Below are 55998 nucleotides of genomic sequence, written 5' to 3' on the forward strand. Positions count from 1 at the left end.
ATCCCATGTCTATCACTCCCAATCCCCCCAACGAAAACCGTCGGGGCAGTGTGTTCACATGGGTCAATTCTCAGTGACAATTTATCGGCATACCGGGTCAGTTCTCAGTGACAATCAACAGATATGAAGCCATAGAAATGATCCAGAACCTCCGGCAAGAGCGGGGCGACGAGTTTTCCGCCCTCCACCAAGTAACTTCGGTTCTTGTTGTCCAGATCAAATTTGGACAACGCTATGCTCTGTTCGTGTAACATTTTCTCACTCGTAAACTAGGAATAATACAGTAACACCATCCGTAATTTTAGAATGCGAAGGTTAAATTCGGTTGAATTTTGCTCTCGCGTTTGAAGCCGGAAGCATCGACCGATGCCAGGAAATTCGGCGAATGGTTGTCTGTTTCGCCCCTTTGGCCGTCCGTTCGTCGAGGATCAGCCGCGACCAAGGCCAGGTTTCCGACAGCACGAATTATCCCTACTTAAACAAGGCTTTAACCATGTGAGGACAGAGGATATGGCCGAGCATACCAGTCGATGTATTTTAGCGTTAGTGTCAGGGTCATGTGAAAGTGTCCGCAATGTCTGCGCTGACAAGTCGGACTCTCTGATTTTCCTGAATATTCTGACCTATCTAGAGGTCTTGTGGTGCGGGTGAAGGGACTCGAACCCCCACGCCAAAGGCGCCAGAACCTAAATCTGGTGCGTCTACCAATTCCGCCACACCCGCACGTTTCGCAAATCACTTGTTGCGTCGGCGGTGGATAGCAAAGGTTGAAACCGGATGCGAGCGCTAATTTCAACAAAAGAGGCAGAATGCCACGGACAACGCATCTATCTGTGTCTTGCGCGCCCTGACCAACTGCGGTTCCAATGCTGATTTCTGCGCTTGAGCTTGCGCAACAGGGAAATCTCAGTGCCGCTTGCCTGCGGATTGTGCGGCAGATTCTTGCCCGCTGCACCCGCATAGGGCTGGCCAGGGCCAGGTCCTGCGCCGAGACGGGCGCGGTATCGCGCAGCTGGCAAACCTGCAAGGCCTGATCGCCTGGGCCAATCGGTTCAAACGGTGTGTAACAAGACCGGGGAACGCGTGAAAACCCTGGGCAACCGCCTGAGGTTATCTGTCGCCGTTTGCAAGGCAGGCCGCCATGAGACGATAGACAATCTGCGCTGCGGTGAAGTCCCAGGCGGCGTTGCCATCGGGCGCAAGTTCGACCACATCCAGCCCGACACACCGGCGCCCCTTTAGCGCGTGCTCCACAAGATGCAGGGCCTGATAATAGCCCAGACCACCGGGGACAGGCGTGCCCGTTGCAGGCATGAGGGAGGGATCCAGCCCATCCACATCAAAGCTGATGTAGATCAGTTCGGGGAAATCTTCTGGCAGTTCAATTTCGTGGATATTGCGGGTAACCAGCTCTTCTGCGTCCACGTGAAAGACCGCATTGGCGGTGCGGCTTTCGGCTTCTTGCGTGCACAGGGCGCGGACGCCGAATTGTGCCAGCCGGATGCCTGCTTGCGACAGAAGATGCATGACGGAGGCATGCGAATGCTGCTCTCCCTGGTAGGCCACGCGCAAATCGGCATGGGCGTCAATCTGCACGATGCCAATCGGTTGATTCAGCGCGCGCGCCACCCCGGTGACAGCGCCGTAGCTTAGCGAGTGTTCACCGCCCAGTGTCACCGGCAGTTTGCCATCGCGCAGGCAGGCCTCGGTGCGCTGTGCCAGCCGTTCCATCACCTCTGGCAGCGGCCCTTCGCAGTCCAGCGCGGTCTCGGTGAAGATACCCCTGGCGCAGGGCTCCAGCCCCTGACACAGGCGCTCTAGCTCGTTTGAGGCTGCGATGATCGCCTGGGGGCCAAGTGCGGTGCCGGCACCATAAGACACGGTGCGTTCCAGCGGTACAGGGATGACGCGAAACAGGGCATCTTGGCCCCGTTCGGCATCGGTCAGTTCGCTGTCGAGAAAGATGCTCATGCAGAGGCCCTCATGATAGACGTTCCTTGAAATCCAGGTATCCGAATTGCTTTACCATCCGCAGCTCATCCGTCTGGCTGTTCCAGAGCAGGATCGAGGGAAGGGCCACGCCATTGAACGTATTGGTCTTGACCATCGAGTAATGGGCTTGATCGAGAAAGGCGAAGCGATCGCCGATCTGCAGCGGCTGCGCGGTTGTGTAATCGCCAATCACATCGCCAGCGAGGCAAGAGGGCCCGCCCAGACGGTAGGTATGGCCAGTGTCCACCTCACCCATCATGGCGGGGCGATAGGGGGCTTCGATCACGTCGGGCATGTGGCATGTGGCCGATATATCGGTGATGGCCAAGTCGATGCCATTTTGCGGCAGGTCCAGAACTTCGCCAATCAGAATACCCGCATCCAAGGCCACCGCCTCGCCGGGTTCCAGGTAGATGTCGACATCGTATTTGGCGCGAATACCCGTGATGAAGGCGATCAGCGCCTCGCGGTCATAGTCATCGCGGGTAATGTGGTGTCCACCACCAAAATTCAGCCATTTCAGATGTTCAATATGCGGTTTCAAGGTCTCTTCAATCGAGGCCCAGGTCCGTTCCAGCGGGGCAAACCCCTGTTCGCAAAGGGTATGCATATGCAGCCCGTCCACGCCGATCAATGCCTCGGTCGTCAGCTGGCTAATAGGGGTGCCAAGCCGCGAACAGGGCGCGCAGGGGTCATATTTGGCAATCTCGCCTTCGGAATGTTCGGGGTTGATGCGCAGCCCGACCTGTTTGCCTGCGGATTTGCACCTGGCGAGAAACCTGTCCTTTTGCGCGGGGCTGTTAAAGATCACATGATCGGAGAGCGCGATGATTTCATCAATCTCGCTGTCCTTGTAGCCGGCACAGAAGGTCGCGACCTCGCCGCCATATTCTTCCCGTGCAAGCCGCGCCTCATACAATCCGCTGGCGCAGGTCCCGCCAATATACTGGCGCAGCAGCGGGGCCAGCGCGAACATGGAGAAGGCTTTCAGGGCCGCAAGAACATGGGCGCCAGACCTGTCGGCCACCTCGGCCAGGATCGTCAGGTTTCGTTCAACCGCTTTTTCGTCCACCACGAAGGCTGGCGTCGACACGCGGGACAGATCAAAATCGCGAAATGCGCCCGGGTCACCAGCCTGTGTGGCCATCAAGTCTGACATCGCATCATCCACCATTGCAATGTGGGGCAGGCCCGGTGGTGCCACCGGGCCTGACGTTGAAAATTTAACGCTAGAAATCGACAGGGCCGTCCAGCTCATGTACCTGCCAGGGCAGGCCGTGTTGGTTCAGCATGTCCATGAAGTCATCGGGATCCAGCTGTTCCATGTTCCAGACACCGGGCGCGGCCCAGTTGCCTTTCAGAACCTGCGCGGCGCCGATCATGGCGGGGACGCCCGTGGTATAGCTGACCGCCTGGCTGCCGACTTCGGCATAGCACTCTTCGTGGTCACAGATATTGTAGATGTAGAAGGTCTTTTCGCCTGATCCATCCATGGCCTCGCCCGTGGCGATATCACCGATGCAGGCCTTGCCCTTGGTTTCAGCCCCCAGATCGCCGGGATCGGGCAGCAGTGTTTTCAGAAACTGGATCGGGATGATTTCCTGCCCGTCATGCATCACCTTGTCGATGCGGGTCATGCCGACGTTTTCCAGCACCTTGGCGTGCATGATATAGGCATCGCCAAAGGTCATCCAGAACCGTGCCCGTTCGATTTCCGGGAAGTGGGTCGACAGGCTTTCCAGTTCTTCATGATACATCAGGTACATGTTCTTTGGCCCGATGGCAGGGAAATCGAACTCAACCTTATGGGTCATGGCCGGGGTTACCTGCCAGTCGCCATTTTCCCAATGCCGGGCCTCGGCCAGCACTTCGCGCAGATTGATTTCCGGGTTGAAGTTGGTGGCAAATTCCTGATCGTTGGAACCGCCGTTGGCATCCAGCACATCAATCTGGCGAATGGATTTCAGCTTGTGCTTGCGCAGCCAGGTCGCAAAAACGCTGGTAACGCCGGGATCAAAACCCGCCCCCAGGATCGCTGTCAGGCCGGCCGCCTTGAAACGGTCCTGATAGGCCCACTGCCAATGATATTCGAACTTGGCCACGTCTTCGGGTTCATAGTTTGCAGTGTCCAGATAGTGGCACCCGGCCTCCAGACAGGCATCCATCAACACAAGGTCCTGATAGGGCAGGGCCAGGTTCACCAGAATCTCGGCACCGGTTTCGCGGATCAGGGCCACGGTTGCGGCCACATCATAGGCATCCAGGGCCGCAGTCCTGATGTCAACGCCGGTGCGTTCTTTCACACTGGCGGCAATCGCATCGCATTTTGATTTGGTACGGCTGGCCAGGGTGATTTCGGTGAAGATATCGGCGTTCATCGCCATCTTATGCACCGAAGCGTGACTTACGCCGCCCGCGCCAACAACAAGTGTCTTGCCCATGGTGGTTCTCTCCTTACCGAGGTCATTCATAGTAGGTATAGCCGTTGATCGAGCCCCGATAGGCTTCAATCAGAATCTTGCGTTCATTGGCCTTTATGGCCCCGCCCGAGATAGCTTCATCGACCATTTTACGGAAGGCCGCAATGCAATCTGCCGGATCATATTCCACATATGACAGGACTTCAGAAATCGTGTCACCTTCCTGTTCGTGCAGCAGATCAAAGCCGCCATCCGAGCGCAGATCGATCGTGACTACATTGGTGTCGCCAAACAGGTTGTGCAGATCGCCCAGGGTTTCCTGATAGGCCCCAACAAAAAAGACCCCAAGATAATAGCGCTGATCTTCGGGCAGGGAATGCACCGGCAGCGACGGTGAAATGCCTTCTGCCAGGATAAAGCGATCCACCTTGCCGTCGCTGTCACAGGTGATGTCGGACAGGACGGCGCGGCGATCCGGTGGCTGGTCCAGCATTTGCAGCGGCATGATCGGATGCAACTGGTCAATGGCCCAGACATCCGGCAAGGACTGGAACAGCGAAAAGTTGCAGTGATAGACATCGGCAACCTTTTCCAGCTTTTCGCCCAGTTCGTTCACCTCGTCCGAGGCAGCAACAAGCATCTTGATCCGGGCAATCAGATACAGATAGATCCGCTCTGCCCGGGCCATCTGGCGCAGGTCGACCATGCCGCGCCGAAACAGCCCGCGCAGTTCGTCCCGATAAAAACTGGCGTCGTTCCAGCATTCCTGCACCCGGCCAGACACAAGATACCCGCTGATTGCCGCCAGATCAGACACCAGATGATGATCATTGGGCTGCACCTCTGGCGCGTCCGGGGCATCAAACAGCGTCGTTTCCAAAACATCAAAGATCAGCATCGATGAGGTCGCAACCACCGCCCGGCCGCTTTCCGTGACCAGAATGGGATGTTCCACCTCGGCTTCGTCCAGGGCATAGGCCACGGTTTCCACGATATTGGCGGCATATTCTTCGATCGTGTAGTTGATCGAGTTCTCACCGGCCCGTTTTTCGCCCGTGTAATCCACGCCCAGGCCGCCGCCCAGGTCCAGATGGGTCAGGGGGACGCCTTCGCGGGTCAGTTCGATGAAATACCGACAGGCTTCGGTGGTGGCGCGGCGAACATCATTTACGTCCGGCACCTGGCTGCCCAGGTGGGAATGCTGCAGCTTGAGACAGTGCAGCAGGCCCACATCTTTTAGCCGGTCCACCACCCGCAACAATTGGTCGGAATTCATGCCAAATGCCGACCGATCACCCGAGCTTTCCTGCCATTTTCCACCAATCTGGTTGGTCAGCTTTACCCGAACACCCAGCAATGGCTCGATGCCCAATTCCTGGGTGACCTGAATGACGGTTTCTGCTTCTTTCGGGCTCTCCAATACGATGATGGTGTTAAAGCCCAGCCGCTGTGACAGGATCGCCAGACGAATGAACTCGGCGTCCTTGACACCGTTGCAGACAATCAGCGCGTTCTTTGACAGGCGGTGCGCCAGCGCGATCACAAGCTCGGGCTTTGATCCTGCCTCCAGCCCGAAGTCGAACTCTCGCCCGAACTCAACAATCCGATCCACCACCTGCGCCTGTTGGTTCACCTTGATGGGAAAGACCCCGCGATAGGGGGCTTTATATCCGACGTGCTTGATTGCTTTGGCAAAGCTTTGATTGATGTGGCGGATTTCGTGTTCCAGAAACGAACTGACGCGCAACACCATCGGGGCGGCGATGCCCCGTTGTTCCAGATCCTGCAGGATACCCGGCAGGCTGATCGGGGCGGCAGCGTCATTGAGCGGATCGCAAAGCGAGATCTCGCCGTCAGGAGACACGGTTATCAAACCTTTGCCCCATTGATCGACGCCATAAATACTGCCTGGGCAGGTGTCGTTTTGATCCAATCGATATGACCTTTCTGACGGAGAGGAGAGCGGAAAAATTGCTATGAACCGGAGTGAAGTACAGAGTGGTCGGCGGGGCGAACCATCTGGAGGTAACTTTATGCCTGGCCCAATACCACCATTGCGCAACGCGTCCTATGGGTTTTGCAAGCTTGACATCGGGTGATGCACAAGACCTCACCTCGTTTATTCCAACATGGAAAACGCACCGGTTTCAACCCCTAGGTCAGGATGTAGTTCTCTGGCGTCAGGGGCTTTGGCGCAGGCTGTCCCAGCGCTTCGGACACCGAAATTTCAATCACCCGGCACATCGCATCCAGCGGCAGCCCGTTTTGCACATCGCGAAACGGCAGGTCCAGCTCGTTTGTCACCGTTTGCAGGCCAAAGAAAACATAGGCGACCACCGCAGAAAAGAGCGGGGCAAACCAGCCTGTGGATTCGATCAGCGCAAAGGGCAGCAACCAGCAATAGAGATAGGTGGTCCGCCGTATGAGCAAGGAATAGACAAAGGGCAGCGGCGTCGTCAGGATCCGTTCGCACCCTGCCTGTGCAAGCGCCACAGAAGACAGGGTCTGGGAAATGGTAAGCTGACCAAACCCACTGACGTCGTCTCTTTCGCTCAGCTTGCGAATCTGATCCGCCATTGACCTCAGGGCTGCGTCGGCGGGGTTTTGATGGGCGAGCATTGCGGCGGCTTTCTCCTCGCCGATCCACTGTGCAATATCGTCACTTACATCGGTATTTCGCAAGAAGCCCCGGTGAAGATGGGCAAAAGCAACCGCACAGGACAGGATGCGTGCGCGGTCGTCCTCATTGCCGACAAAGATGCGCATGTGGCGCCCCAGGTTGCGCACATCGGCAATCATGGAGCCCCAGAGCTTGCGTGCCTCCCACCAGCGATCATAGGCGGCGTTGTTGCGAAAGCCGAGAAACAGCGAAAGCGCGACGCCGAATATCCCCATCGCTGCCATCGAGATATGGGGCAGGTTAATGAGATGTAGATCAACAAGCAGAACCGCCATGGACAAAACACCAACGCCAAGGATCTTGCCGATGATCGTTGGGACAATTGACCCCTGCATGACAAAGAACAACTGCAGTGAAGATGGGTGGTCCCGGACAATCATCTGGCTTGGCCTTTCAGGGTAGGGGGTGCAGCAGAGAGCCTCACTTAACGCTCAAACTTTCTTTGGCGGGCGTGACCGCAGGCTGCAGGTCAATCCGTACCGTAAATTTCGCATCTGTTCATAGACGGATCAGCAGCGCAAGGCTGTGAGATCCCGATATATTCCTTCGCCGGTGATACAGGCCCCGCTGCGGCGGGAAAGGTTCGAAAACGACCCTTCCGTGAAGGGGTCGTCAAAACTGCCCCGTGTTCGGGCGTTCCGGGCGGATTGGCAGGCCCGCCGGTAAGTCTGAGGCGCGCGCTGGTCTAAGGCTCTGTCAAATCGTGACCTGTAGATTGCTTTGGCTCTGGCGGGGGCTGGCATGTGGAGAATGATGATGACGCTTATTACAAACTGGCGGGCGGTTCTGGCAAAATCGGCCAGCATCTGGTTGATTCTTGCCAGCCTGTTGGCCACTTTCGGTTTTTTCTTTGCCCTGGTTAACCCCGCCCTCATAGGATGGCCACCGATCTATTTTGCAGCTGTTTCAGCTAGTTTCCAGACGCTGGCGATTCCGGCGCGGGTGGTGCTGCAAAAGGGGATTTCGGGGCTGGATCGGTTTCGCGCGGATCAAAGCGGAGTCCTGAGGCGGCGCTATGTTGGATTGATTGCCGGCAGTGGCATTGCCCTGTCCAGCGCCATTGCCTTCATTGGCAGTTGGGAAGGGCTGCGCCAAGCGGCCTATCGTGATGTGGTGGGCGTCTGGACGGTGTGCTACGGCGCGACCGAGGGTGTGCGTCCGGGCGACAGCTACAGCCGGGCGGACTGTGACCACATGCTGGCGGCAGAAATCATCCGCCATGAAGCAGGGCTGGATCGCTGCCTGACGGCAGAGGTGCCATTGGGAATGAAGATCGCCCTGGTGTCCTGGACTTATAATGTCGGGGTTGGGGCGGCCTGTGGTTCTACCTTGCTGCGCCGGGTCAATGCGGGTGATTTGGCGGGGGGCTGCGATGAATTGCAGCGTTGGAACAGGGCGGGGGGGCGCGTCTGGCGTGGCCTGACGCGGCGGCGCATATCTGAAATGGAGATGTGTCATGCCGCCCTGAGGTCGGGCGCGTGACCCTGGTCTGGGGCTTGCGAAAATTGCCTGTGCTGCTTGGTAGCCTGGCCCTTGTGGTCGCGCTGTGGGCGCTACTGGATCTGATCGGTGAGCGTCGCCGCCTTGCAGCAGATCTGGCCCAGACCCAGACACGTCTGCGCGCCGCCAGGGCAGAGCTGGCACAGGCGGCCGCGGCTGCCCGCATTCACCGCGCCCATTTGGACCGCGCCGCAGATGAGGCGCGGCGATGGTCGGAAATTATCAATGATTTTAAACAGATGGAGGGCCGCGATGCGCCTTTATCCCCTTTGCTGGGCCGTACTGCTGAGCAGCTGTTCCAGCGCTCTCCCGGATGAGCGAGCCGGGCCAATCCCGGTGCCGTCCGATCTGTTGCAGCCCTGTCCAGGCTATCAGGGGCCGACGCCCCGCAGCGAAGGCCAGCTGTCGGATGCGCTGATCGCAGAGCTGCGGGGGCGGAGCTGTGCCAATGCCAAACTGGCAACGGTAGAGGAAATACTTGCGGCGCCTGCTGCGCAATAGGGCGGGAAGTCTCTGGCCCGCCAAAGCCAGTCAGTGGGCAGGATCAGCTTGGCGGGTTCCCCGGAGATTGCGGCGCATCATCGCAGATTTCGTACCAGCCCGGTTTTTCAGAGGTAAATTCGTGAAACTGGTTTTGCAGCGCAACCGGCGTATCCAGGGCATTTGCGGCAATGGGAAAGCTATCTTCCTCGGACAGGATTTCGCCCAGCGATGTGCCGCATAGTCTGCAAAAACAACGATGATATTTATATGGGGCCGCCGGGTGATACAGCGCGACCTGTTCCTTGCCGGACACCCATCTAAGATCATCCCGTTTGACAAAGACAATTGCGCTGGCGCCAGCTTTTCGGCAGCGCGTGCAGTGACAGGTGCCCAGCATGCTTGGGATGGCCTGGAGTTCGAACTTAACTGTTCCACAACAACAGCTTCCGGTGATCATTTATGTTACCTCTTCCAAGATGATTATTACGAATGACAGGAACATTAAGTGAACATTTACCTGGGCGCAATCATGTTTGTCTGCATTTTTGGCAGGGCGCATCAGGCGGCAATTGGCTGGAATTAGACGATTTATATATTCGGCCGCCGCGTTTGCCGTTAAAAACGATCTTGAGGGAAGCCAAGGGAAGCCAGATGAATTACTCCGGGGCAGGCGTGGACAGGCAGCGAGCAGACATCGAGAATGGGCGCAAAAAACTATTGTGGTGGCAGCCATCACTGGCAGGGCTCTATTTCGGAGCCCTTTTTTGCGTTGCGACATTCTGGCCGTCTCTGTTGCCACGCCCCTGGGTGTTTCAGGGGGTGTTGTCGGGGCTGGTCTTTGCGCTTGGCTACGGCACTGGCACCGTTGGTCTTTGGCTTTGGCGCTATCTGGAATTGCCGCTGCTGCCGCTAAGGTGGCGCGCGCGCATGTATTTGGTGCTGGCCGGTTCCAGCGCGGTTGTCGCGGGCTATACCTTCTGGAACGTGGCCAACTGGCAAAATGTCACCCGTGGCCTGATGCAGATGCCCAAGGTCGAAGAGAGCTATTACCTGCAGATCACCCTGATTGGCCTGGGCATCGCCTTGTTGCTTATCCTGCTGGGTAAAGTGTTGTATCTGGCCCTTGCCTGGGCGGCCGCATTGCCACGCCACTATGTGCCACGCCGTATCGCCTCTTTATTGGGGGCGCTGGCCTTTCTGGGGCTACTGGTCATTGCTGCAAACGATACCCTGTTGCAACGTACAATCGCCGCGATCGACAGTGCCCAGGCACGTATTGATATCTCTGACCCGCCCGGCGCTTTTGCCCCGCAAGAGCCGCAGCGTTCGGGCAGTGCCCGATCGCTGATCGATTGGGGGCAACTGGGGAAGGCGGGCAAGCAGTTTGTCCATGAAGGCCCACGCCGCAGCGATATCGAGGCCTTTAGCAACAGGCCAGCGCAAGAACCGATACGTGTCTATGTGGGGCTCCGCTCGGCGCCGACACCACTGGCGCAGGCGCAGCTGGCCTTGCAAGACCTGCAACGCACTGATGCCTTTTCGCGCAAGATACTGGTCATTGCGACGCCAACCGGAACTGGGTGGCTGCAAAATGGCGCAATTGCACCGCTCGAATACATGCATGACGGCGACATCGCCACTGTGGGGGTGCAGTACTCATACCTGCCCAGCCCGCAATCCCTGCTGCTGCAGCCCGGATTGGTGCAAGAATCCGCATCCATCGTGTTTGACGTGATCTATAATTACTGGAAAACCCTGCCAGCCGAGACCCGCCCGCAGCTCTATCTCTTTGGCTTGAGCCTGGGATCTTTGGGGTCTGAAACATCTGTGCCGCTCTATGCCTATGTAAGCGACCCATTTCACGGTGCTCTCTGGGCTGGACCGACCTTTCGCAACCCGCTGTGGAAACGGGTGCAGCGCAATCGCGATCCGCAGTCACCGGCCTGGCAACCCCGCTTTGAAAACGGCGGGCTGTTTCGTGCCTTTGGCCCCGGCATGATCGCTGCCGACCAGCAACAGGGCTGGAGCCCCATTCGCACCGTATTCCTGGCCTACCCATCGGACCCGATTGTCTTCTTTGAGGAAAACATGTGGTCGCGAGCGCCCGCCTGGATGGGGCAGAACCGGGGCAGCGGTGTGTCATCGGGCTTTACCTGGGTACCTGTGGTGACGTTTTTCCAGGTGGCACTGGATATGCTGTCGGCGGCTCGGGTCCCGGCCGGGCACGGGCATAACTACGCGGTGCGTGATTACACAGAGGCATGGGCCGTCGTGACAGGGCGCGCCGACTGGACGAGCGACCAAACCGAGCGTTTGCTTTCGCGGGTGGCAGATGAAGGCTGGTAGCCTGTCTACCTGCACCGTGAAACCGAGGCTGCGGCCCGCGTGGACCTGCTATCTTCTGCGGGGGATCTGCCTTGATGCAGGGCGGCCAGCGAAAAGAAAAGCACCGGTGTGCGAATCTCTGGTGCCGAAAAAAAATTGCTCTTGGAAGGTGGGTTTCGCTGGGTGCAATGCTGCTTTGATCCCTGTGCAGGCGGTAGGTGAAGTAGTTCACTCAACTTTACCGCTTTCTTTCCAAAAATTGATTTTTGGCACCGGATTTCAGCGGGAAATTGCGTATTTTTCGGCCATGTGCGCAAAAGCCAATTTCAAGACTGCGCCGCAAAAAAACTGCTTGATATATCCGGGCCGAGGTACGGATCCCTGGGATGGGGGGATCTTGCACCGCAAAAGTTCAATCAGGAGACTCAAGACCATGAGCACCAAATTCGCTTTGCGCAGCAGCGCGGCCGTTGCGACCGCCCTGCTGGCCGCACCAGCCTTTGCTGGCCCCACCTATACCAATGACAACGGCGGTAGCTTCCGCTGGTATGGTCAGTTCAACCCATCCTTCCAGTCTTATGACGATGGTGTAGAAGACTACAGCCGCGTTGTTGACAACTCTTCCTCCAACTCGCGCATCGGGTTCTGGCTGGAGCAGGCCTTTGGCGAAAACACGCTGAAGTTCCACTTTGAAACAGCCTTTGGTCTGCGCGCCTCTGATGGGGTGGATCAGGCTGGCACAGGCCAAAACCTGAGCTGGAGCCGAACCAACCTGCGCCACGTGGATCTGCAGTTTGAAACTGCCAACTACGGCACATTCTCTGCTGGTCAGGGGTCTATGGCGTCTGACGGCGTCACAGGGGCTGACTTCTCGGGCACCGGTCTGGGCGCGGGTGTATCCGTAGGTGATATTGGCGGCGGCTATGCCTTCCGCACCGCAAGCGGCGCTGTAAGCGGCGTGACCGTTGGTGATGCCTTCACCGATCTGGATGGCAGCCGTCTGGGCCGGATCCGCTATGACAGCAACAACTTTGCTGGTTTTGTCTTCTCGACATCCTACGGCACAGACATCCTGGGCACCAACAACGACCGCGAAACCTATGACGTTGCGGTACGCTACGGCAACGATGAGCTGGGTGCCTTTGCACTGGATGCGGGTCTGGCGGCAGCCTGGACAGAACAGACCGGCAAGCAGGATCGTCGCGATATTTCCGGTTCGGTGTCGCTGTTGCACCGTGACACCGGCCTGTCGATGACACTGGCCGCAGGGGATCGCGATATCTCGGGCAACTATGGCTATGCCAAGCTGGGATATTCGGCCAACCTGATCAACGCGGGCAAGACTTCGTTCTCGGTCGATTACTATGACGGTTCTGATCTTGTGACCACTGGTGATACCTCCGAATCCTGGGGTGTTGCTGCGGTTCAAAAGATCGACAATCTGAACCTGGAAACCTACATCGCTTACCGCGATTATTCCTACGCGGACACGTCGGGGACCAGCTACCAGGATTCCAACGTGATCCTGGCTGGCGCTCGCTGGAAGTTCTAAAGATCTAACCATGCTTGCCCCAGGCCGTTCCCTCGGTTCCTGGGGCAGAGGCACGTCCCCCATGCGGGGGGCGTGCCTTTTTTGTTTTTGGCAGAATTTTGTCAGTAAATTCGGCTTTGAGAGACTGAAACCGGCAATCCCCCTTGCACCGCGCCGCCAGTAACAATAGAAGGCCTCAAATTGTCTGGGGGTGTTGCCTGCGCGCGCGCCCCGAATCTCTATGGGGTATAGGATGCAGGTCACCGAGACGCTGAACGAAGGTCTGAAACGCGGCTACGCCATCACGGTCACTGCTGCCGAGCTGGACGCCAAGGTCAATGAAAAGCTGGTTGAAGCCCAGCCAGAAATCGAAATGAAGGGCTTTCGCAAAGGCAAAGTTCCTATGGCGCTGCTGAAAAAGCAGTTTGGCCAGCGCATGATTGGCGAAGCGATGCAGGAAGCCGTCGACGGTGCCATGAACAAGCATTTCGAAGACAGCGGCGACCGCCCAGCGATGCAGCCCGACGTCAAAATGACCAATGAAGATTGGAAAGAGGGCGACGACGTCAACGTCGAGATGTCCTATGAGGCGCTGCCCGAAATTCCTGAGGTCGACCTGTCTGGTGTGACCCTGGAAAAGCTGGTTGTGAAGGCTGAAGAAGAGGCCGTCACCGAAGCGCTGGAAAGCCTGGCAGAAAACGCCCAGGAATTCGAAGCCCGCGAAGCAGGTGCTGCCTCTGAAGATGGTGACCAGGTTGTCATCGACTTCCTGGGTAAAGTGGACGGCGAAGCCTTTGAAGGTGGCGCAGCAGACGATTATCCGCTGGTTCTGGGCTCCAACTCCTTTATTCCCGGTTTTGAAGAGCAGCTGGTTGGCGTGAAAGCCGAAGAGGAAAAAGACGTTACCGTTTCTTTCCCCGACGACTATCAGGCCGAGCACCTGGCCGGCAAAGAAGCCGTGTTCTCTTGCACCATCAAAGAGGTCAAGGCCCCCAAGGCTGCCGAGATCAACGACGAGATGGCCAAGAAGTTCGGCGCTGAAGACCTGGAAGGCCTGAAGGGCCAGATCCGCGAACGTCTGGAAGCAGAATATGCTGGAGCCGCCCGCGCCGTGATGAAGCGCGCGACCCTCGACAAGCTGGACGAGCTGGTCTCCTTTGACCTGCCGCCGTCGCTGCTGGAGGCCGAAGCCAAGCAGATCGCGCATCAGCTGTGGCACGAGGAAAACCCAGATGTCGAAGGCCATGATCACGCTGAAGTAGAGGCCACTGAAGAGCACACCAAACTGGCGTCCCGCCGCGTGCGTCTTGGCCTGCTGCTGGCAGAGCTTGGTCAGAAAGCCAAAGTTGAAGTGACCGACGCAGAGATGACCCAGGCGATCATGGCGCAGGCGCGTCAGTACCCCGGCCAAGAGCGTCAGTTCTTTGAATTCATTCAGCAGAATGCCCAGATGCAACAGCAGTTGCGTGCGCCTCTGTTTGAAGACAAGGTCATCGACCACCTGTTTGAACAGGCCACTGTTTCTGAGAAAGAAGTTTCGAAAGAAGATCTTCAAAAGGCTGTTGAGGCCCTCGAAGAAGAATAATCTACAGTCTTCTTACTGTTTCAAAGGGCTGCCAATTGGCGGCCCTTTTTCGTTGTCCCAAAGGGACATACGCTCGCAGTAATTACGTTTCAGCGCGGCGCTGCGCGGCTGGAAGGCCCCCCACATACCCGCTACGTCAAAGGGCCCAGCATTTTTGCCGGGCCCTTTGGGGAACTGTCATCAGGCAGGCGGGTGTCGCCGTGCCAGGTTCACAGATCAATGCGGAAGCGTGCAAACCCTTCCGGGCCTTCCCCGGCTGCAGAGATCGCTACCCCCCGGACGTCGCTGGCATAGTCACTGGCCTTGGGGCCGGTGTCGAACAGGACGCTTGTACCCGGCAGCGGCGCAAACCGCCAATTGGCATCGGCACGGGGGCTGATGGTGCCCTTTTCAACGATATAACGCACGATCACATCGCGGTTGGTATCCGGCCCTTCAAAGACAATGCTGTCGCCCTTGGCGCCGGGGAAATCACCGCCACCAGAGGCGCGGTAATTGTTGGTGGCGACGATGAACTGAGCCTCTGGATCAATGGGGGCGCCGTTGTATTCAAGCTTGGTGATGCGGCTTGCATCAGGGTTTTGCAATTCCCCTTTGGTGCTGAATTTGGAAGGCTGGCTCAGGTCAATCTGGTAGGTTACGCCATCCATCACATCAAAGTTGTAGCTGGGAAAGGCCGGATTGAGCAGCAGCTGGTCCGCCTTGCCGGGTTCGACCTGGTTGAAGATCCCGGCGGACCGTTCCAGCCAGTCCTTGACCTCGGCCCCGGTGACCAGAACTGCGCGGGCGGTGTTAGGGTAAAGATACAGATCAGACACATTCTTGATCGCCACATCGCCCTTGGGAACATCAGTGAAATAGTCTGGTCCGCCGCGCCCACCAGCCTTGAAGGGGGCGGCGGCTGACAGGATGGGCAGCCCGTCATATTCGGTGCCCTGCAGCATCTGGGCGATGTACCAGCTTTGCGCAATAGAAACGATCTGCACCGAAGGATCATCGGCAACCAGTGCAAAATAGCTGTGCAGCGGTGCATCTGTCTTGCCGACTGCACGGCGCACATAGGCCAGCGTTTCCTCGTGTTCCTGTGCGGCTGCGGCCAGAACCGTTGCAGTGCTGTCGACCAGCGCGGTGATGGAACGGTCTTCGTTGCGTTTGGAAATAGGGCGCGCTTCGGAGGCATGGCCAACCACGCGCCAACCGCCTGCATCTCGTTCCAGCATCAGATCAATCAGGCCCAGGTGGCTGCCCCAATAGCCCCCCATGGTGGCGGGCTTGCCCTGCAATGTGCCCTTGGCCACGTCGATGCCATCCAGCCCGTCGTATTTGGAGGAGGGAAACACCAGATGGCTGTGGCCGGTCATGATCGCATCAATGCCATCCACCCCGGCCAAGACCAAAGAGGCGTTTTCCATGCCATCGCTTTCGCGGGCCGCGCCAATACCGGAATGTGACAGCGCAATGATGATATCTGCGCCTTTTTCCTTCATTTCCGGCACATAGGCGCGGGCAGTTTGCAAGATGTCACGCGCCTGCACATTGCCTTCCAGATGGCGGCGATCCCAGTTCATGACCTGCGGGGGCACAAAACCGATCAGCCCGATCTTGATGGCGTGCTTTTGCCCGGCACCATCTGTCAAGGTCCGATCCATCAGCACATAGGGTGGCAACAGGGTCTTGTCATCTCGCGGGGCAGCACCAGTTTCCTTGGCGATATTGGCGCAGACGACGGGGAAATCCGCCCCGGCCAGCGATTTCATCAGAAACTCTAGCCCGTAGTTGAATTCGTGATTGCCCAGGGTAGAGGCATCAAAACCAACGGCGTTCATGGCAGCAATCACCGGGTGCAGATCACCGTCGCGCATGCCACGCTCATAGGCGATGTAATCACCCATCGGATTGCCCTGCAGGAAATCGCCATTGTCGAGCAGCAGCGCATTGGTTGCCTCGGCGCGGATCTCTTTGACGAGAGAGGCGGTGCGGGCAAGGCCAACCGTATCGCGGGGCTTGTCCGCGTAATAGTCATATGGAAAGACATGCACATGCAGATCGGTGGTTTCCATCAGCCGCAGATGCACCTGATTGGACGCCGCTTGCAGCGAAAACGGATGCAGCGCGATAAGGCCAGCACTGCCAGCAAGAAAGGATCGGCGGTCAAGGGTGATCGGCATTGTTCAGCTCCCAGTATTGTTGTGCTCTGCGGGTACCCGAGAACGATAACAACAAAATGACAGGGAACGTGATGTTTTTTGCAACCCTTGATGGTGCCTAGGGGGCCGACCCTAGTTTACCAAGCCGGTTTCCTTCAACATGCCGCGCCGCTTGGCGGCGTAATAATAGCCACGTGAATAATGTTTGACTGCGGTGTCAAAATCACCATCGGACAACAGCCAGGCGCCGCGCAGGTATTTCACCGAAAATTCAAGGTTGGTATCGGCATCCAATAGGTCTTTGGGCGCGCCACTAAAGCCCATGGAGCGCGCCGTTGCAGGTAGAATCTGCAGCAGCCCGTAGTAGGGGCGGTTCACGGCCGTGGGCCGGTGGGTGCTTTCACGGATGGCCAGGCGGTGCACCAGGGCAGGCGGGACCTCGTAGTGATCGGACCAATAGTTGATGCTTTGGCGCAGCTCGGGGGTTTCGTTGGGATAGAGCGGAGGATTAAAACCTGGCTCTTCGGTGGCGGCACCACAGGCTGACAGTGCAATGGCTGGTAATAGATAGGCAAGCAGGATCAGGGGCCTGCGAAGGTACTGTTGGATCATGCTCTGGGCCTTTCCCTGTAACGCAGCGCAGCGCGCCAGCTGCGCCGGTTTTATCTAAGCTGGACCAAAAGCAAAAGCTGCCCGGTCGGGGATCGGCGGATTTTGGGGCATGGCGTACCATCACCTGCCCTAGTCTATGGGGACCTGTCCTTTGCTAGCCGGTGACAGGATGGCCGCGCTGCTGCATACATTGTACCAGATACTGGCGCTGCGCCTGCTTGACCTGGCTATCCGCCACTGCGGCACCGATGGCGGCACCAGCAAGTGCCCCAGCCAGAGCCTTGTCCCGGCTTTCGGTTGCCCCCACCAAGGCCCCTCCGGTTCCACCGATGGCTGCTGTCTTGCCGATGTGACCCTGACCAACGCGGCGTGCTTCTGCCCGGCATTGGGCCTCATCGCTGTTGAAGTTGGCACCAGGTGAGCCGCTGACCATCAGCGGGGCATCTACGGGAACGGTGTCGCAGGCGGCAAGCGCCAGCAACAAAAGACCACCGCTGACAGATTTCAAGATACGTCCAGACATGACCACACTCCTTCGAATTCACTGTGAATATGATACAGGGTAGATCGGGTGGGGCCAGATCGCCAAGCCCCAAAGGCAGCCAAGACAAAAAAGGCCACCTCATGCAGAGGTGGCCTTTCTCATTCATCAATCTGATCGGGGTGCGATCAGGTTGTTGGTTCTTCTTCGCTGGCGACGGCAGGGGCATCGCCCTCGTCGTCGTCGTCCGAAGCGGCAGAGCCGATATCGTCAAACAGTTCTGAAATTTCGAATTCAGCAGCTGCTTCCTCTTCGGCAGCAAGCTCCTGGATCGATTTGCCAGAGGCCTGCAGCTCAGCTTCTTCAGTTGAACGGGCGACGTTCAGCTTGATCTGGGCGTCGACTTCTGGGTGCAGTTTGACCAGTACAGTGTGCAGGCCGAGGTCTTTGATCGGATCGATCAGAGCAACCTGCTTCTTGTCTACCGAGAACCCTGCTTCGCTGGCGGCTTCTGCGGCGTCACGCGGGGTGACGGAACCGTAGAGGGCGCCAGAGTCGGAGGCAGAGCGAATCACGATGAACTGCTGACCGTCCAGCTTTTCAGCGAGGGCGGCGGCTTCTGCTTTGGTTTCCAGATTGCGTGCTTCCAGCTGCGCTTTCTGGGCTTCAAATGCGGCCAGGTTTGCTTCCGATGCGACCTTGGCTTTCGCCTGGGGCAGCAGGAAGTTACGGGCAAAACCGGGTTTGACGTCTACGACGTCACCCATCTGGCCCAGCTTGGCGACACGTTCAAGAAGGATAACTTGCATTGCTCAGGTCTCCTTACTTAACAGCATAAGGCAGCAGGGCGAGGAAGCGGGCGCGCTTGATAGCACGGGCCAGTTCACGCTGCTTCTTTGCCGAAACGGCGGTGATACGCGAAGGCACGATCTTGCCACGCTCAGAGATGTAGCGCTGCAGAAGACGGGTGTCTTTGTAGTCGATCTTCGGCGCATTGTCACCCGAGAAGGGGCACACTTTGCGACGGCGGAAAAACGGTTTGGCTGCCATGGTTTAGCGTCCTTTTCTCAAGCTGGATCAGCGGCGCTCGCGACGGGTGTCGCGTTCGTCACGTTTCTGCATCTGAACCGAAGGTCCTTCGGCGTGCTCGTCGACCTTGATGGTCAGAACGCGCATCACGTCATCATGCAGGCGCATCAGGCGTTCCATTTCCTGAATCGCCGACGCCGGAGCATCAGAGCGCAGGAAGGCATAGTGGCCCTTGCGGTTTTTGTTGATCTTGTAGGCCATCGTTTTGACGCCCCAGTATTCACTGTCAACGAGCTTACCTTCGTTGTCAGCCAATACGGCACCAAAATGTTCGACGAGACCTTCAGCTTGCGAGTTGGACAGATCCTGACGCGCAATCATGACATGCTCATAGAGGGGCATGCGAACTCCAGTTTGTTTCAAGGCGCATTTCATAGACGGGGCGGTTCAACCTTCCGCTGCCCTGTCACGAGAGGCTGCGCGGATCGAAATTGTCGCGGAAGGTTGGCCCCATATATCGGCTTTTGCGCAAAGAGCAAGGTCAAATGCTTTTCTGGGGCATCTGTGCAGTCGGGGCAGCCTGTGCGGTCGGGGGGCGCGGGGCTGGTCGCGGATCAGCGGGAAGAGCGGCCCGTAGCCCTGGGCAGTGTGCCTGTCTTGATCTGTTGCGTATAGCGAAATATCGGACGGTGAACAGCAAAACCCCAATCTGCGCCGCATTGTTGCCGCATTATTTTCGTCAACCTTGGTTAATGAAGCGTTCATTGCCGCCACCTGGCCGGGCCCAAGAGGGTTGGAAGGGGCCGGGCGGCAGCGGGTTTTAGGCAGTTTGAGGTATGAGATGGGAAATTCCGGCGAAGCCACCCTGGGCCAAGAGCATGCAGCGCGATTGTTGGAGCCTGCCTTTGGCGGCGTATCCGGCACAAATCGGTTTCAAAAGGGGCGGGTCTTTGCCAGCGCGCCGCCGCTGGTGTTAGGGTTTGAGGCCAATTGGCGCGCACGCAGCGTTTTGCTGCGCGGCCTGGGGGTTGCCATGGTGGTGGGGGCCTGTGGGCTCTGGCTGTTTCCCGGCAATGTTGCGGACCCGGAACTGAGCCTGTTGAAGGTTGGTGCTGCGGTTTTGATTATTGTCGTCGGTGTGGTGTTGATGACGGTGCAGGATATGCGCAACCAGCCAGAGGCATGTTTTGATCCGCTGCACCGGGAATTGCGGATTTTGCGACGAGATGGGCGTGGGCGGCCCAGGATGGTGCTGCGGCGCAGCTATGACAGCCTTGGCGGTGCCCGGCTGAGCGCAGGTGCGGTAAAGTTGTATGAGCGCGATGGCAGTCTGCTGGTTGAGCTGCCCCTGGGGGGCGCGGCAGCCCGCAGTCAGCTGCGCGATCAGCTCAGCGGCGCGGTTCAGCTGTTAAGCTAGAGCTTCACGATGCTGTGATGCGCCTAGACCGGTGCTGCGATATTTCCCTGATACATAGGCCTTTACGCGTTTCACGGGGGGCTTTGTTCTTTTCTCAACAGAACATGTTGGAAAATGTCGCTTTTCTTTTAGCTGCTCAGCACACAGGTTGCCGTGACACCAAAAGGACATCTCGTCCGCTATCCTTTCTCCAATGGAGCCTCTTGCAATGAAAAAAATCCTTCTCGCCTCTGCACTGGCCGGCCTTACCGCGACGGCGTCCCTGGCCGCACCTGAAAAATACACTCTGGATTCCAGCCACAGCCAAGTTGTCTTTACCTACAATCACCTGGGCTATTCGACAACGACAGGGATGTTCTCGGGCTTTGAGGGCGAGATCATGTTTGATCAAGAGGCCCCCGCCAATTCAAGCGTATCTGTGAGCATGCCACTGTCCTCGATGCTGACTGGCTGGCAGGCCCGTTTTGATCACTTCATGTCCAAGGATTTCTTTGACGCATCCGCACAGGAGCAGGTCACCTTCACCTCGACGGATATCAAGGTGACCGGTGAAAACACTGCCGAGATCACTGGTGATTTCACTCTGAACGGTGTGACCAAATCCGTTGTTCTGGATGCCAAGCTGAACCAGGCGGGCGACCACCCGATGGCGGGTAAGCCCTGGGCGGGCTTTGATGCAACCACTACTCTGGTACGTTCCGACTATGGGCTGGAAAAGTTTGCGCCCTATGTTAGCGACGAAGTTGCCGTGATGATCTCGATCGAGGCGATGAAGGCCGAATAAGCGCCTTTTACTGAACCATTCAGCCACGATGAAACGCCGCTTGCCGTTTGGGCAGGCGGCGTTTTGCGTTTGGCACTTTGTGGCCTTACGTAGCGGATGCCCTGGCGGGGCTGGACAGCCCAGGGAACTGAAGCCCGAGGAGCAGAAGGTGGGGGCAGGAGGCCGCGATGGAATAGAGGTTTGGCAAAAGAAACCTCCCCAAGCGCGGCTTGGAGAGGCGTGCAATTTGGCGCAAGGTCTCTGTAAAAACATCGGGGCCTAGTTGGTTTTCTGCGCTGTCAGGCTGATGTCGAGCACAACCTCAAAACCGAGGGTGCCGGCGTCCTGTGTGCCTTTGCCGATGTCAAAGTCGAGCCGGTTGACGGTGGTCTGGCCGCGCATTTCGGCGGTGTCGCCATTGATGTCCAGCGTAAAGGGCAGGATCAGCGGCTGGCTCTTGTCGCGAATGCGCAGCTCTCCCACCGCCTGATACCCGGTTTCGGTCTTTTCCAGCTGGGCGTCAAAATGGGCTGTAGGGTAGGTGGCGGTGTCAAAATAATCCGGCCCCATGGCCTGATCCGCCACGGTTCCAAGCGAAAGCGAGGAGATGTCAATCTCGACTGCGACCTGGCCTGCAGGGCCTGGGCTGTCGGGCGCGTCAAAGGTGATTTCGGCCTGCCAGTTGGCAAATTCACCGCTGACCGCGCTCCCCATCTGCTGGATCGTCAGGGCCAGATTGCCGCTTTCGACCTGCCAGTTGCCTGTGGCGGGGGCTTGCGCCGTCTCCGCTTGGGCAGTGGTTGCGCCCTGGCCGTTTTGTTCATGCGCCTGCTGTGCCAGCAATGCGCCATAGCCCAGAACCCCGCCCCAGATCACCAGGGCAAGCACCGCAGGAAGGGCGCTGTGTTGCTGTTTGGGTGGAAGCGGCAGATCGCCAGATCTGGGCAACATCCGACGCAGCGTGGAATCGCGGTCGATCACCACGTGTTTCAGCGCGCCAGCCACATGCAGCAAAAAGGTAATCTGCAGGGTTGTCGAGGACACCCAGTGCAGCATGGCAAACAGCTCGGAAAGGTTTTCGGATTTGGCGACAAACGGCAGGTTCTGCCCAAAGGGCCACCAGATCGGGGCAAAGCCGGTAGAGGCCGCGTGATGGATCCATCCGGTCAGCGGGGTGGCGACCATGGCACCATAGAGCAACCAATGCACCACCTCGGCAGCCAGGGCCTCGGGCTTGTTTTCCGGGTGCAGCAGGCCGGGCTTTGGTTGCGACAGCGCCCAGATGATCCGTGCAACTGCGGTGAAGAAGGCGGCGATCCCGATGGTTTTGTGCAGCGAAAACAGAAGAACGGCCCGTGAGATCACATCGGGTGAACCATCAAAGCTGGGGCTTTCGATCTGATGGGCAAGATCACTGGCCACCAGGCCAAGCAGGACGGCGGAAATCAGGAGGAGGGCGGTCAACCAGTGAAAGCTCTTGGTGACGCTGCCATAGCTGGAGAATGTATTGTTTGCGGACACGGTGAGGGTGTTCCTTTTGCAAAAATCAGTGTCTGCCAATCACCGATTGGCCTGGGGTGGTGGGCATGGGGGTCTTGATGTGTCTAGTTCTAACGATGCCCATAGGTCATGCAATGGTTGGCTATGTCCGCCAGTAAACAGCCCCTGTGCAGCGGGTCGCACCGGGTGATGCCGCTGCGCGACGCGGCTGCGCGGCGTGGCAGTTCTCTTGTACGTTTGCGTCGCTGCGTCTAAACCGGGGAAAACGACAGTGAAGCATGAGGGTCTTTATGACGATCGCATTTGTATTTCCCGGCCAGGGCGCCCAGGCCATTGGCATGGGGCAGGCGCTGGCGGCGGCCTATCCGGCGGCCCGATCCATTTTTGATGAGGTCGATGCGGCCCTGGGGGAAAACCTCAGCAAGCTGATCTGGGAGGGCGATATCGAGACCCTCACCCTGACGCAGAATGCCCAGCCGGCCCTGATGGCGACCTCTATGGCGGCGATGCGGGCGCTGGAAGCCGAAGGTGTGACCATTGATCAGGCCGCCTATGTCGCGGGCCATTCGCTTGGGGAGTATTCCGCTTTGGCCGCCGCCGGGGCGATTTCCGTGGCGGATACGGCGCGTCTGTTGCGCACCCGCGGCGAAGCGATGCAAAGCGCGGTACCGGTGGGCGTCGGCGCCATGGCCGCCCTGTTGGGGCTGGATTTTGCCACCGTTCAGGACATCGCCGCCGAGGCGGCACAGCCCGGTGAGGTGGTGCAGGCCGCCAATGACAATGATCCGACACAGGTGGTTGTCTCGGGCCATAAGGCCGCGGTTGAACGTGCCGCCGAGATTGCCAAGGCCCGAGGTGCCAAACGGGCCGTGATGCTGCCGGTCAGCGCGCCGTTCCACTGCGCCCTGATGCAGCCCGCCGCCGATGTCATGGCACAGGCCCTGGCCGCGGTTGAAATCTCTGCCCCGGCGGTGCCGCTGGTGGCCAATGTCCGCGCCGATGTGGTCAGCGATCCTGCCGAAATTCGCCAGCTGCTGGTGGAACAGGTGACCGGCTCGGTGCGCTGGCGCGAAAGTGTGCAGAATATGGGGGCCAAGGGGGTTACGGAATTCTGGGAAATTGGTGCGGGCAAGGCGCTGTCGGGAATGATCCGCAAGATCGACCGCAACCTCAGCAGCCGTCAGTTTGGCACCCCCGAAGCCGTTGCTGCCGTAAATGACGCCTGAAACCACGGGCCTGCCGGGGGGACAGACCGGCCTGGCGCGGCCAGGCAACAGGGTGCTTTTCCTGGCTGCGACAACTCTGAAATTGAGGAAGATATATGTTTGACTTGACTGGCAAAAATGCCCTGATCACCGGCGCCTCTGGTGGTATTGGCGGTGATATCGCCCGCGCCCTGCACGGGGCTGGTGCCACCGTGGCGCTGTCCGGCACCCGCGAGGCCCCATTGCAGGCCCTGGCCGAAGAACTTGGTGAACGGGCCTATGTCGTTACCTGCAACCTGAGCGATGCCGAAGCGGTCGAAGCGCTGCCAAAGCAGGCCGCCGCCGCCATGGGCAGCGTTGATATTCTGGTGAACAACGCCGGAATTACCAAGGACAATCTCTTCATGCGAATGAAGGATGAGGAATGGCAAAGCGTGTTGGATGTGAACCTGACATCAACCATGCGGCTGTGCCGGGGGGTGATGCGCGGCATGATGAAAGCGCGCTGGGGCCGGATCATCAATATTTCTTCCATCGTTGGCGCCACCGGCAACCCTGGTCAGGGCAACTATGCCGCCTCCAAGGCGGGGATGATCGGGATGTCCAAATCCATCGCCTATGAGGTCGCCAATCGCGGCATCACGGTCAACGCGGTTGCGCCTGGGTTTATTGCCACGGCGATGACTGAAAAACTGAATGATGCACAGAAAGATGCGATCCTGACGCAGATTCCCGCCGCCCGGATGGGGGATTCGAAAGAAATCGCCGCTGCGGTGCTGTATTTGGCCAGCCCCGAGGCTGCCTATGTCACCGGAACCACCCTGCATGTGAACGGCGGCATGGCGATGCTGTAGGAAGGCTTGCTTTTGATTATTCCTCGACCTGCTGCAAAAATCGTTGCAGAATCGAGATATTCAAAGCACAAAATGACCCGGAACTTTGTGAATATCATATTGATTTCAACAAGGTCCTAGGAATGTTAGGTGCTGCCCCTTGTCCTTGGGGCTGGGTGGCACCATCTGCTCGACTTGGGCTGTCAAGGCAGGGTATAGACCGAACCCGCGAATGTAGCGAAACCGTTTGCCTCCGGGCTGGTCTGTGCTATAGGCGGCCCATATTCGTCCTGACGTTTCCCTCGCTTGGGGGCAGCGATCGGGCAGCTCTCGTTTCTGGGAGCCGAACCGCCCGCATTGGGCAAAATCATGCCACCCCAAGCGGGTAAGGGCAAAAACCGGGCAGACAGCCCTGAAGAACGAGGAAATGACATGAGCGACGTCGCAGACCGCGTAAAAAAGATCGTTGTAGAGCACCTGGGTGTTGAAGAAGAAAAAGTGACCGAAAATGCGTCCTTCATCGACGATCTGGGCGCTGACAGCCTCGACACCGTTGAGCTGGTCATGGCCTTTGAAGAAGAGTTCGGCATCGAGATCCCTGATGATGCAGCCGAAACCATTCAGACATTTGGCGACGCAGTGAAGTTCATCACCGAAGCTTCCTAAGTCGTTATCACATTAATGTGATTGCCTTGACGGCGCTTTCCATCGTGGAAGCGCCGTTTTGCGTCTCTCCCTTTTTGTTCTTCTAAACGATGCTTATCCTGCGCGCCCCGATTTTGTGGTAGCGTGTAAAGATGACCAACTAGGAGGGCTTCGGAGATGATGATTTTTCCGACAATGGAATTGTTAGACGGGCGCTGCGTCACTCTGGAAAAGGGCCGGCTAGAAGAACCGCTGATCTGGCATGTGGATCCTATTGAAAAGGCAAAGGAATTTGCTGCGGCAGGTGCCGAATGGATGCATTTGACCGATTTCAACGCCATCCAGGGCGACGACAGCAACAAAGAGCTGGTGGCCGAAATAATCCGCGTCGCCGGTATTCCGGTGCAACTGGGCGGCGGCATGCGCAGCCGGGACAGCATCGAGAGCTGGATCGAACAGGGCGCAGGACGTATCGTGGTTGGCACCCTTGCCGCGCTTGACCCCACTTTGGTTTGCGAGATGGCGAAACAGTACCCGGATCAGATTGTGCTGGCGGTGGATGTCTGGCAGGGCCAGGTAATGACCGAAGGCTGGCGCCAAGCTGGCGCTTTTGAACCTGAAAGCTATATTGCCGCCTTTGGTGCCGCCCCCTTTGCAGGCATTATTGTCACCGATATCGACAGTGATATGTCCGACCTGGACGGGCAATTGGGGCTGATTTCCGGGCTGGCCGCCAAAGCGCAGTCACCGGTGATCGCCAGTGGCGTCGTGCGCTGTGTCGATGATCTGTCTCGGTTGAAGTATCTGTCCAATATTGCCGGGGCTTTGGTCGGGCGGGCGCTGTTTCGCAAGACGCTCACCCTGGAAGAGGCCCTAGAGGCCGCGCAGCCGCAACCAGAAGAAATCGCTGAATTTATCTAATGAACCTGCTACAGGCGAGGGCTTGCAGCAGGTAGCGGGCGGGGCGGTCACACAGGCCGTCCCGCTTGTGGCTTTCGCAGGGGGGGCAGAAATCGCAGTCTGGCGGCGCGCCCAGGCGGACCCGGATTGACGCCGTGTTGGCGCTCTGATTGGTCTGGCGTGGGCTTTGTTATTTGCCATTCTACGCCGATACGTTCTATTGGCGCACTTGCACCCCTAGGGCAATCCAAGCTATCTGGTTGCGAATTGCCGAGGCAGAGGAGAGCACGGAATGCGTCGAGTCGTTGTAACCGGATTGGGATTGGTGACACCATTGGCAACCGGGGTCGAAGAGACCTGGTCGCGCCTGTTGGATGGCCAGTCTGGCGCCGGACCGATCACGCTGTTTGATGCAGAGGCCAGTGGTGTCACCACCACCTACGCCTGCGAAGTCCCGCGCGGTGACGGATCGGATGGCAGCTTCAATCCTGATGATTGGGTGATCAAGAAAGATCAGAAGAAGATCGATGACTTCATCCTCTATGGTATTGCCGCCGCTGATATGGCCGTGCGCGACGCCAACTGGACGCCCGAGGATACCGAGAGCCTGGAACGCACTGGCGTTATGATTGGCTCTGGCATTGGCGGGCTCAGCTCGATTGCCGATACTGCGGTGATGATCAAGGAAAAGGGCCCGCGCCGGGTTTCTCCTTTCTTTATTCCGGGTGCCCTGATCAACCTGATCTCGGGGCAGGTGTCGATCCGCTTTGGCTTTAAAGGTCCGAACCATTCGGTTGTCACGGCCTGTTCCACCGGGGCACATGCCATTGGCGATGCGGCGCGTCTGATCAAATCTGGCGATGCGGATGTGATGATCGCAGGTGGCGCCGAAGCGGCAATCTGCGAGATCGGCATTGCCGGCTTTAACGCCTGCAAGGCCCTGTCTACCAAATATGCCGATGATCCAAAACTGGCCTCGCGCCCCTATGATACCGACCGCGATGGCTTTGTCATGGGCGAAGGTGCCGGGGTTGTGGTGCTGGAAGACTATGATCATGCCGTGGCCCGTGGCGCCAAAATCTACGCCGAGGTGCTGGGCTATGGCCTGTCTGGCGATGCCTATCACATCACCGCCCCGTCAGAGACCGGCGAAGGTGGCGAGCGTTCCATGCGGGCCGCGCTGAAGAATGCCGGGCTTACGCCTGCGGATGTGGATTACATCAATGCGCATGGCACCTCGACTATGGCGGATACCATTGAACTGGGCGCGGTGGAGCGGATGCTGGAAGAGCATGCAGGCAATGTCACCATGTCCTCGACAAAATCCGCAACCGGGCACCTGTTGGGGGCGGCTGGTGCCATTGAGGCGATCTTTTCTATCCTGGCGATCCGCGATCAGGTCGCACCGCCAACCATCAATCTGGACAATCCAGCGGTCGAGACAGCCATCGACTTGGCCCCCAATGCAAAACGCGCCCGCAAAATTGATGTGGCCCTGTCCAATTCCTTTGGTTTTGGCGGCACCAATGCCTCTGTTGTCTTTGGGAAACCTAAATAAATGTGGCGCAGTCTAGCCTCTAACATGCTGACTGTCCTGGTGGTGGGCCTGTTTCTCTTGGGCGGTGTCATCCTCTGGGGCAAGTCGCAGTACACTGTCGAAGGCCCGCTGGAAACTGCGATCTGCCTGCAGGTCCGCCCTGGCTCAAACATGACCCGCGTCAGTGCCGATCTGGAACAGCAGGGCGCGGTCTCCTCCGGTGCGATCTTTCGGATCAGCGCTAGATATACCGAGAAATCAAGCCAGCTAAAGGCGGGCAGCTTTCTGGTACAGCCTGGTACCTCGATGGAACAGATCCTGGACCAGATCACTTTGGGCGGGGCCAGCACCTGCGGTACCGAGGTTGTCTACCGCGTTGGCGTCACCCGGCTGCGGGCCGAAGTGCGCGAGCTGGACCCAGCTTCGGGGAAGTTTGTTGAACGGGCTGATTTTGAAATCGGCGTGGATGAGGTGCCGGAGGTTTTCACAGACCTGAAATCTGCCGCCGATACCCGTTTTCGTGTGGCCCTGGCTGAAGGCGTGACCAGCTGGCAGGTGGTGAATGCCCTGCAAAACATCGACATTCTTAGCGGTGATCCCGGAGAACGCCCGGCAGAAGGCATGTTGGCGCCTGACAGCTATGAAATTGTCAAGGGGCAGTCCCGTGACGAGATCCTGGCGCAGATGCAGGAGCGCCAGGAGTTGCTGATTGCGGCAGCCTGGGAAAACCGCAGCGAGGATGCGACGGTTCAAACCCCCGAAGAGATGCTGATTCTGGCTTCGATTATCGAAAAGGAAACCGGCGTCGCAGAAGAACGCGGCCAGGTTGCCAGCGTCTTTACCAACCGTCTGAACCGGGGCATGCGCCTGCAGACGGATCCCACCGTAATCTATGGTGTGACCAAAGGCGAAGGTGTGCTGGGCCGTGGCCTGCGCCAAAGTGAGCTGCGCAAGGTAACGCCTTGGAACACCTATGTGATCGAAGGGCTGCCGCCGACACCAATCGCCAATCCGGGTCGCGCCAGCCTTGCGGCGGCAGTGAACCCGGATCAGACCGATTATCTGTTCTTTGTCGCCGATGGCACCGGCGGGCATGCCTTTGCGCAAACCCTGCAAGAGCATAATCGTAACGTTGCCAAATGGCGCAAGATCGAGGCAGAGCGCAGCAGCAACTGAGACCGCGCCTTGCCGCCCGTTTGATCCGGGCCAGACTTAGACCCGCCCCCGTCAGAAGACCGGGGCGGGTCTTGTCGTTCTGGGACAGATTTGGCCGCCGACACGGCATGAACAGCGCCTCAACCCTGCGGTGCCGGTGGGGCAAGTGTTAATTTTCCCTTTTGTCTTCGGGCGCTTGGCAATTGGGCTGATTTGACTTTTTGACAGTTTTACGGCTGACTACCGCGGCAGCTGGAGGAAGACGGTTGCGCAGGGTCTGCCCATATTTCCTGACATCTCAGGCGGGATAGGCGCTGCGCTTTGTCTTCTGTCATGCGGGGATCTTCCTTTGCATGAGGTGCGATACTTCACATGACCCAGACAGAACCGGAGCCAAGCCCCCAGGGTACGGTGGATCTGCTGCGCTCTCTACAGCGCTCTATCCTGCGATTGCGCCACGAAGCCGAAGACTTGCAGCTACGTCTTGCCGACAGCGGCGAAGCGGCACTGCGCGCGACCCTGCCGCGCATCGCCAAGCTTGAGGGGCTTATCAGAGATTGCCAGAAAGTGGAGAAAACCCTTGCCGAGCAAAATAACCAAGGCACCCACGACCCCTATGCCATCGACCTTGCCGCCGCCCGCATTGAAATCAGCCGCCGCCTGGATCGCCTGCGCACCTCCCTTGCTGCAGACAACCCTGATGCAGGCGCTGACTGACAACGCCCTGCGCGCGCTGCCCTATCTGTTCGAGGCCTGGGCCCATCCGCACCAACTGCCGCCACCGGGGGACTGGCGCAGTTGGGTGATCCTGGGCGGACGCGGTGCCGGCAAGACCCGCGCCGGGGCCGAATGGATCCGCCAGCAGGTTGAAGGTGCCACGCCGCTGGTTGCTGGCCGTGCGCAACGCATTGCCTTGATCGGTGAGACCTACGATCAGGTGCGTGATGTGATGATTCAGGGCGACAGCGGCATTCTTGCCTGTTCGCCGCCGGATCGTCGCCCACAATGGAAAGCGGGCGAGCGCAAGCTGATCTGGGCCAATGGTGCGATGGCGCAGGCCTTTTCCGCCCATGACCCCGAGGCGCTGCGCGGGCCGCAGTTCGACACCGCCTGGGTGGATGAGCTGGCCAAATGGCGTCGGGCGCGAGAGGCCTGGGATATGCTGCAGTTCTCGCTGCGGCTGGGGGAGGATCCACGCGTCTGTATCACCACGACGCCGCGCAACGTTGCTGTGCTGCGTGATCTGCTGGCCGCATCCTCAACCGTGCAGAGCCATGCGGCAACAGAGGCAAATCGGGCCAACCTTGCGCCCTCTTTCCTGACAGAGGTGCGCGCCCGCTATGCGGGGTCGCGGCTGGGGCGGCAGGAATTGGACGGCGTGTTGCTCAGCGAGGTGGAAGGCGCCATCTGGCGTGCGGCGCAACTGGCTGAGCTGCAGATCCTGGCGCCGCCTGCGTTGGATCGGGTCGTCGTGGCGGTCGATCCAGCGGTAAGCGCGGGCAAGGCCTCGGATGCCTGCGGCATCATTGTCACCGGGGCGGTGGTGCAGGGGCCGCTGCAAAATTGGCAGGCCTATGTGTTGGCAGATCGGACCGTGCAGGGCCAGGGGCCGCTGTCCTGGGCCAAGGCAGTGGTTGCTGCCTACCAGGAGTTTTCAGCCGACCGGGTCGTGGCCGAGGTCAATCAGGGCGGCGCCCTGGTGGAAAACCTGTTGCGGCAGGTGGATCCGCTGGTGCCCTTTCGCGCAGTACACGCAACGCGGGGCAAGGTGGTGCGAGCAGAGCCAGTGGCGGCATTGTATGAACAGCGGCGTGTGCATCACATGCCCGGCCTGGCCGAACTGGAAGAGCAGATGTGTCAGATGACACCACAGGGGTTTCAGGGGCAGGGCTCGCCGGATCGGGTGGATGCGCTGGTCTGGGCCATCCATGAACTGATTCTGGGCCCTAGCGCACAAATACGCCTGCCACGGGCGCGCATGGTTTAGCCGCAGGGGCAGTGAGTGCAACAACGAGATTTTTAGAAACCCAAGCAAAAACAAACAAATGCAGCATGTGTTGCAATCGGATCGGACGGGGGGATCGGCGGATATTCAGGTCTGCGCATCATATCTTTTCTCCAGCAAAGGGCGCTGTGCCCGGATGATGGATCAAAGGAGTGGCCCATGGGGTTTGACCTACCTTGGCGTAAGAAATGGCCCCGTGAGACAACAGGTACCGCAACATCACGCGCTGCGGCAGCGGGCGGCAAACCCGTCCCCCATGCGGCGCATCAAAGAAAGGCCAGTGCTGCAGCCACCAGCACCGCCCGAGCCATCGCCTGGCAGGGCGGCACCGCCACCAGCCCGACCCCAAGGGACGCAACCTCGCTGACGCGGTTGGGTTATATCGGTAATCCGGTTGGCTTTCGCGCGGTGCGGATGGTGATTGAGGCGGCAGCGGCCCTGCCATTGGTGCTGCAGGATGCAGGCCAGCGCTATGAAACCCATCCGCTGCTTTCGTTGATCGCGCGCCCCAATGCGGCGCAGGCCCGACAGGATTTCTTTGAAACCCTGTTTGGCAACCTGCTGCTGGCGGGCAATGCCTATGTCGAGGCGGTCAGCGATGAAACTGACTGGCCCGCCGAATTGCATCTGCTGCGCCCAGACCGAATGTCGATTGTTCCCGGTGCCGATGGCTGGCCGCAGGCCTATGATTACACTGTGGCCGGGCGCAGGCATCGCTTCCCCTGCGAGGCGGGGCGCGGCAGTGTGCTGCATCTAAAAAATTTCCATCCGCAGGATGATCACTACGGTCTGGCCCCGATGCAGGCGGCAGCACTGGCGCTGGATGTACACAGCGCCGCTTCGCAGTGGTCCAAGGGTCTGCTGGACAATGCCGCCCGTCCTTCGGGCGCGCTGGTCTGGGCCGGTTCTGATGCGCAGGGCGTGCTGTCTGACGATCAGTTTCGCCGTCTCAGCGAAGAAATCGAGGCCAATTTTCAAGGGGCGCGCAATGCCGGTCGACCGATGGTGCTGGAAGGTGGGCTGGACTGGAAGCCCATGGGGTTTTCGCCCTCGGATATGGAGTTTCAGAAAACCAAAGAGGCCGCCGCCCGTGAAATTGCCCTGGCCTTTGGCGTGCCGCCGATGCTGCTGGGGCTGCCGGGGGATGCAGCCTATGCCAATTATCAAGAGGCCAATCGCGCGTTCTATCGATTGACCGTGCTGCCGCTGGTGACGCGGGTGACGGCTGCTCTCTCGGATTGGGTTTCTGGATATGGCAGCGAAACCATTGTGTTGAAGCCCGATCTGGATCAAGTTTCGGCGCTCTCGGAAGAGCGGGATCTGCAATGGCGTCGGATCAGTTCTGCCACGTTCCTTAGCCAGGCGGAAAAGCGCAAACTCCTGGGCCTGCCGGTGCTGCCGGAAGGAGAGTTGGATGGCTGATTATCCCATGCCCCCCTTTGACTGTGCGCCGGGGTTGCGATTGTCGGCCCATGAGAGGGTGATCCAGATTCAACTGGATACGCTGACGCGCCGACAAGAGCAGCTGGAGCAATTGCTGGAACGGCTGGAGCGTCGCCTGTGGTTGACGGTCTATGGCGTGGCTGCGGTGATCCTTGCGCAGGCGTTTCAATCCATCATTTCTGCTAGTTGATGCTTGAAATCAACAATTTAAAAGAGGTACCTCATGCGGTTTGATCCGGATTTCGAACATAAATTCTCGCGCTTTGGCGAGATGCTGAAGGTTCAGGACAATAGCGTGATCCAGGGCTATGCCAGCCTGTTTGGCGCGGTGGATCAGGGCGGCGATGTGGTAGCCCCCGGTGCCTACAGCGCCTCTCTCACGGCGCTGGAGACCAGTGGCAGCCGGGTCAAAATGCTGTGGCAGCATGATCCGATGCAACCCATCGGCGTATGGGAGGAACTGCGCGAGGACAGCCGCGGGCTTTGGGTCAAGGGGCGCTTGCTGACAGAGATCGCACGCGGCGGCGAGGCGGCTGCACTGATCGCAGCGGGGGCGATCGAGGGGCTGTCGATTGGCTATCGTACCAAACGGGCGCGTCAGGCTGACAGTGGCAGGCGTGTCCTGACCGAGGTGGAGCTGTGGGAGGTGTCCCTGGTGACCTTCCCGATGCTGCCAACCGCCCGTATCGCACCGCAGGATTGCGCCCCTGTGATGGCCAAGCAGTCTGATGCGCCGGATCAAAACCTGCGGGCCCTGGCGGCAGATCTGCGCCGCGCCAGCCGCCAGCTGTCGCGCGGAGAGCTTTCCCACCACCAAACAAGACAGGACAGAAAATGACCAAGAGGGATACCCCGGCCATTGCCGGTCAGGCAGTACCTTTGACGCAGGAAGTTACCGAAGCGTTGTCAGGTTTCTTGCGAGAATTCAAGGGGTTTCAGGACGTTGTGAAAGTTAAGTTCAAACAGACGGAAGAGCGAATGACCATGCTGGATCGAAAGACACACCGCACAGCCCGCCCGCATCTTGCAGCGGCAAGCACTGCCGAGGCGCCGCATCACAAGGCCTTTGGTGGCTATATCCGCACCGGCGATGACAGCGCCCTGCGGGGCCTCTTGCCCGAGAGCAAGGCGCTGTCTACCGCCGTGAACAGCGATGGCGGCTATTTGGTGGATCCGCAGACTGCCGATACGGTCAAATCCGTGCTGCAATCGACCGCCTCTATTCGGGCGGTGGCCACGGTGGTCAGCGTCGAGGCCACCTCTTTTGATGTGTTGATCGATCACAGCGATACCGGGGCGGGCTGGGCCACCGAAAGTGATCCGACGGTGGAAAGCGGCACGCCGGTTATTGATCGCATCACCATCGCCCTGCATGAGCTGAGCGCGCTGCCCAAAGCCTCGCAGCGGCTGCTGGATGATAGCGCCTTTGATATCGAGGGCTGGCTGGCCGGGCGGATCGCCGACAAATTTTCGCGGGCCGAGGCGGCGGCCTTTATCTCGGGGAATGGCGTCGACAAGCCCACCGGCATTCTGACCCATACAACGGTTGAAAACAGCAGCTGGAGCTGGGGTTCCCTTGGCTATGTGGCCTCGGGCGAGGTTGGCGGCATTGGTGATGGCGATGCGATCATTGATCTGGTTTACGCCCTTGGGGCGCAGTACCGCGCCAATGCCAGCTTTGTGATGAATTCGAAAACCGCCGGTCTGGTGCGCAAGCTGAAGGATGCCGATGGGCGTTTCCTGTGGTCTGACGGTCTTGCGGCTGGGGAACCCGCCCGCCTGCTGGGCTATCCTGTGCTGATTGCCGAAGATATGCCGGATGCGGCCGCGGACAGCCTGTCGCTGGCCTTTGGCGATTTTGCCGCCGGCTATACCATCGCTGAACGGCCCGATCTGCGGGTGCTTCGCGATCCCTTCAGCGCCAAACCGCATGTGCTGTTTTACGCCACCAAACGCGTCGGCGGTGATGTCAGCGATTTTGCTGCCATCAAGCTGCTGAAATTCGGTGTGAGCTAAGGCTTTCACCGAGTGGGGAACCGGCAGCCCGGTTCCCTGGCGGGTACGCATTCTTTGGCTTTTTGTCGTCTAGCTGCTCCCCCTCCGTCCGAGCGGCAGAGAGCTTTGCGTACCCGCTGAACCAGATTGGGACATCTTGGGGATCTGAGCCTGCGGAGTTGAAGATGATGTTGAGCGAAGTGACGCCAGTGCCCGATGCGGCATTGCCGCTGGAGGCCTTCAAGGCGCACCTGCGACTGGGAACCGGCTTTGGCGAAGGCTCCCTGCAGGACAGCGTGCTGATTGGCTTTTTGCGCGCAGCCCTGGCGGCGATTGAAAAACGCACCGGTAAAGCCTTGTTGCAAAGAGAATTCCTCTGGGTGGTGTCGAGGTGGCGCCGCACGGATGCAGCCAGTTTGCCGATTGCGCCGGTGGTGGCGATCACTGCGATGACCCTGTTTGATGCCCAGGGCGAGAGTACCGTCCTGGACCTTGATGTGGTCCGGCTAGAAAGTGACAGCCAGCAGCCAAGGCTGCACCCCCAGGGCAGCTGCCTGCCGCAGCCGCCGAGGGGCGGTCGCCTTGAAATTGGCATGACGGCTGGGCTTGCCGTCAGTTGGGATGCGCTTTCGCAGGATCTGGCCCATGCGGTTTTGATGCTGGCGGCGCATTATTATGAATACCGCGACGATACAGGGCTGCATGGCGGCTGCATGCCATTTGGGGTGGTTAGCCTGGTCGAACGCTATCGGCAGGTGCGCCTGTCGCTTGGCGGTGCCGCATGACCCGTCAGAAACCGCCCAATACCAACCGGCAATTGGTGTTGGAGGATCCGCAGCGGCTCAGCGATGGGGCGGGTGGCTATAGCGAGAGCTGGGCCCCCCTTGGCACGGTCTGGGCCGATCTGGCGTCACAGTCCGGGCGTCGAACCGGCCAGGATGGCACCAGCCTGTCACTGCAGCGCTACCGAATTTTCCTGCGCGCCAGCCCACAGGGCGCCCGGTCACGCCCACGCCCCGGCCAGCGCTTTCGCGAGGGGCAGCGCCTGTTTCTGATCGATGCGGTCAGCGAGGCAGATACGCAGGGGCGCTATCTTGTCTGTCATTGTATCGAAGAGGTGGTTCCATGACCTATGCGCTTGCAAGCGGCTTGCAACAGGCTGTTTTCCAACACCTATCCGCAGATCCGGGGGTCAATGCCGCACTGGGGGGCGATCTGTTTGATGCAATGCCCAGTGGCAGCCTGCCGCAGCTCTATGCGGTGCTTGGCGCGGAGGAGGTGGCCGATCGATCGGATGCCAGCGCTGCTGGTGCGCGCCACCGTTTTACCATCAGCATCTTTACCGGCAGCGCCGGCTTTGGTCTCGCCAAAGAGGCGGCAGGCGCAATCTGCGACGCGCTGATCGATGCCGATCTGGCCTTGCCACGCGGGCATCTGGTGGGGCTGTGGTTTGAACGGGCAACCGCCCAGCGACTGGAACTCGGCGGTCGCAGCATAGCCCTGATGTTTGCCGCCCGAGTCGACGACAGTTGACTGCCGCTGCGCCCGGAGGGGGCGCAACACCCGATACATGATAACTCTAGCAGGAAAGGGAGCACAGCAATGGCTGCCCAAAATGGTAAGGATCTATTGATCAAGGTGGATATGACCGGCGATGGTCAGTTCGAAACTCTGGCGGGGCTGCGCGCCACGCGGATCAGCTTCAACGCCGAGAGCGTCGATGTGACCAGCCTGGAGAGTCAGGGGGGCTGGCGCGAACTGCTGGCTGGGGCCGGGGTGCGGTCGGCGTCGATTTCCGGCTCGGGGATCTTTCGCGATGACACCACCGATGAACGCGCCCGCCAACTGTTCTTTGATGGCATTACCCCTGATTTTCAGGTGGTGATCCCTGATTTCGGTATTGTCGAAGGCGCCTTTCAGGTCACCTCGCTGGACTATGCCGGCAGTCACAACGGCGAGGCCACCTATGAGCTGTCTCTGTCCAGCGCCGGGGCGCTGACCTTTTTGGCGGTCTGATCCATGCAGCCTATTGGTGCTAATCCCTGGCGCGGCGAGGTGACGCTGACGCTGAATGGCAGGCCCTTTGTCCTGCGCTTGTCGCTGGGGGCGCTGGCCCGGCTAGAGGCGCAGCTGCAGGTGGGAACGCTGGTCGAACTGGTGCAGCGTTTTGAAACGGGTGGGTTTTCGGCGGCGGATATTCTGGCCTTGCTGGCCGCCGGACTAGAGGGGGGCGGCTGTGATTTCACCGCCTCGGATCTGGCGCAGGCAGATATCGCAGGCGGGCCGGTGGCGGCGGCCCGTGCCGCGGCAGAGCTGCTGGCCCGCAGTTTTGCCCTGCCTGAAGCGAAGGACGCGCCCGCAGAGGGCGCAGGTACCGCCCCTGGCAGCGCGCCATGAAGGGGCTGGACTGGCCTGGCCTGATGCGCGCGGGGCTAGGTGGGCTGCGCCTGCCGCCTGGCGTGTTCTGGGATCTGACGCCGATGGAGTTGCAGCTGCTTTTGGGGGCGCAGGGTGGCGCGCCCAGCCTGAACCGCACGCGGCTAGAGCAGCTGATGCGCCGCTTTCCGGATGCGCCGGTGCCCGCTGGCAGGTGATCCCTGCCTGTGGGGCTGGCTGCTCGGCCGTATTCAGATCAATCGACAGGCCTGCGCCTGATGGAGAAAGGAACTCACCATGGCTGACAGTCGTGATATCGCTGCGCTTGAACTGCAAAGCGAAGCCCTTGGAGACTCGCTGGGCGATGCCGCGGGCATGGCCGCGAGTTTTGAGGCCGAGATGCGCCGGGTGCGCGATGCCTTTGAGGCCACCGGCAAGGATGTCGAAACCCTGGAACGTGGCTTGTCACGGGGGCTGCGGCGCTCGTTTGAGCAGGTGGTCTTTGATGGTGACAGCCTGTCGTCGGCGCTGGATGGCTTGGCGCAATCCCTGATGCGCACCACCTATAATGCCGCCATCCGCCCGGTCACGGATCATGTTGGTGGGCTGGTGTCAAAAGGTGTGGGGGATCTCATCAGCGGGTTGCTGCCCTTTGCCGACGGGGCGGCGTTCTCGCAGGGGCAGGTGATGCCCTTTGCCCGCGGCGGCGTGGTCAGTTCTGCAACCAGTTTCCCAATGCGCGGCGGCATCGGCCTGATGGGAGAGGCAGGCCCCGAGGCCATTCTGCCGCTGAGCCGGGCTGCCGATGGCAGCCTTGGTGTGCGCAGCCAGGGGGGCGGTGCATCGGTGGTGGTGAATGTCACGACGCCGGATGTGCAGGGCTTTGCGCGCAGCCGTGGCCAGATCGCGGCCCAGCTTTCGCGGGCGTTAAGCCGTGGAAATCGCAATCGCTAGGAGGGTAGCCAGATGAGTTTTCATGAAATCCGTTTTCCCGCTTCACTGAGCTTTGGCTCTGTCGGCGGGCCAGAGCGGCGCACCGATGTGGTGACGCTGGCCAATGGCTTTGAAGAGCGCAACACCCCCTGGGCTCATTCCAGGCGCCGCTATGACGCCGGGCTGGGGCTGCGGTCACTGGACGATATCGAAGTGCTGATCGCCTTCTTCGAGGCACGCCAGGGGCAGATCTTTGGCTTTCGCTGGAAGGACTGGTCCGATTATAAATCGGCCCGCCCCAGCGCCGACCCGGATTTTCGCGATCAGGTGATTGGCCTGGGGGATGGGCAGACCAGTCAGTTCCAGCTGAGCAAGAGCTATCGCTCTGGCAGTACGGTGTACCAACGCCCCATCGCCAAGCCCGTGGCGGGTACGCTGCGTCTGGGGCTAGGCCAGGAAGAGCTGCAGGAAGACATTGATTTCACGCTGGATCCCAACAGCGGAGCCATCAACCTTAGCCATCCGCCCGAAGCGGGGATCGAGGTGGTCGCCGGGTTTGAATTCGATGTGCCTGTGCGGTTTGATACCGACAGGATCCAGACCAGCGTTGCGTCTTTTCAGGCGGGCGATGTGCCGAATGTGCCTGTGGTCGAGGTTCGGGTCTGATGCGCGGGGTGAGCAAAGATTTTCTGGCCCATGTGGCAACCGGGGTCACAACGCTGGCGCGCTGCTGGGGGCTGACCCGTCGGGATGGTACGCGCTTTGGCTTTACCGACCATGATCAGGATCTGGCCTTTGACGGCTGGGATTTTGCTGCTGACAGTGGGCTCAGCGCGCGGGCCCTGCTGCAAAGCACCGGCCTGTCGGTGGACAATACCGCAGCCCAGGGGGCGCTCAGCCATGCTGCGCTGCAAGAGGCGGATATTGTCGCCGGGCGCTTTGATGGGGCGGATCTGCTGTGCTGGTTGGTCAACTGGCAGGATGTGTCACAGCGCTGGTTGCAGTTTCGCGGCTCTATCGGCGAGTTGCAGCGGGCCGGTGGCGCCTTTGAGGCAGAGCTGCGCGGCCTGACCGAAGCGCTGAACCAACCGCTGGGGCGGATCTATCAGCCCCCCTGTACCGCGGTTCTGGGCGATGGCAGCTGCCGCTTTGATCTTGCCACGCCAGGCTATGCCTATCAAGGCGCACTGGAAATCCTGACTGAAAGCGGGGCGCTGCAGTGGCAGGCGCTTGAGGGGTTTGAGCCAGGCTGGTTCACCGGCGGACGGATGAGCGTTGTCAGCGGCACGGCGGCGGGGCTTTGGGGCAGCATCAAGCGGGACCGTGCGGTTGCAACGGGGCGCGAGATCACCCTGATCGAACCGCTGCAGGGCGGGCTGCAGCCGGGGGATCAGCTGCGGCTAGAGGCGGGCTGTGACAAATCCATGCAGACCTGTCGGTTGAAGTTCAACAACCTGCTCAATTATCAGGGCTTTCCGGATATCCCAGGCGAAGACTGGGTGATGGCGGTGCCCAAATCCACTGGGCGCAATACCGGGGGCAGCCGAAGATGACATGGCAGCAACCACCGCAGAGCCTGATGACGGCCCCAGGTTCTTCTGCGCCGCAGGGGAATATGCGGGCAGTCACCGCAGCGCGTCGCTGGCTGGGCACGCCCTATCTGCACCAGGCCAGCTGTTACCGGGGAGGCTGTGATTGTCTGGGGCTTATCCGCGGGGTCTGGCGGGATCTCTATGGGCAGGAGCCCGCGAAACCCCCGGCCTATTCGCTGGATTGGTCAGAACCCCAGGGCCAGGAACGTCTGTGGCAGGCGGCGCGGCGCTACCTGACCCCCAAACCCCTGGACGCGGCCGCGCTGGGGGATGTTTTGCTGTTTCGGATGCGGGCGGGTGCGGTGGCCAAACATCTTGGCCTGCAATCGCGTGTGCCGTGCCATCGGGCCGGTCCCGCCAGCGGAGCAGCCTTTATTCACGCCTATTCTGGTCGTGGCGTGGTGGAAAGTGCCCTGACGGGCCCCTGGCAGCGCCGCATCGTGGCGCGCTTTACCTACCCTGAGGAGCTGAGCTGATGGCAACCATTGTTCTTTCTGCAGCCGGAGCGGCGATTGGCGGCTCTATTGGGGGCAGCGTTGCGGGGCTGTCCAGCGTCGCCATTGGCCGCGCAGTGGGCGCGACCCTGGGGCGGGCGATAGATGAGCGCTTGCTTGGCGCTGGTTCCGAAGCGGTCGAGGTGGGCCGGGTGGACCGGTTTCGCCTGACCGAGGCCATCCAGGGTGCCCCCATCGCCCAGGTCTTTGGCCGTAGCCGCATTGGGGGGCAGGTGATCTGGGCCAGTGACTTTCTGGAAACCACAACGACAACAGGTGGTGGCAGCGGCAAGGGGGCCCCCCGCCAGCCCACCACCACCCGCTACAGCTATTCGGTGTCGCTGGCGATCGCGCTCTGTGTGGGCGAGATCGCTTCGGTGCCACGGGTCTGGGTCGATGGCGAAGAGATCTCGCCGCTGGCATTGAACATGACGGTCTATCGCGGCACCCCAGATCAGTTGCCGGATCCCCTGATGGAGGCGGTCGAAGGCACGGGCGAGGTGCCGGCCTATCGCGGCACCGCCTATGTGGTCATGGAAAACATCGCGCTGGAGCGCTTTGGCAACCGGGTGCCGCAGTTCTCCTTTGAAGTGGTGCGGCCAGAGCAGCCAGACAGCCCCGAGTATGACCTGGACCTGGGGCAGCTGGTCAAAGGCGTTGCCCTGATGCCGGGCACCGGGGAATATGCCCTGGCCACCACGCCGATACACTATAGCGCCGGGCCGGGGCAGTCCAAGGGTGCCAATAGCCATAGCGCCTCGGGGCAGAGCGATCTTGCCACCTCGCTTGCGGCATTGAACAGCGAGCTGCCCGCCTGCGAGGCGGCTTCGCTTATTGTGTCCTGGTTTGGCAATGATCTGCGCTGTGCCCAGTGTCAGATCAAACCCAAGGTGGACCAGAAACAGGCCGATGGCGTGCCGATGCCCTGGAAGGTATCCGGGGTGAACCGCGCAAGTGCTGGGCTGGTCCCCAAGGATAGCGAAGACCGCTCTCTCTATGGGGGGACCCCGGCGGATGCCTCGGTGATAGAGGCGATTGTCGCGCTGAAAGCGGCGCGCAAGCGGGTGATGTTCTACCCCTTTATCCTGATGGATCAAACCACAGGCAATAGCCTGCCAGACCCCTGGAGCCAGCAGACCGGTCAGCCGCATCTGCCCTGGCGGGGGCGTATCACCCTGTCGCAGGCACCGGGACAGCCTGGCAGCCCGGATCAGACCCTTGATGCCGAGGCCGAGGTCGCGGCCTTTATGGGCGGTGCCACTGCCTCTGATTTCATCATCTCTGCCGGGCAGGTCACCTATACGGGCGCGGTGGATTGGGGGCTGCGGCGCTTTATCCTGCATTACGCGGCGCTCTGTGCCGCCGCCGGGGGCGTAGAGGCCTTTTGCATCAGTTCCGAAATGCGCGCGCTGACCCAGATCCGTGGCGCGACGGGCTTTCCCGCCGTTGCCGCGCTGCGCGATCTTGCGGCGCAGGTGCGTCTCTTGCTGCCGGATGCCAAGATCAGCTATGCGGCAGATTGGTCGGAATATTGGGGTTACCAAAGCCCTGATGGTAACCGGTATTTTCACCTTGATCCGCTTTGGGCTGATAACAACATCGATTTCATCGGGATCGACAATTACATGCCGCTGTCCGACTGGCGCGAGGGGCAGAATCATCTGGACCGGGTGGCGGGTAGCAAAAGCATTTATGATCTGGACTATCTGCGCGCCAATGTCGAAGGCGGCGAAGGCTATGACTGGTACTACCATTCCCCCGAAGCCGAAGCTGCCCAGATCCGCACGCCGATCACCGACGGTGCCCATGATGAACCCTGGATCTGGCGCTACAAGGATCTGAAGAACTGGTGGTCCAATCAGCACTATGATCGCATTGATGGGGTGCGCCAGGCGGTGCCCAGCCCCTGGCAGCCACAAAAGAAACCGATCTGGTTCACCGAACTGGGCTGCGCCGCCATTGATAAGGGGACGAACCAGCCCAACAAATTTCTCGATCCCAAAAGCTCTGAATCGCGGCTGCCAAAATATTCCAACGGCCAGCGCGATGATCTGATGCAGCTGCAATATCTGCGCGCCCTGATCGGGTATTGGCGCGAGCCGACGCATAATCCGCTGTCAACGGAATATGAGGGGCGAATGCTGGATATGAGCAACGCTTATGTCTGGGCCTGGGATGCGCGTCCCTTTCCCGCCTTTCCCAATCGTGGCGATATCTGGAGCGACGGCGCAAACTATCTGCGCGGGCATTGGCTGAACGGGCGCGCTGGGCAGCGCAGTCTGGCCTCTGTGGTGGATGAAATCTGCCGCAATTCCGGGCAGGATCGGATTGATGTCAGCCAGCTCTACGGGATTGTGCATGGCTATGGGCTGGGCGATGTTGCCCCGGCCCGCGCCGCCCTGCAACCGCTGAGCCTGCGATATGGCTTTGACAGTATCGAGCGCGACGGGGTGTTGGAATTTCGCCTGCGTCAGGGCAACGAGGTTGCTGCGCTGCAACAGCAGGAATTGGTGGCCAGCGAAGAGCTTGACGGCGTGCTGGAGCTGCGCCGCGAGGCTGAGGCCGAGCTGGCGGGGCGGGTGCGCCTGCGCTACATCGCTTGGGGCAGCAACTATGACACGGCCTCTGTCGAGGCGAGCCTGCCGGATGAGGCAACCCATGCCGTCAGCTCGCATGAGCTCTCCTTGGTGCTGACGCAGAGTGAGGCGGGGCAGATCGTCCAGCGTTGGCTGGCCGAATCCCGCGTCGCCCGTGATACCGCCCGCTTTGTGCTGCCGCCGTCGCAGCTGCATCTGGGGGTCGGGGATGTTGTCACCTTGCCTGCTGAAACGACGGCTGAGGCGTCGCCTGTCGGGGAAGACGAGCTGCGCCCAGCGGCGCAACCGGGCGCGCGCTACCGGCTTGACCGGATGGAACTGGCCACGGCACAGACCGTCGAGGCGGTGCGGATCGAGCCAGAGGTCTACCAGCCCGCTGACATTGCCGAGACCCTGCCCAGGGGGGCGATTTTCGCGCCGCCGCTGCCGGTCTTGCCGCTGTTTCTGGATCTGCCGCTGCTGACAGGAGAGGAGGTCCCGCATGCGCCGCATCTGGCGGTAACGTCCGATCCCTGGCCCGGCAGTGTGGCGCTCTACAGCTCGGGCAGCGATGCCGCCTATGAGCTGGAGCAGATCATCGCCGCCCGCAGTACAATTGGTCTGACTGAAACGGCGCTGGCCGCAGCGGCACCTGGGCGTTGGGATCTGGGGGCGGATCTGCAGGTCAAATTGATTTCCGGCACGCTGCAGAGCCGCGATAAAGCTGCGGTGCTGAATGGGGCGAATGCAGTGGCCATCGGCGATGGCAGCCCAGACAACTGGGAGATCTTTCAGTTCTGCGAGGCAGAGTTGGTGGCACCGGACACCTATATGCTGCGGGGGCGTCTGCGTGGCCAGCTTGGCAGCGATGGGCTGATGCCCGCGCTCTGGCCCGAAGGGTCCTATGTGGTGCTGCTGGATGGCAGCTTCAATCAGGTCGATCTGTCGCTGGCCCAGCGCCGTATTGCCCGGCATTACCGCATCGGTCCGGCGCGGCGCAGCTATGATGACCCCAGCTATCTGCACCGGCTTGAGGCCTTTGATGGCAACGGGCTGCGTCCCTATGCGCCGGTGCATTTGCGGCTGCAGGGGGATCTGGGGGACAATATCCTGGTCAGCTGGATCCGGCGCAGCCGGATCGAAGGCGATAGCTGGGATCTGGCCGAAATCCCGCTGGGCGAAAACCAAGAGGCCTATCGGTTGCGTGTGCTGCGTGGCGCTGCCGTGCTGCGTGAAGAGACGGTGACCACAGCTGCCTGGACCTATAGCCAAAGTGCGCAAAGCGCCGATGGGGCGTTGCAGGGAGACCTGATTGAGGTTGCGCAGCTGTCTGATCGCTACGGTGCCGGCTTTGCCAGCTGTCAGCCGCTGGGTTAATGCGGTGAGGCGGCAGGGGCCAGTTTCACGAAATCTGCACCAATGAAAATCCATGAAATGCAGGCGGGTGGCCAGGTGCCGCCCGCACCGCGATCCAGAAAGCTGCCAGTGCTCTTGCCCGTTTTGCCGCAGGATCTGAGCAGCCTGTCGCGCGCCCTGCTGGCGCATTCAGCAGAAAAACGCCAGGCCCTGTGCCAGGAACTGTTTGACCGCGCCGCCCTGGCCGCCGCCCATGTCGCGCACACCGGCACCCTGCATCCGCAGTGGGGCAATGGCTCTTTGGACGCGGTGGCGCGGCGCTGCTGCCGTCTTGCGACAGAACCATTCTGGGATGATCCGTGTTATATCAAGTGCTTGATGATATCGCTGCAAGAGCTGCAGCGCCGATTGCCGCCTGCGCAGCGGCAGCAGGACTGAACAGCTGCACACCGGGCTTGGCCATCATTGGCAGCGCACCCTTGCGGGCTTATTATTTTCCGGCCCCGACATATTCATTTTGGAAATCTTTGCCATCAAGGGTTTGCGCTTGGGTTTTTCTGCCCTAAATGCAAACCTAAGGGTGACAAAAGGACAGCATATCATGATCAAGACGCGCAGAGCCGTAACCCCGCTGGACCCGGTCTGGGAACAGATTTCCGCCGAAGCCCAGGAGGCCGTCGCCAAGCAGCCGCTGATGGGGGGCTTGATTCATGCCTGTATCCTGCATCACCCAACGCTAGAGAAAGCGCTGTCTTACCGCATTTCGGCCAAGCTATGCTCGAACGAGATGTCGATGGTGATCCTGCGTGAAATCGTCGAGACGGCCTATGCCTCGGACCCGGATCTGATCGCGGCGGCGCGGGCTGATTTGATGGCGGTTTATGATCGTGATCCCGCTTGCCATCGGCTGGTGCAGCCTATCCTGTATTTCAAGGGCTATCAGGCGGTGCAGGCCTATCGGATTGCACATTGGCTGTGGTTGCAGGGCGATCAGGACCTGGCGTTCTTTTTCCAGATGCGTATTTCGGAAATCTTTGGCGTCGACATTCATCCCGGTGCCAGAATTGGCCGGGGGATCATGATCGACCATGCCCATTCTATCGTCATTGGTGAAACTGCGGTGGTCGGCGATAATGTCTCTATGTTGCATTCGGTGACCCTGGGCGGGACTGGCAAAGAAGAAGAAGACCGCCACCCCAAGATCGAAGACGGGGTGCTGATTGGCGCCGGCGCCAAGGTTCTGGGTAATATCCGCGTCGGCCATTGCAGCCGGATCGCTGCGGGCTCGGTTGTGCTGTCAGAGGTGCCCCCATGCAAGACAGTGGCGGGTGTGCCTGCCAGAATCGTTGGTGAAGCAGGCTGCGATCAACCCTCGATCAGCATGGATCAGGTCCTTTCGGCGCAGCGCGACGACACCTAGGCGCGCCAGGTCTCTGTGGGCCGGGGCGGTATAGATTGGCCAGGCCGCGTTTGCTTACGCACGGTTCGGTCCAGGGAAACATTGCCTGGCAAGAGGGGGCCACTGCCCCCTTTTTCGTGTCTGCGATCTTATCCCCGGGGCTGACTAGCGCATGTCGCTTGAAAATGGAGACCGGTTTTGCGCTTGTTGAAACGCGAAATCAACACGCGAGAGCCTATCGGCTGGCTGTGAATGACCGCGACACGCTCTCGGCGGGCGATCAGTCAGCCATACAAGAAACCACCCGCAGGGCAGCCTGCGGGTGGTTTGTCTGTTGTACCTTTAAGGAGGGTCAGGCCAGCATGACCATCGGGTTTTCCAGGTTTTCGACAATTGCCTGTAGCAACTGGGCCCCCAGAGCACCGTCGATGACCCGGTGGTCAACCGACATGGTGACGCTCATCACCGTGGCGACCGTCAGTTCACCATCTGCACCAACAACGGGTTTCTTGGCGCCTGCGCCCACGGCAAGAATGCCGGCATGGGGCGGATTGACGATGGCGTCAAAGTTGTCGATGCCAAACATCCCGAGGTTGGAAATCGCAAAGCTGCCGCCTTGATATTCATGCGGGGCCAGCTTGCGATCACGGGCGCGGGTGGCGAGGTCTTTCATCTCGGCCGAGAGCGCCGAGAGGGATTTCATCTCGCTGTCCTGCAAGACAGGGGTGAACAAGCCGCCCTCGATCGCCACGGCCACAGCCACATCCGATGCCTTCATCTGAAGCACGCGATCGCCGGCCCAGACGGCATTGGCCTCGGGCACCGCCTGTAGCGCCAGCGCCACGGCCTTGATGATGAAGTCATTGACCGAAAGTTTGACGCCACGGGTTTCCAGCTGTTTGTTCAACTGGCTGCGGAATTTCAGCAGCGCGTCCAGTTGGATATCACGGCGCAGGTAGAAATGCGGCACGGTCTGCTTGGCCTCTGTCAGGCGCGCAGCGATGGTCTTGCGCATGCCGTCAAGGGAAACCTCGTCATAGTCGCGCCCTTCATACATTCGGGCAACCATATCGGCAGAGGCACCGGTGGCGACGGCTGCGGCCGCCGCGGCAGAGGGCTCCTTGGCGGCAGGGGCGGCTGGCGATGTGGTGGCTGTGGCGGTTTCTACGTCGGCTTTGACGATGCGACCGCGCGGGCCAGAGCCGCTGAGCTGTGCCAGATCAAGCCCCTTGTCGGCCGCGATACGCCGCGCCAGAGGCGACGCAAAGATGCGTGTCCCATCTGCCGCAGCAGGGGCTGCCGGGGCAGGGGAAGCGGGCGCCGCAGCGACCGCAGGGGCCGCTTTGTTACCCGCGTCGGCTGCGGGCGCAGCTTCTCCTGCCTTGGCCGGTGTCGCGCCAATATCATCGGCGCTTTCGCCCTCTTCCAGCAGCACTGCAATGGCCGTGTTGACTTTCACGCCTTCGGAGCCTTCGGCAATGAGGATCTTGCCAACAACACCTTCATCGACGGCTTCAAACTCCATGGTGGCCTTGTCCGTCTCGATTTCAGCAATGAGATCACCGGACGACACGGTATCGCCTTCTTTGACCAGCCATTTGGCCAGGGTGCCTTCCTCCATGGTGGGGGAGAGTGCGGGCATCAGGATTTCTGTGGGCATGCTTCTCGCGCTCCTTACCGGTAGGTCACTTGTTTCACGGCGGCGACCACTTCATCGGTGGTGATCAGCGCGTGGCGTTCCAGGTTTGCCGCATAGGGCATGGGCACATCCTTGCCGGTGCAGGTCACCACCGGCGCATCAAGGTAATCAAAGGCCTGCTGCATCACTTCCGACGCGATATAGCTGCCGACAGAGCCCTGCGGCCAGCCTTCCTCGACGGTGACCAGACGATTGGTCTTCATGACAGATTTGATCACCGTGGGCAGATCCATCGGGCGCAGGGTGCGCAGGTCGATGACCTCGGCGCTGATACCTTCTTCCGCCAGCTTGTCCGCTGCTTCCAGGGCGTAGTGCATGCCGATCCCAAAGGAGACGATGGTGGCATCGGTGCCCTCACGCCAGATCCTAGCCTTGCCAAAGGGTACGGTGAAATCATCCATCTTTGGCACATCGAACGAACGCCCATAGAGAATTTCATTCTCCAGGAAGATCACCGGGTTGGCATCGCGGATGGCGGTTTTCAGCAGGCCTTTGGCATCAGAGGCCGAATAGGGCATCACCACCTTGAGGCCAGGGATCTGCATATACCAGGCCGCATAGTCCTGGCTGTGCTGGGCCCCAACGCGGGCGGCTGCCCCATTGGGGCCACGAAACACCATGGGCGCGCCCATCTGACCGCCGGACATATACAATGTCTTGGCCGCAGAGTTGATGATCTGATCAATCGCCTGCATGGCAAAGTTGAAGGTCATGAACTCGACAATCGGGTTCAACCCGGCAAAGGCTGCGCCGGTGGCAATACCCGCAAACCCATGTTCGGTGATCGGCGTGTCGATGACCCGTTTGGGGCCGAATTCATCCAGCAGCCCCTGAGAGATCTTGTAAGCGCCTTCATATTCGGCGACTTCCTCGCCCATCAAAAAGACGTTTTCGTTGCCGCGCATTTCCTCGGCCATGGCATCGCGCAGGGCCTCGCGGACGGTGGTTTTGACAACCTCTGTGCCTTCCGGCCAGTCGGGGCTGGTGTCCACCTCGGGTTGCGATTTGGGCGCGGCAGCAGCGACGGCGGCTGCGGGCGCCGCAGGTGCCCCGGCCGTTGGCGCTTCTTCCTGCGCCGCAGGCGCGGCGTCCAGGCTCTCGCCCTCTTCGACCAGCATGGCGATGGGGGTGTTGACCTTTACCCCCTCAGAGCCATCGCTGATCAGGATCTTGCCAATGATCCCCTCGTCAACCGCCTCGAACTCCATGGTGGCCTTGTCGGTTTCGATCTCGGCCAGAATGTCACCAGAGCTGACAGTGTCACCCTCTTTGACCAGCCATTTGGCCAGGGTGCCCTCTTCCATGGTTGGCGACAGGGCGGGCATCAGAATTTCAGTTGCCATATCTAATTTCTTCCCCTCAGGCGTAAATATCGGTCCAGAGCTCATCAAGCGCTGGCTCCGGGCTGGTGCGGGCAAATTCAGCGGACTGGTTGACCACTTCCTTGATTTCCTTGTCGATCGCTTTCAGATCTTCCTCGCTGGCATGTTTGCCAGTCAGCAGCAGGTCGCGGACCTGTTCAATCGGGTCGCGTTCGCTGCGCATTTTCTGCACTTCCTCGCGGGTGCGGTACTTGGCAGGGTCGGACATGGAATGGCCACGATAGCGATAGGTCTTCACCTCCAGGATATAAGGCCCCTTGCCTGAGCGGCAGTGCCCGACCGCGCGTTCGCTGGCCTCTTTGACCGCCAGTACATCCATGCCGTCGACGGCTTCACCGGGGATGCCAAAGGCGGCGCCACGGGTGTAGATATCCGGGGTAGAGGTTGAGCGCGCCTGCGCGGTACCCATGGCGTATTGGTTGTTTTCAATTACAAAAACCACTGGTAAATCCCAGATCGCGGCCATGTTGAAGGTCTCATAGACCTGGCCCTGGTTGGCAGCGCCATCGCCAAAATAGGTAAAGGTCACACGGCCGTTTTCTTTATACTTGTCGGCAAAGGCCAGACCAGCCCCCAGCGGCACTTGTGCCGCCACGATGCCGTGGCCACCGTAGAAATGTTTCTCTTTCGAGAACATGTGCATCGACCCGCCCTTGCCCTTGGAATAGCCGCCCTCACGGCCGGTCAGTTCGGCCATGACGCCATTCGGGTCCATGCCGCAGGCCAGCATATGACCGTGATCCCGATAGGAGGTGATGCGCTTGTCGCCGTCTTCTGCAGCAGCTTCCAGGCCGACAACGACGGCTTCCTGCCCGATGTAAAGGTGACAGAAGCCGCCGATCAGGCCCATGCCATAAAGCTGGCCTGCCTTTTCCTCGAATCGACGGATCAAAAGCATGTCACGATAATATTTGGTCAGTTCTTCGGCAGAAACGTTTGGTTTCTTTGTGCTTTTCCTAGCTGCCATCGGTGCGGGCTCCCCCTTTGAGGCTAGATAGTTTAGTGTTAAACTAATTCATAGTTCAAATTGGCGCAGCTGGCGAGACATTTTGTAACGACCGGTCAATTCAGCGCATGCGGGCTGAGTATTGGCCACAGGCCCCATCCGCCAGCTGCAACACTGGTATCCGTGGCGGCATGGTTGCACGACGGGCAGGCCGGTTCAACAGCCGGATGCAATGGCCTTTATGTCAGGCGTCTGTAACGGGTGAGATCAGCGAATGACGATTTCGTCAGACCGCAGCATACCCAGCACGGAGCGAGCCTGTTGATCCAGCAGATCAAGGTCCAGGTAGTTATCCGACAGCCGGTGGGTGAGGTTCTCTATTTCAGAGATTTCAAGGTTCAGGCGATCAAGATCCAGGCGAAGCCCATCGGCTTCGGCCTGGATCTCAACTCTTCTGAACAACCCGAAATCCCCCTGCACGGCGGCAAAGGTGAAATATGCGCTCAGCGCAAACGCAACGACAAAGAAGGTAAAGGAACCTATGGAAGGCGTGCTGCTTCGGGTCAATTGAAGTGCCTGTATGTTACTGCTCAAGTCTGTGTTGGGCCGGTTGTTCCTGCCTCTGCATTCTTTATGGCACAAGTGATTCGGTTTGTGAATCCCCTTTTATCCACAAGGGGATAGAAAATTTTCCGTTAACGGTTTGTTAAGAGGTGGGGCGGCCAGCCCCGGATACGGGCTGGCCTGACCCTGTCCATCACGACAGAACATATCGCTACTGCCTGCCGTCAACCGCAGGCGAAGGGCCGTATTCAACAGCATGTTGGCATGTTGGTAGGGGGGGGCAGGGCGGCGCAAGGGGGGGGCATGTCACGCAAGCGATGGCCCCAGCCCTTGCCCCACTTGGGCCTAGCTCTCCAGGGCTGCGACGCCGGGCAGCACCTTGCCTTCCATCCACTCCAGAAAGGCACCGCCCGCAGTGGAGATATAGGTGAAGTCTGCCGCTGCCCCAGAGGCATTCAGCGCGGCAACTGTATCGCCACCACCTGCCACAGCAACCAGGGCACCGGCCCGCGCCAGCTCAGCGGCCTTCAGCGCGGCGGCATTGGTTGCGGCATCAAAGGGCTCCAGCTCAAAGGCTCCCAGCGGGCCGTTCCAGATCAGGGTTTTGCTCTGCTCAAAAATCCCGGTGATGGTTTTGACGCTGTCGGGGCCTGCATCCAGGATCATGCCCGCTTCGGGGCATTGGTCCACCGGCAGGGTCTGATGTGGCGCATGGGTGGCAAATTTTTCAGCGACGACAATATCGGTGGGCAGGATGATCTTGCAGCCCTTGGCCTTTGCTTTGGCAAGAATTTGCAGCGCGGTCTCTGCCATCTGATGTTCGGCAAGCGAGTTGCCAACAGCAACGCCCTTGGCCACCAGGAATGTATTGGCCATGCCGCCGCCGATGATCAGATAATCCACCTTTTCCACCAGGTTGCCCAGAAGTTCCAGTTTGGTCGAGACCTTGGCCCCGCCAACCACGGCAGTGACAGGGCGCTTTGGCGCACCCAGGGCGCTTTCCAGTGCCTGCAGTTCCGCCTGCATGAGCCGCCCGGCACAGGCGGGTAGCAACCGCGCCAGCGCCTCGGTAGAGCTATGGGCGCGATGGGCGGCGGAAAAGGCATCGTTGCAATAGATATCCCCCAGCTCGGCCATGCCAGCGGCTAGCGCCGGGTCGTTCTTGGTCTCGCCGGGGTGAAAGCGGGTGTTTTCCAGCAGCAGCACTTCACCGGGCTGCTGCGCCTTGACGGCCTCACGGGCGGCGGGACCGACGCAATCGGTGGCAAAATGCACCTTGGTTTCAAAGGCGCGCTCCAGCGTCGGCACCAGCTGGTTCAGGGACAGGCTGTCACGACGTTCGCCTGCCGGGCGGCCAAAATGCGCCAGCAGGATCGGGCGGCCTCCGGCGGCAAGAATGTCGCGCACGGTGGGGGCAATGCGGCGGATTCGGGTGGAATCGGTCACCACGCCATCAACCAATGGGACGTTGATGTCCACGCGCACCAACACGCCTTTGCCGGCCAGGTCCATGTCATCCAGTGTTTTCCAGCCCATGAGAGGCTCCTCTGTGCAGATATTCCGGGATTTTGCCCCGTTGTTTCAGCGCTTTTTAGCTGTCAGTCAATGCTCCCTTGGCAATTGCTGGCACTCGGCTTAACTATCGTTGCAAATTTTACCGACAGGAGGGCCCCATGGCCGAGATCAAAGATCCAGAAAACACCGTCATCGTCGAGCTGAAAGACGGCAATGTTGTCATCGAACTGCTGGCGGACGTGGCCCCAAAACATGCCGCACGCATGAAGGAACTGGCCCGCGCCGGTGAATATGACAATGTCTGTTTCCACCGTGTTATCGATGGTTTCATGGCGCAGACCGGCGATGTTGCACATGGCGATATGGAAGATGGGTTCAACCTGCGCATGGCGGGCACCGGTGGGTCCGAGCACCCGAATCTGCCGGCCGAATTTTCCAGCCTGCCGCATGACCGTGGCACCCTGGGGGCTGCCCGTTCCGCAAACCCGGATTCGGCCAACTCGCAGTTCTTCATCAACTTCAAGGACAATCATTTCCTCAACGGTCAGTATACCGTCTATGGCCGGGTGATCGAGGGTATGGAGCACGTCGACGCCATCACCAAGGGGGAGCCACCCGCGAATCCTGATCGCATGATCAGCGTCAAGGTGGCTGCCGATGTTTAAGCTGGCCGCGGTTTTTTCCCTGGTTGCCAGCTCGGCGCTGGCCTCGGGGCTGGAAATTCAGATCGAGGGCGAAGGTGCCAACGGTCTGGTGAAGATCGACCTGTTTGAAGACGTCGCCCCCAAACATGTGGAGCAGATCACCGCGCTGGCCTCTGAGGGCAAGTATGATGGCGTGGTGTTCCACCGTGTTATCGATGGCTTTATGGCGCAGACCGGTGATGTCCAGTTTGGCAAGATGGGCGGCGATATGGGCCGCGCCGGCATGGGCGGGTCCGATCGTCCTGATCTGCCTGCCGAGTTTTCGGATCGCCCCTTTGATCGCGGCATTGTTGGCATGGCGCGCTCGCAGAACCCCAATAGCGCCAATTCGCAGTTCTTCATCATGTTCAAGCCGGGTCATTTCCTCAACGGTCAATACACCGTTGTCGGCACCGTGACCGAGGGCATGGATATTGTCGATGCGATCAAGCTGGGCGCAGGCGCCAATGGTGCCGTTGTCGGCAAGCCCGATGTGATGGTGAAAGTGACCGCCACCGAGTGATGGCAAAACCACCGGCCCCGCCCTGTTGTGTCTAGCTAGGGCAGGTGGTGTACAGTGACAAAGCCGCGCCAGGATTTCCTTGGCGCGGCTTTGCTTTTGGTGGCCACCGCCTGCCCAGCCATCCCCAGCGCGGACCGTCGGCAATGGGGTGGGCCTGTCAGGCCAGGATCACAACAGAAAGTTATCGGCGTCTTGCAGCTGCGCCAGGGTCATGTCTTCAACCAGGATTGTCACATCAGAGAAAGAAACAAGAACGTCATCGCCCTGCTGTGCAAAATCCAACTGCTTGAACCAAGAGGCACCGCGGCCGATGACAATCTTGTCCTGGCCAAGTTCAAAGTCGGAAATTGTGTCATTCCCATGCCCGCTGCGGAAGATAAAGAAATCAGCGCCAGAATCGCCAGTCAGCAGATCATCGCCGAGATCGCCGTTCAGCGTATCATTGCCGCTGCCGCCAAAGAGCTGATCCTGACCATCGCCGCCAACAAGCACATCGTTGTCACTGTCGCCGAACAACCAGTCATCCCCCTGGTCGCCAAATAACGTGTCCTTGCCGCTGCCAGCCAAGAGCCGGTCGGCGCCTTCGTTTCCGAACAGCTTGTCATTGCCCGTGCCGGCTTGAATCCGGTCGTTGCCATAGCCGCCTTTCAGGGTGTCGTTACCATTGCCCCCCCAGAGCTTATCCCGGCCGCCGCCACCATTGAGTAAATCACTGCCCGAACCGGCCTTCAGTTGGTCAGCCCCCTGGCCGCCAAACAGCCTGTCCTTGCCGCCGCCGCCCAGCAGCCAGTCGTGACCATCGCCGCCATCGAGGGAATCGTCGCCTTCATTCCCAAACAACACATCATTGCCCCGGCCGCCTGCTAGAGTGTCGTGGCCATTACCGCCAATCAATTGGTCAGCGCCATCATCGCCATGCAACAGATCCGCACCGCTGCCCCCCATGATCGTGTCATCGCCGGTACCGCCGGATACGGTATCTTTGCCTTCCCCGGCAAAGATGAGATCGTCGGCGGTCTGCGATTGCTGATCTCCGGTCAGGGTGTTCGCATAGGAGGTACCAGCTTGAACAGCAACGGTTTTGTCCTGGAACTGCAACAGCTCAACCGAATGGAGCACATCAACGCCATCAGCGGAATCCACCTGGATCAGTGATCCCACCTGCGAGATATCTGCGTCAGCATATCTGTCGGCAATAACAACCTGGTCTGTGCCCGTGCCGCCGTCGATGCTGTCATTGCCTGTGCCGGCGTCGATGGTATCATTGCCGCCATAGGTTCTAAAAACACTGCCCGTCATCATGTTGGAGATGATGCTATCGTGCCCATAAAGCATGGAGCTGCCGCCCAGTGAATCCAGCTGCGTGAAGCGAAGGTGAAAATCAGAGATAGTGTATTTGGTCGCGCCGTATTCGCTTACATAAATCGTGCTAAAGGTCCAAAGGTAGTAGCTGCTTGAGGAAAAGTTTCCCCGCAGCGTCATCGCCGCGCCGTTGCTGCCGGTGATGATCAGCGTGGTTGAGCTTCGGTAAGCCAGGACGGGGTTGGCAAAATCATCGTTGTTGAGAAAATCTGCGGTCCAAGTGCCGCTAGGGTCATTGATGACGAACTTTGTCATACCTGTAATTTCCAAGTTTCAAAAATTAACGTTAAATTATCGGGACCTTTTTAACACCTGGGTAGATGATGTAAAGACCAGGTGCTGCCTTGGGTTGTGCTGTCGCAGGCAAGCAAAAAGGCACCGAAGAGAGCTTCGGTGCCTTTGATAACTTGATATCGTCTCTTGCGTCAGAGCCGGTCGCGTGTCGGCTTAGCCTTCGGCTTTGGCGGCGCTTGTGGCGGCCTTGACAGCGGCAGATGGTGCGGCGTGCGCGGCAGCTGGCGCTGCAGCGGTGCCTGCGGGCATTGCTTTTTTGCCACCGGGGGTCAGCGGGTCATCCTGACGTTGGACCGAGCCCTCAAAATGGGCGCCGCTTTCAATTGCGATGGTCTTGTGGATGATGTCGCCTTCGACGCGGGCGGTGGCAGTCAGACGTACCTTCAGGCCACGGACACGGCCAACGACGCGGCCATTGACCACAACGTCATCGGCAACAACTTCGCCCTTGATGGTGGCGGTTTCGCCAACTGTCAGCAAATGGGCGCGGATATCACCTTCGACGGTGCCTTCAACCTGGATATCGCCAGAGGTTTTCAGGTTGCCTGCGATATGCAGATCCGAGCTGAGCAGCGACGCAGGCGGTTTTGCCTTTGGTGCTGCCGGCTTGTAATCGCCGGAGGGCGCAGCAGGCGCGGCAGCCGCTGGTGCAGCTGTTGGGGTCGCCTCGGCCTGCTTTGGTCCGGGCTCGTTGATTTTGCTCTTAGAAAACATTTCTTGCAGCCTTGATATAGATCATCGGGTTTACGGGTTTGCCATTGACCCTAACCTCATAGTGGAGGTGGGTCCCGGTGGACCGTCCGGTGTTACCCATATCAGCAATGTGATCCCCGCGCGAGACCCTTTGGCCCACCTTGACGCGCAGATTTGAGTTATGAGCGTATTTCGTCTCAATCCCAAAGGCATGCTGAATGGTAACAAGTTTGCCATAACCGGATTGCCAGCCCGCGTGGGTGACGGTGCCATCGGCTGTGGCGTAGATATCTGTGCCGGTTTTACCAGCAAAATCAGATCCTTTGTGCAGGCGGCGGCCACCGGTCTTGGGGTCGCGGCGGTAGCCAAAGCCGGAAGACCGGCGCACCAGTCCCAAATTCACCGGATTGGCAAAGGGGGCCTGCTGGGCCGCCATGCGATAGAGGTTCAACTGGTCCAACTGATCAAGAATCTTGTTGGCGCGCAGCTCTTCCGCGGAGGGTTCTTCACCGCGGGTGGACAGGGCTAAAGGGGCAAGCGGACCGCCCTGACCGCTATAGCCACGCCGGACTTGCTCCAGAATGCGATCTGGTGGCATGCCTGCGTTTTTGAACATCTTGTCCAAAGGGGTGACAGAGACGGTCACCGCCTCTTCCAATTGGCGGAAAATCTGGTCGTTGCGCTCGTTGAGAAGCTCCAGCTCCAGCTCTATTTCGTCGCGCTGTTCCAGGGCGGCCTTGGCATCGGCTTCGATCTGGTCGCGCTCATTGGCGGTTTCGGACAGCACCGTCGACAGGAAATCCATCTGCAAAGGTGTGGCACCTGCCATCAGAGGTGCGGCGCCCTCTGCCTCGGCATTCTGGCGCAGGGCTGCCAGTTCGGCGCGGCTGTTGTCGCGCTGGGTCATGGTCTGGCGCAGGGTGGTTTGGATCACTTCGATCCCGGTTTCCAATTCCTGGCGCCGGGTTTCAGAGGTGAGCAGTTCCGACTGCATCAGCGAGATCTGCGCCAGCGCCGCGTTAAAGCGCTCTTGCGCTGCGAGGGCCTCTTCGGCGCGGCTGTCGCGTTCGCCTGAAATATCATTCAACCGGGCGCGATAGGTCATTTGATCGCGCTTGGCCTGTTCGCGGAAATTGCCCGACCCGATACTATCCATCAAGACGATAGCTGTGGCGACAATTGACCAGGCGACAAACAGGACCATGCCAAGGGTGGCAATCAGCTGGGTTTCCGGTCGAAGCCGCACGAAGCGGGTATCTGCATCCGATTTCAAAAACACCCGGCGTTCCGGAAACCAATGTTCCAGAAACGAGTGTATCTTTATAGCCAGACGTGTGCGCACGCGCTGATCCTTGTTCCATCCCAATTGAGCCAGAGCGACCGTCATCCCCGTGCGGTTGCTCTGTGGGCGAAATCTTTAGCCATCAC

The 55998-nt window shown here is 59.6% G+C and carries 56 protein-coding genes and 1 tRNA gene; 35 read left to right on the plus strand and 22 right to left on the minus strand.

Annotated elements, in window-relative coordinates; genetic code table 11:
- Positions 1-639: 639 nt before the first annotated feature.
- From P2081_RS03255 to P2081_RS03280, 6 genes are all read right to left on the minus strand, one after another.
- Positions 640-723, minus strand: a tRNA-Leu gene (locus tag P2081_RS03255).
- 387 nt (positions 724-1110) lie between these two features.
- Positions 1111-1971, minus strand: a complete 861-nt coding sequence (gene speB / locus P2081_RS03260) for an agmatinase (RefSeq protein WP_278921458.1) — start codon at positions 1969-1971, stop codon at positions 1111-1113.
- Between the two features lie 10 nt (positions 1972-1981).
- Positions 1982-3151, minus strand: coding sequence for a carboxynorspermidine decarboxylase (gene nspC / locus P2081_RS03265; protein WP_278921459.1), 1170 nt, complete (start codon positions 3149-3151; stop codon positions 1982-1984).
- A 70-nt stretch (positions 3152-3221) separates the two neighbouring features.
- Complete coding sequence (locus P2081_RS03270) at positions 3222-4433, minus strand: saccharopine dehydrogenase family protein (protein WP_278921460.1); 1212 nt, start codon at positions 4431-4433, stop codon at positions 3222-3224.
- A gap of 22 nt (positions 4434-4455) precedes the next feature.
- Entirely contained in the window at positions 4456-6345 is a 1890-nt protein-coding gene (gene speA, locus P2081_RS03275; protein ID WP_278921461.1) for a biosynthetic arginine decarboxylase, read from the minus strand.
- A gap of 221 nt (positions 6346-6566) precedes the next feature.
- Positions 6567-7472, minus strand: a complete 906-nt coding sequence (locus tag P2081_RS03280; protein ID WP_278921462.1) for a bestrophin family protein — start codon at positions 7470-7472, stop codon at positions 6567-6569.
- A gap of 376 nt (positions 7473-7848) precedes the next feature.
- Here P2081_RS03280 and P2081_RS03285 point away from each other — a divergent pair, with 376 nt between their 5' ends.
- From P2081_RS03285 to P2081_RS03295, 3 genes are read left to right on the plus strand one after another with little or no spacing between them, the layout of a single operon-like run.
- Positions 7849-8574, plus strand: coding sequence for a lysozyme (locus P2081_RS03285; protein ID WP_278921463.1), 726 nt, complete (start codon positions 7849-7851; stop codon positions 8572-8574).
- Positions 8571-8909, plus strand: coding sequence for a hypothetical protein (locus tag P2081_RS03290; protein ID WP_278921464.1), 339 nt, complete (start codon positions 8571-8573; stop codon positions 8907-8909). The genes P2081_RS03285 and P2081_RS03290 overlap by 4 nt, the downstream gene beginning before the upstream one ends.
- A gap of 19 nt (positions 8910-8928) precedes the next feature.
- Positions 8929-9093, plus strand: a complete 165-nt coding sequence (locus P2081_RS03295) for a hypothetical protein (RefSeq protein ID WP_278921465.1) — start codon at positions 8929-8931, stop codon at positions 9091-9093.
- A 43-nt stretch (positions 9094-9136) separates the two neighbouring features.
- Here the strand turns inward: P2081_RS03295 and P2081_RS03300 are convergent, their stop codons facing one another.
- Positions 9137-9532, minus strand: coding sequence for a GFA family protein (locus P2081_RS03300; protein ID WP_313790322.1), 396 nt, complete (start codon positions 9530-9532; stop codon positions 9137-9139).
- 335 nt (positions 9533-9867) lie between these two features.
- On the opposite strand from P2081_RS03300, the gene P2081_RS03305 reads away from it, so the two are divergent.
- From P2081_RS03305 to tig, 3 genes are all read left to right on the plus strand, one after another.
- Complete coding sequence (locus tag P2081_RS03305) at positions 9868-11421, plus strand: alpha/beta hydrolase (RefSeq protein WP_278921467.1); 1554 nt, start codon at positions 9868-9870, stop codon at positions 11419-11421.
- 412 nt (positions 11422-11833) lie between these two features.
- Positions 11834-12952, plus strand: coding sequence for a porin family protein (locus tag P2081_RS03310; protein ID WP_278921468.1), 1119 nt, complete (start codon positions 11834-11836; stop codon positions 12950-12952).
- A 232-nt stretch (positions 12953-13184) separates the two neighbouring features.
- Positions 13185-14516 carry a trigger factor gene (gene tig, locus P2081_RS03315; protein ID WP_278921469.1) on the plus strand — a complete coding sequence of 444 codons (1332 nt, stop codon included), beginning with the start codon at positions 13185-13187 and terminating at the stop codon, positions 14514-14516.
- A gap of 209 nt (positions 14517-14725) precedes the next feature.
- On the opposite strand, the gene P2081_RS03320 is transcribed toward tig, so the two are convergent.
- The 6 genes from P2081_RS03320 to rpsF form a co-directional block, all read right to left on the minus strand.
- Positions 14726-16684, minus strand: a complete 1959-nt coding sequence (locus tag P2081_RS03320) for a bifunctional 2',3'-cyclic-nucleotide 2'-phosphodiesterase/3'-nucleotidase (RefSeq protein WP_278921470.1) — start codon at positions 16682-16684, stop codon at positions 14726-14728.
- Positions 16685-16795: 111 nt separating this feature from the next.
- A complete protein-coding gene (locus tag P2081_RS03325) occupies positions 16796-17275 on the minus strand; it encodes a lytic transglycosylase domain-containing protein (RefSeq protein ID WP_278921471.1) in 480 nt (159 codons plus the stop codon).
- A gap of 154 nt (positions 17276-17429) precedes the next feature.
- The gene (locus tag P2081_RS03330; protein WP_278921472.1) at positions 17430-17798 is read right to left on the minus strand and encodes a hypothetical protein; all 369 of its coding nucleotides are present in this window, start codon (positions 17796-17798) and stop codon (positions 17430-17432) included.
- Between the two features lie 146 nt (positions 17799-17944).
- Positions 17945-18565, minus strand: coding sequence for a 50S ribosomal protein L9 (gene rplI, locus P2081_RS03335; RefSeq protein WP_278921473.1), 621 nt, complete (start codon positions 18563-18565; stop codon positions 17945-17947).
- A gap of 13 nt (positions 18566-18578) precedes the next feature.
- The gene (rpsR, locus tag P2081_RS03340; protein WP_005982441.1) at positions 18579-18806 is read right to left on the minus strand and encodes a 30S ribosomal protein S18; all 228 of its coding nucleotides are present in this window, start codon (positions 18804-18806) and stop codon (positions 18579-18581) included.
- A 27-nt stretch (positions 18807-18833) separates the two neighbouring features.
- A complete protein-coding gene (gene rpsF, locus P2081_RS03345) occupies positions 18834-19187 on the minus strand; it encodes a 30S ribosomal protein S6 (protein ID WP_232402295.1) in 354 nt (117 codons plus the stop codon).
- 439 nt (positions 19188-19626) lie between these two features.
- Here rpsF and P2081_RS03350 point away from each other — a divergent pair, with 439 nt between their 5' ends.
- Together P2081_RS03350 and P2081_RS03355 are read left to right on the plus strand one after the other, a co-directional pair.
- Complete coding sequence (locus P2081_RS03350) at positions 19627-20202, plus strand: hypothetical protein (RefSeq protein ID WP_278921474.1); 576 nt, start codon at positions 19627-19629, stop codon at positions 20200-20202.
- Positions 20203-20410: 208 nt separating this feature from the next.
- The gene (locus tag P2081_RS03355) at positions 20411-20986 is read left to right on the plus strand and encodes a YceI family protein (RefSeq protein ID WP_278921475.1); all 576 of its coding nucleotides are present in this window, start codon (positions 20411-20413) and stop codon (positions 20984-20986) included.
- Positions 20987-21244: 258 nt separating this feature from the next.
- On the opposite strand, the gene P2081_RS03360 is transcribed toward P2081_RS03355, so the two are convergent.
- Complete coding sequence (locus tag P2081_RS03360) at positions 21245-22486, minus strand: cytochrome b/b6 domain-containing protein (protein ID WP_278921476.1); 1242 nt, start codon at positions 22484-22486, stop codon at positions 21245-21247.
- 269 nt (positions 22487-22755) lie between these two features.
- Between P2081_RS03360 and fabD the strand changes: the two genes are divergently transcribed.
- The 25 genes from fabD to cysE all read left to right on the plus strand — a co-directional run bounded on the left by fabD (position 22756) and on the right by cysE (position 44930).
- Positions 22756-23691 (plus strand): ACP S-malonyltransferase, encoded by a 936-nt coding sequence (fabD, locus tag P2081_RS03365; protein WP_278921477.1) that lies wholly within the window; start codon positions 22756-22758, stop codon positions 23689-23691.
- Between the two features lie 95 nt (positions 23692-23786).
- Positions 23787-24524: a 3-oxoacyl-[acyl-carrier-protein] reductase gene (gene fabG, locus P2081_RS03370; protein ID WP_278921478.1), complete on the plus strand. Its 738-nt coding sequence runs from the start codon at positions 23787-23789 to the stop codon at positions 24522-24524.
- 411 nt (positions 24525-24935) lie between these two features.
- Positions 24936-25169: an acyl carrier protein gene (locus P2081_RS03375; RefSeq protein WP_009808171.1), complete on the plus strand. Its 234-nt coding sequence runs from the start codon at positions 24936-24938 to the stop codon at positions 25167-25169.
- Positions 25170-25325: 156 nt separating this feature from the next.
- Positions 25326-26069, plus strand: a complete 744-nt coding sequence (locus P2081_RS03380) for a 1-(5-phosphoribosyl)-5-[(5-phosphoribosylamino)methylideneamino]imidazole-4-carboxamide isomerase (RefSeq protein ID WP_278921479.1) — start codon at positions 25326-25328, stop codon at positions 26067-26069.
- Positions 26070-26340: 271 nt separating this feature from the next.
- The gene (fabF, locus tag P2081_RS03385; protein ID WP_278921480.1) at positions 26341-27606 is read left to right on the plus strand and encodes a beta-ketoacyl-ACP synthase II; all 1266 of its coding nucleotides are present in this window, start codon (positions 26341-26343) and stop codon (positions 27604-27606) included.
- Positions 27607-28761, plus strand: a complete 1155-nt coding sequence (mltG, locus tag P2081_RS03390; protein ID WP_278921481.1) for an endolytic transglycosylase MltG — start codon at positions 27607-27609, stop codon at positions 28759-28761.
- 351 nt (positions 28762-29112) lie between these two features.
- Positions 29113-29457 carry a recombinase gene (locus P2081_RS03395; protein WP_278921482.1) on the plus strand — a complete coding sequence of 115 codons (345 nt, stop codon included), beginning with the start codon at positions 29113-29115 and terminating at the stop codon, positions 29455-29457.
- Complete coding sequence (locus P2081_RS03400) at positions 29441-30727, plus strand: DNA-packaging protein (RefSeq protein WP_278921483.1); 1287 nt, start codon at positions 29441-29443, stop codon at positions 30725-30727. Before P2081_RS03395 ends, P2081_RS03400 begins: the two co-directional genes overlap by 17 nt.
- Before the next feature lie 177 nt (positions 30728-30904).
- A complete protein-coding gene (locus tag P2081_RS03405; RefSeq protein ID WP_278921484.1) occupies positions 30905-32167 on the plus strand; it encodes a phage portal protein in 1263 nt (420 codons plus the stop codon).
- Entirely contained in the window at positions 32160-32378 is a 219-nt protein-coding gene (locus P2081_RS03410) for a GTA head formation protein, RCAP_rcc01685 family (protein ID WP_278921485.1), read from the plus strand. The genes P2081_RS03405 and P2081_RS03410 overlap by 8 nt, the downstream gene beginning before the upstream one ends.
- Before the next feature lie 33 nt (positions 32379-32411).
- Positions 32412-33026, plus strand: a complete 615-nt coding sequence (locus tag P2081_RS03415) for an HK97 family phage prohead protease (protein ID WP_278921486.1) — start codon at positions 32412-32414, stop codon at positions 33024-33026.
- Complete coding sequence (locus P2081_RS03420; RefSeq protein WP_278921487.1) at positions 33023-34204, plus strand: phage major capsid protein; 1182 nt, start codon at positions 33023-33025, stop codon at positions 34202-34204. Before P2081_RS03415 ends, P2081_RS03420 begins: the two co-directional genes overlap by 4 nt.
- 164 nt (positions 34205-34368) lie before the next feature.
- The gene (locus P2081_RS03425; protein WP_278921488.1) at positions 34369-34968 is read left to right on the plus strand and encodes a head-tail connector protein; all 600 of its coding nucleotides are present in this window, start codon (positions 34369-34371) and stop codon (positions 34966-34968) included.
- Complete coding sequence (locus P2081_RS03430; protein WP_278921489.1) at positions 34965-35312, plus strand: head-tail adaptor protein; 348 nt, start codon at positions 34965-34967, stop codon at positions 35310-35312. Before P2081_RS03425 ends, P2081_RS03430 begins: the two co-directional genes overlap by 4 nt.
- Positions 35309-35716, plus strand: a complete 408-nt coding sequence (locus P2081_RS03435) for a DUF3168 domain-containing protein (RefSeq protein ID WP_278921490.1) — start codon at positions 35309-35311, stop codon at positions 35714-35716. Before P2081_RS03430 ends, P2081_RS03435 begins: the two co-directional genes overlap by 4 nt.
- A 69-nt stretch (positions 35717-35785) precedes the next feature.
- Positions 35786-36199: a phage major tail protein, TP901-1 family gene (locus P2081_RS03440; RefSeq protein ID WP_278921491.1), complete on the plus strand. Its 414-nt coding sequence runs from the start codon at positions 35786-35788 to the stop codon at positions 36197-36199.
- A gap of 3 nt (positions 36200-36202) precedes the next feature.
- The gene (locus P2081_RS03445) at positions 36203-36580 is read left to right on the plus strand and encodes a GTA-gp10 family protein (RefSeq protein ID WP_278921492.1); all 378 of its coding nucleotides are present in this window, start codon (positions 36203-36205) and stop codon (positions 36578-36580) included.
- Positions 36577-36777, plus strand: coding sequence for a rcc01693 family protein (locus tag P2081_RS03450; protein ID WP_278921493.1), 201 nt, complete (start codon positions 36577-36579; stop codon positions 36775-36777). Before P2081_RS03445 ends, P2081_RS03450 begins: the two co-directional genes overlap by 4 nt.
- 79 nt (positions 36778-36856) lie before the next feature.
- A complete protein-coding gene (locus P2081_RS03455; RefSeq protein WP_278921494.1) occupies positions 36857-37513 on the plus strand; it encodes a phage tail tape measure protein in 657 nt (218 codons plus the stop codon).
- Positions 37514-37525: 12 nt separating this feature from the next.
- Positions 37526-38158, plus strand: coding sequence for a DUF2460 domain-containing protein (locus P2081_RS03460; protein WP_278921495.1), 633 nt, complete (start codon positions 37526-37528; stop codon positions 38156-38158).
- A complete protein-coding gene (locus tag P2081_RS03465; RefSeq protein WP_278921496.1) occupies positions 38158-39045 on the plus strand; it encodes a DUF2163 domain-containing protein in 888 nt (295 codons plus the stop codon). The genes P2081_RS03460 and P2081_RS03465 overlap by 1 nt, the downstream gene beginning before the upstream one ends.
- Before the next feature lie 62 nt (positions 39046-39107).
- Positions 39108-39560: a C40 family peptidase gene (locus P2081_RS03470; protein WP_278921946.1), complete on the plus strand. Its 453-nt coding sequence runs from the start codon at positions 39108-39110 to the stop codon at positions 39558-39560.
- Positions 39560-43531 carry a baseplate multidomain protein megatron gene (locus P2081_RS03475; RefSeq protein ID WP_278921497.1) on the plus strand — a complete coding sequence of 1324 codons (3972 nt, stop codon included), beginning with the start codon at positions 39560-39562 and terminating at the stop codon, positions 43529-43531. The genes P2081_RS03470 and P2081_RS03475 overlap by 1 nt, the downstream gene beginning before the upstream one ends.
- A gap of 42 nt (positions 43532-43573) precedes the next feature.
- The gene (locus P2081_RS03480) at positions 43574-43948 is read left to right on the plus strand and encodes a DUF7742 family protein (RefSeq protein WP_278921498.1); all 375 of its coding nucleotides are present in this window, start codon (positions 43574-43576) and stop codon (positions 43946-43948) included.
- A 163-nt stretch (positions 43949-44111) separates the two neighbouring features.
- On the plus strand, positions 44112-44930 hold the full coding sequence (cysE, locus tag P2081_RS03485; RefSeq protein ID WP_278921499.1) for a serine O-acetyltransferase: 819 nt from the start codon (positions 44112-44114) through the stop codon (positions 44928-44930).
- Between the two features lie 331 nt (positions 44931-45261).
- Here the strand turns inward: cysE and P2081_RS03490 are convergent, their stop codons facing one another.
- The 5 genes from P2081_RS03490 to P2081_RS03510 form a co-directional block, all read right to left on the minus strand.
- Positions 45262-46569: a pyruvate dehydrogenase complex dihydrolipoamide acetyltransferase gene (locus P2081_RS03490; protein ID WP_278921500.1), complete on the minus strand. Its 1308-nt coding sequence runs from the start codon at positions 46567-46569 to the stop codon at positions 45262-45264.
- A 14-nt stretch (positions 46570-46583) separates the two neighbouring features.
- A complete protein-coding gene (locus P2081_RS03495) occupies positions 46584-47951 on the minus strand; it encodes a pyruvate dehydrogenase complex E1 component subunit beta (RefSeq protein WP_278921501.1) in 1368 nt (455 codons plus the stop codon).
- A gap of 16 nt (positions 47952-47967) precedes the next feature.
- Positions 47968-48957, minus strand: coding sequence for a pyruvate dehydrogenase (acetyl-transferring) E1 component subunit alpha (pdhA, locus tag P2081_RS03500; protein WP_232402347.1), 990 nt, complete (start codon positions 48955-48957; stop codon positions 47968-47970).
- A 246-nt stretch (positions 48958-49203) separates the two neighbouring features.
- Entirely contained in the window at positions 49204-49503 is a 300-nt protein-coding gene (locus P2081_RS03505) for an FtsB family cell division protein (protein ID WP_278921502.1), read from the minus strand.
- Positions 49504-49845: 342 nt separating this feature from the next.
- Positions 49846-51036, minus strand: a complete 1191-nt coding sequence (locus tag P2081_RS03510) for a phosphoglycerate kinase (RefSeq protein ID WP_278921503.1) — start codon at positions 51034-51036, stop codon at positions 49846-49848.
- A 137-nt stretch (positions 51037-51173) separates the two neighbouring features.
- On the opposite strand from P2081_RS03510, the gene P2081_RS03515 reads away from it, so the two are divergent.
- Both P2081_RS03515 and P2081_RS03520 read left to right on the plus strand, forming a co-directional pair.
- Entirely contained in the window at positions 51174-51680 is a 507-nt protein-coding gene (locus P2081_RS03515; protein ID WP_232402354.1) for a peptidylprolyl isomerase, read from the plus strand.
- Positions 51673-52221 (plus strand): peptidylprolyl isomerase, encoded by a 549-nt coding sequence (locus P2081_RS03520; RefSeq protein WP_278921504.1) that lies wholly within the window; start codon positions 51673-51675, stop codon positions 52219-52221. The genes P2081_RS03515 and P2081_RS03520 overlap by 8 nt, the downstream gene beginning before the upstream one ends.
- 168 nt (positions 52222-52389) lie before the next feature.
- On the opposite strand, the gene P2081_RS03525 is transcribed toward P2081_RS03520, so the two are convergent.
- From P2081_RS03525 to P2081_RS03535, 3 genes are all read right to left on the minus strand, one after another.
- Positions 52390-53838, minus strand: coding sequence for a calcium-binding protein (locus tag P2081_RS03525; RefSeq protein WP_278921505.1), 1449 nt, complete (start codon positions 53836-53838; stop codon positions 52390-52392).
- 192 nt (positions 53839-54030) lie between these two features.
- On the minus strand, positions 54031-54591 hold the full coding sequence (locus P2081_RS03530) for a bactofilin family protein (protein WP_278921506.1): 561 nt from the start codon (positions 54589-54591) through the stop codon (positions 54031-54033).
- On the minus strand, positions 54581-55912 hold the full coding sequence (locus tag P2081_RS03535) for a M23 family metallopeptidase (protein ID WP_278921507.1): 1332 nt from the start codon (positions 55910-55912) through the stop codon (positions 54581-54583). The genes P2081_RS03530 and P2081_RS03535 overlap by 11 nt, the downstream gene beginning before the upstream one ends.
- Between the last annotated feature and the right edge of the window lie 86 nt (positions 55913-55998).

It is taken from the genome of Pseudophaeobacter profundi, from assembly GCF_029697505.1.
In the GTDB taxonomy this organism is placed as follows: Bacteria; Pseudomonadota; Alphaproteobacteria; order Rhodobacterales; family Rhodobacteraceae; genus Pseudophaeobacter; species Pseudophaeobacter profundi.

Bases quoted from the DNA above. Each gene is read 5' to 3' on its own strand.
- speB (WP_278921458.1), bottom strand. From the start codon at position 1,971: ATGAGCATCTTTCTCGACAGCGAACTGACCGATGCCGAACGGGGCCAA.
- nspC (WP_278921459.1), bottom strand. From the start codon at position 3,151: ATGTCAGACTTGATGGCCACACAGGCTGGTGACCCGGGCGCATTTCGC.
- P2081_RS03270 (WP_278921460.1), bottom strand. From the start codon at position 4,433: ATGGGCAAGACACTTGTTGTTGGCGCGGGCGGCGTAAGTCACGCTTCG.
- P2081_RS03280 (WP_278921462.1), bottom strand. From the start codon at position 7,472: ATGATTGTCCGGGACCACCCATCTTCACTGCAGTTGTTCTTTGTCATG.
- P2081_RS03285 (WP_278921463.1), top strand. From the start codon at position 7,849: ATGACGCTTATTACAAACTGGCGGGCGGTTCTGGCAAAATCGGCCAGC.
- P2081_RS03300 (WP_313790322.1), bottom strand. From the start codon at position 9,532: ATGATCACCGGAAGCTGTTGTTGTGGAACAGTTAAGTTCGAACTCCAG.
- P2081_RS03310 (WP_278921468.1), top strand. From the start codon at position 11,834: ATGAGCACCAAATTCGCTTTGCGCAGCAGCGCGGCCGTTGCGACCGCC.
- tig (WP_278921469.1), top strand. From the start codon at position 13,185: ATGCAGGTCACCGAGACGCTGAACGAAGGTCTGAAACGCGGCTACGCC.
- P2081_RS03320 (WP_278921470.1), bottom strand. From the start codon at position 16,684: ATGCCGATCACCCTTGACCGCCGATCCTTTCTTGCTGGCAGTGCTGGC.
- P2081_RS03325 (WP_278921471.1), bottom strand. From the start codon at position 17,275: ATGATCCAACAGTACCTTCGCAGGCCCCTGATCCTGCTTGCCTATCTA.
- P2081_RS03330 (WP_278921472.1), bottom strand. From the start codon at position 17,798: ATGTCTGGACGTATCTTGAAATCTGTCAGCGGTGGTCTTTTGTTGCTG.
- rplI (WP_278921473.1), bottom strand. From the start codon at position 18,565: ATGCAAGTTATCCTTCTTGAACGTGTCGCCAAGCTGGGCCAGATGGGT.
- rpsR (WP_005982441.1), bottom strand. From the start codon at position 18,806: ATGGCAGCCAAACCGTTTTTCCGCCGTCGCAAAGTGTGCCCCTTCTCG.
- rpsF (WP_232402295.1), bottom strand. From the start codon at position 19,187: ATGCCCCTCTATGAGCATGTCATGATTGCGCGTCAGGATCTGTCCAAC.
- P2081_RS03350 (WP_278921474.1), top strand. From the start codon at position 19,627: ATGGGAAATTCCGGCGAAGCCACCCTGGGCCAAGAGCATGCAGCGCGA.
- P2081_RS03355 (WP_278921475.1), top strand. From the start codon at position 20,411: ATGAAAAAAATCCTTCTCGCCTCTGCACTGGCCGGCCTTACCGCGACG.
- fabD (WP_278921477.1), top strand. From the start codon at position 22,756: ATGACGATCGCATTTGTATTTCCCGGCCAGGGCGCCCAGGCCATTGGC.
- fabG (WP_278921478.1), top strand. From the start codon at position 23,787: ATGTTTGACTTGACTGGCAAAAATGCCCTGATCACCGGCGCCTCTGGT.
- P2081_RS03375 (WP_009808171.1), top strand. From the start codon at position 24,936: ATGAGCGACGTCGCAGACCGCGTAAAAAAGATCGTTGTAGAGCACCTG.
- P2081_RS03380 (WP_278921479.1), top strand. From the start codon at position 25,326: ATGATGATTTTTCCGACAATGGAATTGTTAGACGGGCGCTGCGTCACT.
- fabF (WP_278921480.1), top strand. From the start codon at position 26,341: ATGCGTCGAGTCGTTGTAACCGGATTGGGATTGGTGACACCATTGGCA.
- mltG (WP_278921481.1), top strand. From the start codon at position 27,607: ATGTGGCGCAGTCTAGCCTCTAACATGCTGACTGTCCTGGTGGTGGGC.
- P2081_RS03395 (WP_278921482.1), top strand. From the start codon at position 29,113: ATGACCCAGACAGAACCGGAGCCAAGCCCCCAGGGTACGGTGGATCTG.
- P2081_RS03400 (WP_278921483.1), top strand. From the start codon at position 29,441: ATGCAGGCGCTGACTGACAACGCCCTGCGCGCGCTGCCCTATCTGTTC.
- P2081_RS03405 (WP_278921484.1), top strand. From the start codon at position 30,905: ATGGGGTTTGACCTACCTTGGCGTAAGAAATGGCCCCGTGAGACAACA.
- P2081_RS03410 (WP_278921485.1), top strand. From the start codon at position 32,160: ATGGCTGATTATCCCATGCCCCCCTTTGACTGTGCGCCGGGGTTGCGA.
- P2081_RS03415 (WP_278921486.1), top strand. From the start codon at position 32,412: ATGCGGTTTGATCCGGATTTCGAACATAAATTCTCGCGCTTTGGCGAG.
- P2081_RS03420 (WP_278921487.1), top strand. From the start codon at position 33,023: ATGACCAAGAGGGATACCCCGGCCATTGCCGGTCAGGCAGTACCTTTG.
- P2081_RS03425 (WP_278921488.1), top strand. From the start codon at position 34,369: ATGATGTTGAGCGAAGTGACGCCAGTGCCCGATGCGGCATTGCCGCTG.
- P2081_RS03430 (WP_278921489.1), top strand. From the start codon at position 34,965: ATGACCCGTCAGAAACCGCCCAATACCAACCGGCAATTGGTGTTGGAG.
- P2081_RS03435 (WP_278921490.1), top strand. From the start codon at position 35,309: ATGACCTATGCGCTTGCAAGCGGCTTGCAACAGGCTGTTTTCCAACAC.
- P2081_RS03440 (WP_278921491.1), top strand. From the start codon at position 35,786: ATGGCTGCCCAAAATGGTAAGGATCTATTGATCAAGGTGGATATGACC.
- P2081_RS03445 (WP_278921492.1), top strand. From the start codon at position 36,203: ATGCAGCCTATTGGTGCTAATCCCTGGCGCGGCGAGGTGACGCTGACG.
- P2081_RS03450 (WP_278921493.1), top strand. From the start codon at position 36,577: ATGAAGGGGCTGGACTGGCCTGGCCTGATGCGCGCGGGGCTAGGTGGG.
- P2081_RS03455 (WP_278921494.1), top strand. From the start codon at position 36,857: ATGGCTGACAGTCGTGATATCGCTGCGCTTGAACTGCAAAGCGAAGCC.
- P2081_RS03460 (WP_278921495.1), top strand. From the start codon at position 37,526: ATGAGTTTTCATGAAATCCGTTTTCCCGCTTCACTGAGCTTTGGCTCT.
- P2081_RS03465 (WP_278921496.1), top strand. From the start codon at position 38,158: ATGCGCGGGGTGAGCAAAGATTTTCTGGCCCATGTGGCAACCGGGGTC.
- P2081_RS03470 (WP_278921946.1), top strand. From the start codon at position 39,108: ATGCGGGCAGTCACCGCAGCGCGTCGCTGGCTGGGCACGCCCTATCTG.
- P2081_RS03475 (WP_278921497.1), top strand. From the start codon at position 39,560: ATGGCAACCATTGTTCTTTCTGCAGCCGGAGCGGCGATTGGCGGCTCT.
- P2081_RS03480 (WP_278921498.1), top strand. From the start codon at position 43,574: ATGAAAATCCATGAAATGCAGGCGGGTGGCCAGGTGCCGCCCGCACCG.
- cysE (WP_278921499.1), top strand. From the start codon at position 44,112: ATGATCAAGACGCGCAGAGCCGTAACCCCGCTGGACCCGGTCTGGGAA.
- P2081_RS03490 (WP_278921500.1), bottom strand. From the start codon at position 46,569: ATGCCCACAGAAATCCTGATGCCCGCACTCTCCCCCACCATGGAGGAA.
- P2081_RS03495 (WP_278921501.1), bottom strand. From the start codon at position 47,951: ATGGCAACTGAAATTCTGATGCCCGCCCTGTCGCCAACCATGGAAGAG.
- pdhA (WP_232402347.1), bottom strand. From the start codon at position 48,957: ATGGCAGCTAGGAAAAGCACAAAGAAACCAAACGTTTCTGCCGAAGAA.
- P2081_RS03510 (WP_278921503.1), bottom strand. From the start codon at position 51,036: ATGGGCTGGAAAACACTGGATGACATGGACCTGGCCGGCAAAGGCGTG.
- P2081_RS03515 (WP_232402354.1), top strand. From the start codon at position 51,174: ATGGCCGAGATCAAAGATCCAGAAAACACCGTCATCGTCGAGCTGAAA.
- P2081_RS03520 (WP_278921504.1), top strand. From the start codon at position 51,673: ATGTTTAAGCTGGCCGCGGTTTTTTCCCTGGTTGCCAGCTCGGCGCTG.
- P2081_RS03525 (WP_278921505.1), bottom strand. From the start codon at position 53,838: ATGACAAAGTTCGTCATCAATGACCCTAGCGGCACTTGGACCGCAGAT.
- P2081_RS03530 (WP_278921506.1), bottom strand. From the start codon at position 54,591: ATGTTTTCTAAGAGCAAAATCAACGAGCCCGGACCAAAGCAGGCCGAG.